The sequence below is a fragment of the Oerskovia sp. USHLN155 genome (assembly GCF_037145535.1).
Classification (GTDB): Bacteria; Actinomycetota; Actinomycetes; order Actinomycetales; family Cellulomonadaceae; genus Oerskovia; species Oerskovia rustica.
Genome location: NZ_JBBCXG010000004.1, coordinates 284,421 through 342,091, shown reverse-complemented (window position 1 = coordinate 342,091; position 57,671 = coordinate 284,421). Strand labels below are relative to the sequence as shown.

47 protein-coding genes and 4 tRNA genes (1 of these 51 only partly in view) are annotated in these 57,671 nt (G+C 71.6%); 37 read left to right on the top strand and 14 right to left on the bottom strand.

Annotated features, from left to right (window positions below; all coding sequences use genetic code 11):
* Positions 1 to 511, top strand: the 3' portion of a protein-coding gene (locus WFH32_RS07850) for an HAD family hydrolase (protein ID WP_191796594.1). 272 nt of this gene lie to the left of the window's left edge; 511 of the gene's 783 nt are visible here — the last part of the coding sequence; its start codon lies beyond the left edge, outside the window; it ends in the stop codon at positions 509 to 511.
* A 26-nt stretch (positions 512 to 537) separates the two neighbouring features.
* Positions 538 to 984 carry a GNAT family N-acetyltransferase gene (locus tag WFH32_RS07845; protein ID WP_318244151.1) on the top strand — a complete coding sequence of 149 codons (447 nt, stop codon included), beginning with the start codon at positions 538 to 540 and terminating at the stop codon, positions 982 to 984.
* Positions 985 to 1,070: 86 nt separating this feature from the next.
* On the opposite strand, the gene map is transcribed toward WFH32_RS07845, so the two are convergent.
* The gene (gene map / locus WFH32_RS07840) at positions 1,071 to 1,853 is read right to left on the bottom strand and encodes a type I methionyl aminopeptidase (protein ID WP_191796562.1); all 783 of its coding nucleotides are present in this window, start codon (positions 1,851 to 1,853) and stop codon (positions 1,071 to 1,073) included.
* 273 nt (positions 1,854 to 2,126) lie between these two features.
* Between map and WFH32_RS07835 the strand changes: the two genes are divergently transcribed.
* The 5 genes from WFH32_RS07835 to WFH32_RS07815 all read left to right on the top strand — a co-directional run bounded on the left by WFH32_RS07835 (position 2,127) and on the right by WFH32_RS07815 (position 8,059).
* Entirely contained in the window at positions 2,127 to 3,134 is a 1,008-nt protein-coding gene (locus WFH32_RS07835; protein ID WP_191796561.1) for a LacI family DNA-binding transcriptional regulator, read from the top strand.
* Between the two features lie 275 nt (positions 3,135 to 3,409).
* Positions 3,410 to 4,798, top strand: coding sequence for an ABC transporter substrate-binding protein (locus WFH32_RS07830; RefSeq protein WP_191796560.1), 1,389 nt, complete (start codon positions 3,410 to 3,412; stop codon positions 4,796 to 4,798).
* Positions 4,799 to 4,978: 180 nt separating this feature from the next.
* Positions 4,979 to 5,968 carry a carbohydrate ABC transporter permease gene (locus tag WFH32_RS07825; protein WP_191796559.1) on the top strand — a complete coding sequence of 330 codons (990 nt, stop codon included), beginning with the start codon at positions 4,979 to 4,981 and terminating at the stop codon, positions 5,966 to 5,968.
* Positions 5,965 to 6,903 (top strand): carbohydrate ABC transporter permease, encoded by a 939-nt coding sequence (locus WFH32_RS07820; protein ID WP_191796558.1) that lies wholly within the window; start codon positions 5,965 to 5,967, stop codon positions 6,901 to 6,903. The genes WFH32_RS07825 and WFH32_RS07820 overlap by 4 nt, the downstream gene beginning before the upstream one ends.
* 262 nt (positions 6,904 to 7,165) lie before the next feature.
* Positions 7,166 to 8,059, top strand: coding sequence for an EamA family transporter (locus WFH32_RS07815; protein ID WP_318244150.1), 894 nt, complete (start codon positions 7,166 to 7,168; stop codon positions 8,057 to 8,059).
* Between the two features lie 31 nt (positions 8,060 to 8,090).
* On the opposite strand, the gene WFH32_RS07810 is transcribed toward WFH32_RS07815, so the two are convergent.
* Together WFH32_RS07810 and WFH32_RS07805 are read right to left on the bottom strand one after the other, a co-directional pair.
* Positions 8,091 to 8,750 (bottom strand): bacterial proteasome activator family protein, encoded by a 660-nt coding sequence (locus WFH32_RS07810; protein ID WP_225228177.1) that lies wholly within the window; start codon positions 8,748 to 8,750, stop codon positions 8,091 to 8,093.
* Between the two features lie 61 nt (positions 8,751 to 8,811).
* On the bottom strand, positions 8,812 to 9,834 hold the full coding sequence (locus WFH32_RS07805; RefSeq protein ID WP_336706802.1) for an NAD(P)H-quinone oxidoreductase: 1,023 nt from the start codon (positions 9,832 to 9,834) through the stop codon (positions 8,812 to 8,814).
* Between the two features lie 177 nt (positions 9,835 to 10,011).
* Here WFH32_RS07805 and WFH32_RS07800 point away from each other — a divergent pair, with 177 nt between their 5' ends.
* From WFH32_RS07800 to WFH32_RS07760, 9 genes are all read left to right on the top strand, one after another.
* Positions 10,012 to 13,782 carry a sensor histidine kinase gene (locus tag WFH32_RS07800; protein ID WP_336706800.1) on the top strand — a complete coding sequence of 1,257 codons (3,771 nt, stop codon included), beginning with the start codon at positions 10,012 to 10,014 and terminating at the stop codon, positions 13,780 to 13,782.
* Between the two features lie 40 nt (positions 13,783 to 13,822).
* Positions 13,823 to 14,272 carry a roadblock/LC7 domain-containing protein gene (locus WFH32_RS07795; RefSeq protein ID WP_030151141.1) on the top strand — a complete coding sequence of 150 codons (450 nt, stop codon included), beginning with the start codon at positions 13,823 to 13,825 and terminating at the stop codon, positions 14,270 to 14,272.
* Positions 14,273 to 14,282: 10 nt separating this feature from the next.
* The gene (locus WFH32_RS07790; RefSeq protein ID WP_030151140.1) at positions 14,283 to 14,699 is read left to right on the top strand and encodes a DUF742 domain-containing protein; all 417 of its coding nucleotides are present in this window, start codon (positions 14,283 to 14,285) and stop codon (positions 14,697 to 14,699) included.
* A gap of 379 nt (positions 14,700 to 15,078) precedes the next feature.
* The gene (locus WFH32_RS07785) at positions 15,079 to 15,624 is read left to right on the top strand and encodes a GTP-binding protein (protein ID WP_084690016.1); all 546 of its coding nucleotides are present in this window, start codon (positions 15,079 to 15,081) and stop codon (positions 15,622 to 15,624) included.
* Between the two features lie 172 nt (positions 15,625 to 15,796).
* Positions 15,797 to 15,881, top strand: a tRNA-Ser gene (locus WFH32_RS07780).
* Between the two features lie 147 nt (positions 15,882 to 16,028).
* The gene (locus WFH32_RS07775) at positions 16,029 to 17,300 is read left to right on the top strand and encodes a threonine/serine ThrE exporter family protein (protein WP_336706797.1); all 1,272 of its coding nucleotides are present in this window, start codon (positions 16,029 to 16,031) and stop codon (positions 17,298 to 17,300) included.
* 70 nt (positions 17,301 to 17,370) lie between these two features.
* Positions 17,371 to 18,066, top strand: coding sequence for a TetR/AcrR family transcriptional regulator (locus WFH32_RS07770; protein WP_336706796.1), 696 nt, complete (start codon positions 17,371 to 17,373; stop codon positions 18,064 to 18,066).
* Positions 18,067 to 18,106: 40 nt separating this feature from the next.
* Complete coding sequence (locus tag WFH32_RS07765) at positions 18,107 to 20,731, top strand: MMPL family transporter (protein ID WP_336706794.1); 2,625 nt, start codon at positions 18,107 to 18,109, stop codon at positions 20,729 to 20,731.
* 195 nt (positions 20,732 to 20,926) lie between these two features.
* Positions 20,927 to 21,015: transfer RNA gene (locus tag WFH32_RS07760), tRNA-Ser, on the top strand.
* 177 nt (positions 21,016 to 21,192) lie between these two features.
* On the opposite strand, the gene WFH32_RS07755 is transcribed toward WFH32_RS07760, so the two are convergent.
* The 3 genes from WFH32_RS07755 to WFH32_RS07745 all read right to left on the bottom strand — a co-directional run bounded on the left by WFH32_RS07755 (position 21,193) and on the right by WFH32_RS07745 (position 24,325).
* Positions 21,193 to 22,557, bottom strand: a complete 1,365-nt coding sequence (locus WFH32_RS07755; RefSeq protein ID WP_336706793.1) for an FtsX-like permease family protein — start codon at positions 22,555 to 22,557, stop codon at positions 21,193 to 21,195.
* Positions 22,554 to 23,393: an ABC transporter ATP-binding protein gene (locus WFH32_RS07750; RefSeq protein WP_336706792.1), complete on the bottom strand. Its 840-nt coding sequence runs from the start codon at positions 23,391 to 23,393 to the stop codon at positions 22,554 to 22,556. The genes WFH32_RS07755 and WFH32_RS07750 overlap by 4 nt, the downstream gene beginning before the upstream one ends.
* A gap of 194 nt (positions 23,394 to 23,587) precedes the next feature.
* Positions 23,588 to 24,325: a fumarylacetoacetate hydrolase family protein gene (locus tag WFH32_RS07745; RefSeq protein WP_191796550.1), complete on the bottom strand. Its 738-nt coding sequence runs from the start codon at positions 24,323 to 24,325 to the stop codon at positions 23,588 to 23,590.
* Between the two features lie 196 nt (positions 24,326 to 24,521).
* On the opposite strand from WFH32_RS07745, the gene WFH32_RS07740 reads away from it, so the two are divergent.
* Together WFH32_RS07740 and WFH32_RS07735 are read left to right on the top strand one after the other, a co-directional pair.
* Positions 24,522 to 26,447, top strand: coding sequence for a KUP/HAK/KT family potassium transporter (locus WFH32_RS07740; RefSeq protein WP_336706830.1), 1,926 nt, complete (start codon positions 24,522 to 24,524; stop codon positions 26,445 to 26,447).
* Positions 26,448 to 26,638: 191 nt separating this feature from the next.
* Positions 26,639 to 26,711 (top strand) — tRNA-Arg (locus WFH32_RS07735).
* A 169-nt stretch (positions 26,712 to 26,880) separates the two neighbouring features.
* Here WFH32_RS07735 and WFH32_RS07730 read toward each other — a convergent pair.
* On the bottom strand, positions 26,881 to 30,795 hold the full coding sequence (locus tag WFH32_RS07730; RefSeq protein WP_336706790.1) for a ThuA domain-containing protein: 3,915 nt from the start codon (positions 30,793 to 30,795) through the stop codon (positions 26,881 to 26,883).
* Positions 30,796 to 31,050: 255 nt separating this feature from the next.
* On the opposite strand from WFH32_RS07730, the gene WFH32_RS07725 reads away from it, so the two are divergent.
* The 3 genes from WFH32_RS07725 (at position 31,051) to WFH32_RS07715 (ending at position 34,104) form a co-directional block, all read left to right on the top strand.
* Positions 31,051 to 31,944: a sugar phosphate isomerase/epimerase family protein gene (locus tag WFH32_RS07725; protein ID WP_336706788.1), complete on the top strand. Its 894-nt coding sequence runs from the start codon at positions 31,051 to 31,053 to the stop codon at positions 31,942 to 31,944.
* Between the two features lie 90 nt (positions 31,945 to 32,034).
* Positions 32,035 to 32,661, top strand: a complete 627-nt coding sequence (locus WFH32_RS07720; RefSeq protein ID WP_191796541.1) for a TetR/AcrR family transcriptional regulator — start codon at positions 32,035 to 32,037, stop codon at positions 32,659 to 32,661.
* A 222-nt stretch (positions 32,662 to 32,883) separates the two neighbouring features.
* A complete protein-coding gene (locus WFH32_RS07715) occupies positions 32,884 to 34,104 on the top strand; it encodes a substrate-binding domain-containing protein (RefSeq protein ID WP_336706787.1) in 1,221 nt (406 codons plus the stop codon).
* A 108-nt stretch (positions 34,105 to 34,212) separates the two neighbouring features.
* On the opposite strand, the gene WFH32_RS07710 is transcribed toward WFH32_RS07715, so the two are convergent.
* Positions 34,213 to 34,947, bottom strand: a complete 735-nt coding sequence (locus WFH32_RS07710; protein ID WP_336706785.1) for a type B chloramphenicol O-acetyltransferase — start codon at positions 34,945 to 34,947, stop codon at positions 34,213 to 34,215.
* 87 nt (positions 34,948 to 35,034) lie between these two features.
* Positions 35,035 to 36,615, bottom strand: coding sequence for a GmrSD restriction endonuclease domain-containing protein (locus WFH32_RS07705; protein ID WP_336706783.1), 1,581 nt, complete (start codon positions 36,613 to 36,615; stop codon positions 35,035 to 35,037).
* Positions 36,616 to 36,946: 331 nt separating this feature from the next.
* On the opposite strand from WFH32_RS07705, the gene WFH32_RS07700 reads away from it, so the two are divergent.
* From WFH32_RS07700 to WFH32_RS07680, 5 genes are all read left to right on the top strand, one after another.
* The gene (locus tag WFH32_RS07700) at positions 36,947 to 38,011 is read left to right on the top strand and encodes a LacI family DNA-binding transcriptional regulator (RefSeq protein WP_191797746.1); all 1,065 of its coding nucleotides are present in this window, start codon (positions 36,947 to 36,949) and stop codon (positions 38,009 to 38,011) included.
* Between the two features lie 231 nt (positions 38,012 to 38,242).
* Positions 38,243 to 39,532, top strand: coding sequence for an ABC transporter substrate-binding protein (locus tag WFH32_RS07695; protein ID WP_191797744.1), 1,290 nt, complete (start codon positions 38,243 to 38,245; stop codon positions 39,530 to 39,532).
* A gap of 198 nt (positions 39,533 to 39,730) precedes the next feature.
* On the top strand, positions 39,731 to 40,636 hold the full coding sequence (locus WFH32_RS07690) for a carbohydrate ABC transporter permease (RefSeq protein WP_191797742.1): 906 nt from the start codon (positions 39,731 to 39,733) through the stop codon (positions 40,634 to 40,636).
* Positions 40,633 to 41,547: a carbohydrate ABC transporter permease gene (locus WFH32_RS07685; protein WP_191797741.1), complete on the top strand. Its 915-nt coding sequence runs from the start codon at positions 40,633 to 40,635 to the stop codon at positions 41,545 to 41,547. The genes WFH32_RS07690 and WFH32_RS07685 overlap by 4 nt, the downstream gene beginning before the upstream one ends.
* A gap of 139 nt (positions 41,548 to 41,686) precedes the next feature.
* Entirely contained in the window at positions 41,687 to 42,937 is a 1,251-nt protein-coding gene (locus WFH32_RS07680) for an AGE family epimerase/isomerase (protein WP_336706780.1), read from the top strand.
* Here the strand turns inward: WFH32_RS07680 and WFH32_RS19295 are convergent.
* The 3 genes from WFH32_RS19295 to WFH32_RS07660 all read right to left on the bottom strand — a co-directional run bounded on the left by WFH32_RS19295 (position 42,922) and on the right by WFH32_RS07660 (position 46,365).
* Positions 42,922 to 45,033 (bottom strand): ABC transporter permease, encoded by a 2,112-nt coding sequence (locus WFH32_RS19295; protein WP_442946317.1) that lies wholly within the window; start codon positions 45,031 to 45,033, stop codon positions 42,922 to 42,924. The two genes, WFH32_RS07680 and WFH32_RS19295, sit on opposite strands and share 16 nt — an antisense overlap.
* Before the next feature lie 82 nt (positions 45,034 to 45,115).
* Complete coding sequence (gene modA, locus WFH32_RS07665; RefSeq protein ID WP_336706778.1) at positions 45,116 to 45,964, bottom strand: molybdate ABC transporter substrate-binding protein; 849 nt, start codon at positions 45,962 to 45,964, stop codon at positions 45,116 to 45,118.
* Positions 45,961 to 46,365 carry a TOBE domain-containing protein gene (locus WFH32_RS07660; RefSeq protein WP_336706777.1) on the bottom strand — a complete coding sequence of 135 codons (405 nt, stop codon included), beginning with the start codon at positions 46,363 to 46,365 and terminating at the stop codon, positions 45,961 to 45,963. Before WFH32_RS07660 ends, modA begins: the two co-directional genes overlap by 4 nt.
* 153 nt (positions 46,366 to 46,518) lie before the next feature.
* On the opposite strand from WFH32_RS07660, the gene WFH32_RS07655 reads away from it, so the two are divergent.
* Positions 46,519 to 46,713, top strand: a complete 195-nt coding sequence (locus WFH32_RS07655) for a hypothetical protein (RefSeq protein ID WP_191797733.1) — start codon at positions 46,519 to 46,521, stop codon at positions 46,711 to 46,713.
* Positions 46,714 to 46,799: 86 nt separating this feature from the next.
* Here WFH32_RS07655 and WFH32_RS07650 read toward each other — a convergent pair.
* Positions 46,800 to 46,873, bottom strand: a tRNA-Gly gene (locus WFH32_RS07650).
* Positions 46,874 to 47,010: 137 nt separating this feature from the next.
* On the opposite strand from WFH32_RS07650, the gene WFH32_RS07645 reads away from it, so the two are divergent.
* From WFH32_RS07645 to mnhG, 10 genes are all read left to right on the top strand, one after another.
* Positions 47,011 to 47,562, top strand: coding sequence for a TM2 domain-containing protein (locus tag WFH32_RS07645; protein ID WP_191797731.1), 552 nt, complete (start codon positions 47,011 to 47,013; stop codon positions 47,560 to 47,562).
* Between the two features lie 128 nt (positions 47,563 to 47,690).
* Positions 47,691 to 48,266: a dCTP deaminase gene (gene dcd, locus WFH32_RS07640; protein WP_191797729.1), complete on the top strand. Its 576-nt coding sequence runs from the start codon at positions 47,691 to 47,693 to the stop codon at positions 48,264 to 48,266.
* A 65-nt stretch (positions 48,267 to 48,331) separates the two neighbouring features.
* Positions 48,332 to 49,423, top strand: a complete 1,092-nt coding sequence (locus WFH32_RS07635; protein WP_191797727.1) for a hypothetical protein — start codon at positions 48,332 to 48,334, stop codon at positions 49,421 to 49,423.
* A 77-nt stretch (positions 49,424 to 49,500) separates the two neighbouring features.
* Positions 49,501 to 50,139, top strand: a complete 639-nt coding sequence (locus tag WFH32_RS07630) for a PadR family transcriptional regulator (protein WP_191797725.1) — start codon at positions 49,501 to 49,503, stop codon at positions 50,137 to 50,139.
* A 275-nt stretch (positions 50,140 to 50,414) separates the two neighbouring features.
* The gene (locus WFH32_RS07625; protein WP_442946316.1) at positions 50,415 to 53,477 is read left to right on the top strand and encodes a Na+/H+ antiporter subunit A; all 3,063 of its coding nucleotides are present in this window, start codon (positions 50,415 to 50,417) and stop codon (positions 53,475 to 53,477) included.
* A gap of 86 nt (positions 53,478 to 53,563) precedes the next feature.
* Positions 53,564 to 54,112 carry a Na(+)/H(+) antiporter subunit C gene (locus tag WFH32_RS07620; RefSeq protein WP_336706828.1) on the top strand — a complete coding sequence of 183 codons (549 nt, stop codon included), beginning with the start codon at positions 53,564 to 53,566 and terminating at the stop codon, positions 54,110 to 54,112.
* Positions 54,109 to 55,680 (top strand): Na+/H+ antiporter subunit D, encoded by a 1,572-nt coding sequence (locus WFH32_RS07615; protein WP_191797721.1) that lies wholly within the window; start codon positions 54,109 to 54,111, stop codon positions 55,678 to 55,680. Before WFH32_RS07620 ends, WFH32_RS07615 begins: the two co-directional genes overlap by 4 nt.
* Positions 55,677 to 56,369: a Na+/H+ antiporter subunit E gene (locus WFH32_RS07610; RefSeq protein WP_318244246.1), complete on the top strand. Its 693-nt coding sequence runs from the start codon at positions 55,677 to 55,679 to the stop codon at positions 56,367 to 56,369. Before WFH32_RS07615 ends, WFH32_RS07610 begins: the two co-directional genes overlap by 4 nt.
* Complete coding sequence (locus WFH32_RS07605; protein WP_191797719.1) at positions 56,366 to 56,821, top strand: monovalent cation/H+ antiporter complex subunit F; 456 nt, start codon at positions 56,366 to 56,368, stop codon at positions 56,819 to 56,821. The genes WFH32_RS07610 and WFH32_RS07605 overlap by 4 nt, the downstream gene beginning before the upstream one ends.
* Positions 56,818 to 57,246 carry a monovalent cation/H(+) antiporter subunit G gene (gene mnhG, locus WFH32_RS07600; RefSeq protein ID WP_191797717.1) on the top strand — a complete coding sequence of 143 codons (429 nt, stop codon included), beginning with the start codon at positions 56,818 to 56,820 and terminating at the stop codon, positions 57,244 to 57,246. Before WFH32_RS07605 ends, mnhG begins: the two co-directional genes overlap by 4 nt.
* Positions 57,247 to 57,253: 7 nt before the next feature.
* On the opposite strand, the gene WFH32_RS07595 is transcribed toward mnhG, so the two are convergent.
* Positions 57,254 to 57,595, bottom strand: a complete 342-nt coding sequence (locus WFH32_RS07595) for a hypothetical protein (RefSeq protein ID WP_336706770.1) — start codon at positions 57,593 to 57,595, stop codon at positions 57,254 to 57,256.
* Positions 57,596 to 57,671 lie beyond the last annotated feature (76 nt).

Here is a 57,671-nt window from a genome sequence, read left to right as displayed (position 1 = left end):
GAACGCGCTGCGGCTGCTGCGCGACCAGCTCCCTGACGCGCTCTTCGCGGTCGAGGACGTGGGGATCGGCTTCCGCATGAACGACCTGTTCCCGCACGGTGAGCTCGACGGCGTCCACGACGTGGTCGACTTCGAGGAGCTGTGGTCGGGCGAGGTCACGCGTGTCGTGGTGCGCAACCCGGGGTCGACGAGCGAGGAGTTCAGTGCGCTGGCCGGGTCCCTGGGGCTGAGCGACGTCACGTACGCGGTGGGCTGGACGGCGTGGATGGACATCGCGCCGCTGGGCGTCACCAAGGCGAGCGCCCTGGAGCGCGTGCGCGGGCTGCTGGGCGTGGCCCCGGGCGCGACCGTGGCCGTGGGGGACGGCAGCAACGACATCGACATGCTGCGCTGGGCCGGTCGCGGGGTGGCCATGGGCCACGCCGAGCCCGAGGTCAAGGCGGCGGCGGACGAGGTCACGGGCAGCATCGACGAGGCCGGCGCGGTCGCGGTGCTGCGCAGCCTGGTCTGAGACGCGCGGGCCGCTAGGCTGCGCGCGTGAGCGACGCAGCGGCCACCACGATCGTCCGACGGGCCACGGCCGACGACCTCGATGCCGTCTGGCCGCTGGCCCGCGACTTCGCGACGTCGTTCACGCCGCGCAGGGAGTCCTTCGAGGCGACGTTCCGCGCGCTCCTGACGGCTCCCGACGCCCTGCTGCTGGTCGTGGAGGGGGCGAGCGGCGTCGTCGGGTACCTGCTCGCGCACTGGCACCCGACGTTCCTCGCCAACGCGCCCGTCGTCTGGGTCGAGGAGCTCATGGTCGACGCGAGCGTGCGCGGCCAGGGGCTGGGACGTCTGCTCATGACGGCGGCGGAGGCGTGGGCCGTCGAGTCCGGTGCCGCCTACGTGTCGCTCGCGAGCAGACGTGCGGGGAGCTTCTACCGGGCGCTGGGCTACGAGGACTCGGCGACGTTCTACAAGAAGCCTGCCCCGCCGAGGTAGACCCGTGGGGGGGGGGGGGGGGCGCCCCCCCGGGGGGCGCCCCCCCCCCCGCGCACGGGTCTACCTCGTGGCCCGGGGACCGGGCGTCAGTCGCGCGCCGTCAGGACCAGCGGCCCGTCCTCGGTGATCGCGACGGTGTGCTCCGAGTGCGCGCCGCGCGAGCCGTCGGCGCTGCGCAGGGTCCAGCCGTCGGGGTCGGTGAAGATCTCGTCGGTCGTCTCGAGGAACCACGGCTCGATCGCGATCACGAGGCCCGGCTTGAGCGGGAAGCCGCGGCCCTTGCGTCCGTCGTTGGGCACGTGCGGGTCGCCGTGCATGGTGCGGCCCACGCCGTGGCCGCCGAAGTCGGTGTTGATCCGGTAGCCGGCCCCGTGCCCGACGGCTGCGATGGCCGCCGAGATGTCGCCGATCTTGTTGCCGGGCTGCGCGGCCGCGATCCCCGCGGCGAGGGCGTCCTGGGTCGCGACGATGAGCTTCTGGTCCGCTGCGCCACGGTCGCCCGCGCGCGGGGTCCCGACGACGAACGACACGGCGCTGTCCGAGACCCAGCCGTCGACCGACGCCGCGAAGTCGAGGCTCAGCAGGTCGCCGTCCTGGAGGCGGTAGTCGAACGGCAGGCCGTGCAGGACGGCGTCGTTGACCGACGTGCAGATGACCTTGCCGAAGGGGCTCGCCCCGAACGACGGGTGGTAGTCGATGTAGCAGGACTCGGCGCCGCGGTCCTTGATCATCCGGTGCGCGAGCGCGTCGAGCTCGAGCAGGTTGACGCCGACCTTCGCGGCCGCGCCGACCTGCGTGAGGACGTCCGCGACGAAGCGGCCCGCCGGGCGCATCTGCTCGATCTCGCGGGGGGTCCTCAGCTCGATCATGGTGTTCCTCTCGGTGCGTGCGTGTAGGTGCCGGGCCGCCGCGGGCAGCCGCGGCGTCGTCCGGCCTGCTCCCAGGGTGTCACGGGAGGGCGCCGTGGGTGCAACCGCGGGATCACGGGTCCGAGCCCTGACACCGTTCGCCGGGTCCCCGCCAGGTCACCCGCGACGACGTCCCGCGTCCCCTCCCGCAGGCCCTCCGCAGCGCCCTGATCGCCCCGGTCCGCCCGTGCCGTGAATCGCTTCTGCTCCGTGGACGGGGGACAATCGCTCCTCGTGGCAGGAATTGACGAGGTAGCGCAGGCAGCCGGGGTGTCGACGGCGACGGTCTCGCGCGCGCTGCGGGGACTGCCGAACGTGTCGGCCTCGACGCGGGCGCGCGTCCGGGCGGAGGCCGAGCGCCTGGGGTACGTCCCGTCGCCGTCGGCGGCGTCGCTCGCGACCGGGCGGACCCGGACGATCGGCGTGATCACGCCGTGGGTGAGCCGGTGGTTCTTCGCGAACGTCATCGAGGGCGCAGAGCGCGCACTGCGCTCGGTGGGCTACGACGTGCTGCTCTACACGTTCGAGGTCGACGACGGGCGTCCGCGCCGCAAGGTCGACCCGACCGTCCTGCGGCGCCGTGTCGACGGCACGCTCGTGGTCGGGCTCCCGCTCGAGGACGACGAGGTGGCCTCGCTCGTGGCGCTGGGGACGCCCCTGGCCTTCGTGGGTTCGGGGCCCGCGGACCAGGTGACGGTCCGGCTCGACGACGTGCGGACCGGTTCGCTCGCGACCCGTCACCTGCTGGACCTGGGGCACCGGGTGGTCGGGCACATCACGGGCCAGCCGGACCTGGTCTCGTCCTGGTCGCCGCCGGTCGAGCGGTCGACGGGGTACGAGCGCGCGCTCCGGAAGGCGGGGATCGACCCGTCACCGGACCTCGTGGTGAACGGCGGGTTCGACGTCGCGGGGGGACGGTCCTCGACCAAGTCGCTCCTGCGGAGGCGCCCCGACATCACGGCGATCTTCGCGGCGTCGGACGAGATGGCGATGGGCGCGATCCTCGCGGCGCGCGACCTGGGCCTGGACGTGCCACGCGACCTGTCGGTGATCGGGGTCGACGGGCACGACCTGGGCGAGCTCGTCGGGCTGACGACGATCGGGCAGGACGCCTACCAGCAGGGCGCCGACGCGTCGATGCTGCTCATGGAGATGATCAACGGCGCTCCGGTGCCCGACAGCCTGACGTACCCGACGCACCTGGTCCGTCGCTCGTCGACGTCGCAGCCGCGTCGCCGGTGATCCTGCCGCACCGAGCACGGTTCCCGCGGCTGAGCCCCGGTTCCCGGCGCGCTGACGGGCTTCCGCAGGTCATCACCGGTGGGAGCGCAACCACCGTGAGCGGTTGCGAGGCGTCATGAGTAACGGAATCGTTACTCGCGAACGGGCCTCCTGCGCTTGCGCAACCGTGATGTAAACGCTTGCATGGCAAGTGGGGCGGTCGAGTCGAGGACGACGGACCGCGACACCCGCGGGCCGACCGCGATGTCAGCACCACAACGCTGTGGAGGAATGTCATGACCAGAAGCATCCTGTCACCCAAGCGCCGTGCCCTCGCGGCTGTCGCCGGCGGGGCAAGCCTCGCGCTCGCGCTCACCGCCTGCGGCGGCAGCGGAGGAAGCGACGAGACGTCCGGCTCGTCCGGCGAGGCGTCCAGCATCGACTGCGCCCCCTACGAGGAGTTCGGCGACATCGACGGCACCACCGTCCACGTCTACACCTCGATCGTCGACCCCGAGGGGGCGACGATGCAGACCTCGTTCGAGCCGTTCACCGAGTGCACCGGCGTCGAGGTCGACTACGAGGCATCTCGCGAGTTCGAGGCCCAGCTCCTCGTGCGCGTCAAGGCGGGCAACGCCCCCGACATCGCCTTCCTCCCGCAGCCCGGCCTGCTCCAGACCATCGTGCGCGACACCGGCACGATCGTCCCCGCACCGGACGCCGTCTCCAAGAACGTCGACGAGTTCTTCGAGCCGACCTGGAAGGAGTACGGCACGGTCGACGGCGTCTTCTACGCCGCACCCATGGACGCCAACGTCAAGTCGTACGTCTGGTACTCGCCCACCGCGTTCGCCGACGCCGGCTACGAGGTCCCCGAGACCTGGGACGACCTCATGGCTCTCTCGGCCCAGTACTCCGAGGACAACGACGGGGCCATCCCGTGGTGCGCCGGCGTCGAGTCCGGTGACGCGACCGGCTGGCCCGGCACCGACTGGGTCGAGGACATGATGCTCCGCACCGGCGGGCCGGACGTCTACGACCAGTGGTACAAGCACGAGATCCCCTTCAACGACCCGCAGGTCGTCGCGGCCTTCGACGCCGCCGGAGAGGTCCTCAAGGACCCGGCCATGGTCAACGCAGGACTCGGTGGCGTCGACTCGATCGCCACGACCCCCTGGACCGACGCCGGCTTCGGCCTGCTCGACGGGACGTGCTTCCTGCACCGCGCCGCGAACTTCTACCAGACGCAGTTCCCCGAGGGGACGGACGTCTCCGAGGACGGCGAGGTCTACGCGTTCTACCTGCCCACCAACCAGACCGACATCAAGCCCGTCGAGGTGGGTGGCACCTTCGCCGCCGCGTTCAACGACCGCCCCGAGGTCCAGGCCTTCCAGACCTACATCTCGAGCGCTGACTGGGCCAACGCCAAGGCCAAGGCCACGCCCAACGGCGGCTGGGTGAACGCCAACCTGCAGCTCGACCCCGAGAACCTTGCGACCGAGTTCGACCGCCTGTCCGCGTCGATCCTCACCGACGAGAACGCGATCGTCCGCTTCGACGCTTCCGACCTGATGCCGGGCGCCGTCGGTGCCGGGACGTTCTGGACGGGGATCGTCAACTGGCTCACCGGGTCCAGCACGCAGGAGGTCGTCGACCAGATCGAGGCCTCCTGGCCGGCCTCCTGACCGAGGACGCCAGCACGGAGGCGTGAGGAGCCGGGGCCCGTCGTCCACGCGACGGGCCCCGGCTCAGCACGTCTCCGCAGGCGACCGAGCAACAGCGCACCACCCCACCCGCCGGTCCACGACCGCGGGTGACCGAACCGCCCCAGCCCGCCGACGCCGTCGGGCAGACCGGAGGCCCTCATGGACTTCTTCACCACACCGGAGACCACCGCCGAGAAGCTCGGCCTGATGGTCTTCGCGATGCTCCTCTTCGTCGTCGTGATGGGAGGCCTGCTCTTCGCGGTCGACAAGCCAAAACGCGTCCCGCGCTGGGTCGTCGTCCTGTGCTTCCTCGGGCCGGCCGTCCTGCTCGTCGTGGGCGGGCTCGTCTATCCCGGCGTCCTCACGATCATCTCGTCCTTCAAGAACCGCACGGGAGCGGAGTGGGTCGGCCTCGACAACTACGTCACGGCGTTCACGACCGACCAGTTCCAGATCGTGCTGCGCAACACCGCGGTCTGGGTCATCCTCGTGCCCATCGTCTCGACGTTCATCGGCCTCGTGTACGCCGTGCTCGTCGACCGCACCCGGTTCGAGAAGCTCGCCAAGGCCCTGGTCTTCCTGCCCATGGCCATCTCCATGGTGGGAGCGTCGATCATCTGGAAGTTCGTCTACGAGTACCGCCCCGACCAGGCGAACATCCAGCAGACCGGTCTGCTCAACCAGCTCCTCGTGTGGATCGGCATCCCCCCGCAGCAGTTCCTCATCAACCAGCCGACCAACACGCTGTTCCTCATCGTCGTCATGATCTGGATCCAGACCGGGTTCGCGATGACGATCCTGTCCGCCGCCATCAAGGCCATCCCCGACGACATCGTCGAGGCCGCGCGCCTCGACGGGCTCCACGGCGTCGGGATGTTCCGGTACATCACCGTGCCCAGCATCCGGCCCGCGCTCGTCGTGGTCATCACGACCATCGCCATGGGCACGCTCAAGGTCTTCGACATCGTCCGGACCATGACGGGCGGCCAGTTCGGGACGTCCGTCGTGGCGAACGAGTTCTACACGCAGAGCTTCCGCCAGGCCAACGAAGGACTGGGGGCCGCGCTCGCGGTCATCCTGTTCGTCCTCGTCATCCCGATCGTGGTCTACAACGTCCGCCAGCTCCGCCTCTCCGAGGAGGTCCGATGACCGCCGTCCCGCCCACGCTGCCCGCATCCGTCGACGCGGAGGCGTCGAAGGACATCCAGCGTGTCGGCAAGCTCTCGCGCGCCGAACGACGGGCCATCGCCGTCAAGGGCAAGCTCAGCTCACCGTGGGCGTCCGGCCTCGCGATCATCATCGCGATCCTGTGGACGATCCCGTCGATCGGCCTCCTCGTCACGTCCTTCCGTCCCGCCCTCGACATCCGCCGCTCCGGCTGGTGGACCACCTTCAGCGACCCGCAGTTCACGCTCGACAACTACAACGACGTCCTCTTCGGCTCCGCCGACCTCGCGTCGTTCTTCGTCAACTCGATCGTCATCACGCTCCCCGCGGTCGTCATCCCCATCTCGATCGCGCTGCTGGCCGCCTACGCGTTCGCGTGGATCGACTTCAAGGGACGCAACCTGCTGTTCGTCGCGGTGTTCGCGCTGCAGATCGTGCCCATCCAGATCACGCTCATCCCGCTCCTCGCGGCCTACGTCGACGCCGACATCAACGGCACGTTCTGGACCGTGTGGCTGTCCCACTCGATCTTCGCGCTGCCCCTCGCGATCTTCCTCCTGCACAACTTCATGAAGGAGATCCCCTCGTCCCTCATCGAGGCCGCGCGCATGGACGGCGCGGGGCACGTCAAGATCTTCTTCCAGGTCCTCATGCCGCTGCTCGTCCCGGCCATCGCGTCGTTCGCGATCTTCCAGTTCCTGTGGGTGTGGAACGACCTCCTCGTCGGCCTCACGTTCGCCAACCAGGACTCACGCCCGCTGACCGTCGCGGTCGCCGACCTCGCCGGGACGCGCGGCAACGCCTGGCACCTGCTCACCGCCGGAGCGTTCGTGTCGATGATCGTGCCGCTCATCGTGTTCCTGGCGCTGCAGCGGTACTTCGTGCGAGGCCTCCTGGCGGGTTCCGTCAAGGGGTGAGGTCCTTGCTCCGCCCCCGCTCGACGGCTGTGGGGCCATCCCGCCCTGGTGCCGTCGTGGGCTCACAGGGGGTGATGGTGCGTGCGGGGGACTCCTGGAGCGGTCGGGGTGCTGTTCGTCGCCCGACGGCGGTGCTCGGCTCCGGTCGCCGCGTCGCCTGCGCGTGGGCCGCTTCGAGCGGCCCGACGGCGTCACCCGGCACCCCGGACGGGCCCGGTTCCGGCTGTCCCGGGGGCTGCTCGCGGCGACGTAGGGTCGTCTCGTGTCTTCGCGTCCCGGTCGTGCCCTCGGCAGCGTGGCGGGCCGCGTCCCGCCGCCCGCCCTCTTCGTCGTCTCGGGGCTGACCCAGTACCTCGGTGCCGCGATCGCGGTCGGGCTGTTCGCCGTCGTCGGGGCGCCCGAGGTCGCCTGGCTGCGCATCGTCGTGGCCGCCGTGCTGCTGCTCGCCTGGCGCCGCCCCTGGCGGCAGCGCTGGACCTGGCGGACGCTCGCGTGGGCCGCGGTGTTCGGCGTCGCGCTCGCCGCGATGAACGTGACGTTCTACGTCGCGATCGATCACCTGCCCCTCGGTTCTGCGGTCGCGATCGAGTTCATCGGCCCCGTGGCCGTCGCGGCGATCACCGGGCGTGGCTGGCGCGAGCGCGGCGGCATCGCCGTCGCGGCCGTCGGCGTCGTGCTCCTGGCGGGCGTGACCCTGACGTCGGACATCCCGCGGGAGGACGTCGTGATCGGGCTCGTCGCGATCGGCATCGCAGCCGCCTGCTGGGCCGCGTACATCCTGCTGGGGCGTCGCGTCGCGCTGGCCGGGTCCGGGGTCACGTCGCTGTCCGTGGCGATGACCGCGGGGGCGCTCGTGTTCGCGCCGTTCCTCGCGCCGTCGTCGGGAGCCGTGCTCGAGGACTGGCAGCTGCTGCTCGCGGTCGTCGGGATCGCGGTCTGCTCGTCCGTCGTGCCCTACGTGCTCGAACAGCTCATCCTGCGGCGCGTCAGCGCGGCGACGTTCTCGGTGCTCCTCGCGATGCTGCCGGCGACCGCGGTGGTGATCGGCGCCGTCGTGCTGCAGCAGTTCCCCTCGTGGCTCGAGCTCGTCGGCCTGCTGCTCGTCTCCGGCGCGATCGCGATGACCGCCCAGCGGACCGACCCGCCGCCCGCGTAGCCCTCACCTGGGCGGGGCGGCGGGACGGTCCTCAGAGGTACTGGCCGGGAGACGGGCGGGAGTCGTCCCCCTCGCGCTGCGCGGGGTGCCCAGGGTGCCCGGGCTGCCCCGGCATGCCCGGGACCGGGATCGCCCCCGGGGGCAGGGCACGGCGGATCTGCGAGAGCTGCGCCTGCGCGGCCATCTGCTGCGCCACCAGAGCGGTCTGGATGCCGTGGAACAGCCCCTCGAGCCACCCCACGAGCTGTGCCTGCGCGACGCGCAGCTCGGCGTCGGACGGCACGGCGTCGTCGGTGAAGGGCAGCGAGATGCGGTGCAGCTCCGCGACGAGCTCGGGCGAGAGGCCCTCCTCGAGCTCCTTGAGCGACCGCTCGTGGATCTCGGCGAGCCTGCTGCGGGCCGCCTCGTCGAGCGGTGAGTCGCGCACCTCCTCGAGCAGCCGCTTGATCATGCCGCCGATCCGCATGACCTTCGCGGGCTCCTCGACGGCCGCGCCCGGGTCACGCTCCTCGCCTGCCGTGTCCTGGCCCACGTCGTCCCGCGGCGGGACCTCGCTCCCGTCGGGGGCGATGACCGTGTATCCGCGCCTCGCCCCGTCGTCCGAGTCCGCGCCCTGCTCCCGCCCGCGCTCCGGGGGCGCGGGCTGCTCGGACGGTTCGGGGGACAGGTCGCCTCGTGCGTCGTCGCTCATGGACCCAGTCTGTCCCGAACGGTCGCCGAGCGCGACGGCCGGGCCGTTCACGGCGCGAGGCTCACGGCACGAGGAGGACCTTGCCGAACACCTCGCCCGACTCCATGAGGCGGTGGGCGTCCGCCGCCCGGTCGAGCGGCAGCCGCGCGTGGACCACCGGCCGCACCTGCCCGCCCTCGACCAAGGGCCACACGTGCGTCAGGACGTCCCGGACCAGCCGGGCCTTCTCCTGCGCGGGCCGTGCGCGCAACGTGGTCCCCGCGAGGGTCGCGCGCTTGGCGAGCAGGACGCCCAGGTCGAGCTCGCCGCGGCGCCCCTTCTGCATGCCGATCACCACCAGCCGCCCGCCCGTGGCGAGCGCCCGGAGGTTGTCGTCCAGGTACGCCGCCCCGACGACGTCGAGCACCACGTCGGCGCCTGTGCCGTCCGAGGCCTCGCGCACCGCTGCGACGAAGTCCTGCGTGCGGTGGTCGACGGCGACGTCGGCTCCCAGCGTGAGGCAGCGGGCCACGCGCTCCGGTCCGCCCGCAGTCGTGACGACGCGCGCGCCGAGCGCTGCGCCGATCTGCGTCGCGACCGAGCCGACGCCACCCGACCCGCCGTGCACGAGCAGGACGTCGCCGCGGGCGAGGTGGCCCACGTCGACCAGGTTGCTCCACGCGGTGCACACGGCCTCGGGGAGGGCCGCGCCGTCGACGAGCGAGACGCCGCTCGGCAGGGGGAGCACCTGGGACGCGCGGACGCAGACCTTCTCCGCGTATCCGCCCCCGTCCAGGAGGGCGACGACCTCGTCGCCGACGTCCCACCCTGTGAGACGCGACCCGACGGACGAAATCACCCCAGAAACCTCGAGACCCGGCCATACCGGCGCACCCGCTGGCGGGGGGTACTTTCCGGCACGTTGTAGCAGGTCAGCACGGTTCACGCCACTCGAGACGACGTCGATCAGCACCTCGTCCGGACCCGGGACGGGGTCAGGGAGGTCGGACACGGTGAGTTCCCCTGGGCCACCCGGGGCGGCTATCGTGACGGCTCGCACGCGAAAGACACTACGGCCTCGTCGACGAGGACGGGTGTCGGGCATCGTCGGAATCCTCCACGAAGCCTCCGGCTTGCCCTGGATGACCGGATTAGGTCCCTGGGGCAAGTGCACCGATAGTTAGTACGCACGTCTGGCGAGTGGGGGATGGTCGCAGCCGACCGGACCTCACGACGATCCGCTGGTCACAGGGTATGGAGAGAGGTTCGTATGCTCCGCAGGTTGAGCGTTCGCGGGAAGATCCTTGCGGCACTCGCGCTGCCTGTCTTCGTCCTGTTCCTGGCCGCAACGGTCTTCTCGGTTCAGGCGATCAACGAGGCGCGCGTGGCCAACCAGACCGTCGCCCTGGTGGAGGCCTTCGCCTCCCAAGACGTCGCCGGGAAGGCCGTCGCCGCCGAGCGCGCCGCAGAGCTCCAGCGGATGCGTGGCGTCGAGAACGCCGACGCGCTGGTCGAGGCCGCCCGCGCCGAGACCGACAAGGCGCTCGACCGACGTGACCGCATGTACGGCGACGTCAAGATGTCCATGCTGGACCCCCGCGTGTCCCGGGCCGTCGACGCGACGGTCAAGGACCGCGCCGAGCTGGACGCGCTCCGCAAGAAGATCGACAACCAGACGATCCAGGAGCTCGGCTTCACGTCGTCGTACAACACCCTGATCGACGACGCGCTCGACGTCCCCCGCGTGCTGGCCGACACGGCGCAGGACCGGGGCCTGGCACAGGTGCTCGACGCGTACGTCGCGTCGAACGTGCTCATGAGCCAGGTCGCGCTCGAGCTCCCGGTCGTCTCGTTCCTCTTCCAGGACATCGCCCAGGACCAGGCGAACGGCGGCGAGGTCACGCAGGGGGTCCGCGAGGACGCCCAGCGTGCCGCCCGACTCGTCAGCGAGGGAGAGACCAAGGCCGCGGCCGCCCGCAAGGAGGTGCGCGAGCTGCGCACCGGGCTCGCGATCCCGTCCCCGCTCGGTTCCTACGTCAACCTGCGCAACTCGCTCGCCGCCAACGCCGCGGTCGGTGTGACGAACAAGGAGGACTGGGCCACGGCCTCCGCCAACGACCTCGCGGACATCACCCCGGTCCGTGACGAGGTCCGCAAGGACGCCGGCGAGACCGCGTCGGACATCGCGGCCGCGGCCGTGACGCGAGCCGTCCTGACGATCCTCGTGACCCTCGTCGCGTTCGGCGCCAGCATCCTCGTGGCCGGTGCCATCGCCCGCCAGATCGTGAACCCGCTGCGTCGCCTCACGAGCGCGGCCCAGGACGTCCGGGACCAGCTGCCGCGCATGGTCGAGCAGGTCTCGGTGCCGGGCCAGGGCCCGGGCATCAACATCCAGCCCATCACGGTCGAGTCGAGCGACGAGGTCGGTCAGCTCGCGAACGCGTTCAACGACGTGAACTCCACGACGATCCAGGTGGCCCGCGAGCAGGCGGCCCTGCGTGGCTCGATCGCCGAGATGTTCGTCAACGTGGCTCGTCGCGACCAGGTGCTGCTCAACCGTCAGCTGGCGTTCCTCGACGACCTCGAGCGATCCGAGGAAGACGCGAACACGCTGTCGAACCTCTTCCGCCTGGACCACCTCGCGACCCGGATGCGCCGCAACGCCGAGTCCCTCCTCGTGCTCGCAGGCATCGACTCGGGCCGTCGCGTCCGGCAGCCCATGCCGGCCTCCGACGTCATCCGTACGGCGTCGTCCGAGATCGAGCTGTACGACCGCGTCCGGCTGAACCTCGTCGTCGACCCGCTGATGCTGGGGCACAACGCGCTCAACGCGGCACACCTCATCGCCGAGCTCCTCGAGAACGCGACGATGTTCTCCGAGCCGCACACGCCCGTCGAGGTCAGCACGGCGCGCGACGAGCGGTTCGTCAAGATCATCATCCGCGACCACGGTCTGGGCATGACGCCCGAGGAGATCGTCGAGGCGAACCGCAAGGTCAACGCGCACGCCGCCTCGGACGTCGTGGGTTCGCAGCGACTGGGCCTGTACGTGGTCGGGCGCATCTCCGACCGCCTCGGCGCGAGCGTCACGTTCGAGCGCGCACCCGAGGGCGCAGGCACCCTCGTCACGGTCAGCTTCCCCAACGTCCTGTTCGTGCCGGACTCGAACGTCCCGCTGCCGATGCCGACCGACCCGCTGGACAACCGCACGCAGGTCGCGGCGAACCAGCTCTCCGCGCCTCCCGCGCAGCCGTCGGCCCCCGTCTACTCGGGCCCGGCCACGACCACGACACCGCAGATCGACAACGACGCTCCCGTCGCGATCCCGGTCGACCTCGCGGCCCTGACCGACGGCGCGACCTCGACCGGCATGCCCCGTCGTCGCTCGCGCGGCATGGACCCCGCCGGGTCCGCGCCGAGCGCCTCGTTCGTCCCCGGTCCGCAGACCGGCTCGATCGTCCTGCCGCCGCTCGCGACGCCGTCGCTCCCGCTCGACCTGCCGGCCGCTCCCGAGGCATGGTCCCCGCCCGAGGGCGTGGCCTCGTCGGGCAGCTCGCTCCCGAGCCGGGCACGCGCCGCGAGCCCTGCGGAGACCACCGGGGTCATGCCGCCCGTGCAGCCTCAGTCGGCCGAGATCCCCGTGCTCGACGTGAGCACCCGCTCGGCCATGTTCTCGAGCTTCCGCGCCCTCGGTGCGGCGGACACGTCCACGTCGGAGCAGCAGGCCGTCGAGCTCGACGCCGCGCCGGACGTGTCGGCGACCGACATCTCCGTCCCGGACTTCGTGCCCGACGACGGCACGTGGGCCCCGCAGTTCGCGATCGAGCCGCTCGCACCAGCCGAGGCCCCCGTCCAGGGCGTCGAGGCGCCCGAGGCCGCGACGCACCTCGTGAGCGAGCAGACGTCCGTCGAGGCCCCCCAGCCCGAGCTCCCGCAGCGCACGCCGCCGGTCGTGAACGAGTCGCCGGTCACCGAGACCTCCGTGGCCTCGGCGGCCCCCGCGCCCGACCTCCCGCAGCGCACGGCGCAGGCGCCGCAGGCCCCGGTCCACGACGTTCCCGCGGTTCCGGCCAGCACGTACCAGGCCCCGGTCCAGCAGCAGCCCGTGCAGCAGTACCGCGAGCCGCAGGCCTACGCGCCGCAGCCGGTCCAGGAGCAGCAGCCGGTCCAGCCGGTCCAGCAGCAGGCTCCCGCAGCGCAGGCCCCGCACGAGCCGGAGGCTCGGGAGGAGATCCCGGAGGAGCTCTCGTTCGAGGCGCTCCCCAGGTTCGAGGACCTCATGGCCGACCTTCCGACGCGCAGGTCGTTGCGAGAGAGCCAGGCGCGCAAGCGCGGCATCTTCAACCGGCGACCCCGCACGGGTGCGATGCCCGTCGTGACGCCGTCGGCCGCAGCGCTCGCGTCGCAGCCGGCAGGTTCCGCACCGCACACGCAGCAGCCGATGGCCTTCCAGCAGCCGGCGCCGGTCGAGCAGGCCGCTCCGGTCCAGCAGGCGGCTCCCGTCCAGCAGCCGGTCGCGTACCAGCACCCCGCTGCGCCGACCGCGTTCGCCCCGCCGCAGGCGCCGGCAGCGGCTCCGACCACGGTCCACGAGTCCGCGGGTGCGCCGGCCGGTTCGACGCCGCTCGTGCGTCGCCCTGCGCCCGAGCCGATCGAGCCGCTGGACCCGGGCTACGTGTCGGACTCGGTCGAGGCTCGCTCGGACTGGATCGCCTCGGCGGTCCTCTACGAGGAGATGTCGACGCTGCTGCGCAACGGTCCGGAGGTCCAGGGCAAGGCGTACGCCGACTCCGCGGGGACGTACAGCCCCCAGGAGCGTTCGGACGTGACGAGCTCGGGCCTGACTCGTCGGGCTCGGACCGTGAACCGCGAGGAGTACGTCGACCGGTTCACGGCGAAGATCGATCGTGATCCGGAGCAGCTGCGGGCACGCCTCGCAGCCTTCCAGTCGGCGACCGCACGGGGACGGGTCGAGGCCGACGACGAGACAGGTTCGACGCAACCTGCCTCGCACGGCAATGATGTCCCCGACTCAGCGCCGCAGTCGCGGTGACGTACAGCTCGCGATCTGTGGCAACTGACAAGGAGGAAGTGTGAACGCGCTCAGCACCGAAGCAACCAATTTCGGGTGGTTGCTCGACAACTTCGTGCGGACCGTCCCGGGAAGCCGGCACACGCTGGTGGTGTCGGCCGACGGCCTGCTCATGGCGATGTCGGACCAGCTCGACCGCACGAGCGGCGACCAGCTCGCGGCGATCGTGTCCGGCATGTCGAGCCTGACCCGCGGTGCGGCCCGCCAGCTCAACGGGGGCAACGTCCGCCAGTCGATCGTCGAGATGGACAACGGTTTCCTCTTCCTCATGAACGTCTCGAACGGGTCGGTCCTCGGCGTCGTCGCCGAGTCGACGTGCGACATCGGGCTGATCGGCTACGAGATGGCGCTCCTCGTCTCCCGCACCGAGGCGACGTTGACGCCTCAGCTCATCTCGGAGATGCGCGGTAGCCTGCCCGTTGACGGAGCAACACGAGCCCCGGTGGGATGAGGACAGGTCGATGACGAACGCACCTTTTGGCAGCTTGGGAGCGCACAGCTCGGACTCGTACGAGGCCGCGACGGTGCGTCCGTACGCGGTGACCGGTGGACGTGTCCGCTCGGCGACCTCGGACCTCCCGCTCGAGGCGCTGGTCGAGGTGATGCCGGGTGCTGTGAACAGCTACGGCCTGCCTCCTGAGAAGCGTGCGATCCTCCAGCACGCCGCGCACAACTACGTGTCGATCGCCGAGCTCTCGGCGCTCCTGCGGATGCCCCTGGGCGTCACCCGCATCCTGGTCGCCGACCTCGCCGAGGAGAACTACCTCACGGTGCACACGTCGACCCCGCTCAACGTTCACACCGGCCACGGCAGCAGCAACTCGGGACTGTCCCTGAGCATCTTGGAGAGTGTTCTCAATGGCATTTCCACCCTCTGACGGTGCTGCCGGCCAGCCGCAGGCTGCTGGTGGCACCCTGATCACGGGCGCCCCCGGGGCGTCGGCACCCGCCGGTGCACCGGGTCCGTCGTGGGCCCCGGTCGCAGCGCCGGCGGCCGCCGCCGCGCCTGCGTCCGCGGCCCCGTCCGCGGGGTCGCCATCGGCAGCGCCGGTGCGCCAGAGCGTCCTGGGCGGCCAGCCCGGCAGCGCGCCTGCTGCTGCCCCGCAGGGACAGGCGCCCGTCGCCACGCAGCAGGCTCCGACGGTCCACCAGACGCCTCCGGCCCAGGCGCAGGCGAACCCGGCTCCGACGGCACCGCAGCCTGTCGCCCCGGCGGCCGCCCCCGCCCCGCAGGCCGCGCGCACCGCACCGACGGTCGTGAAGATCGTCGTCGCGGGCGGGTTCGCGGTCGGCAAGACGACCTTCATCGGCTCCATCTCGGACATCGAGCCGCTCAACACCGAGGCCGCGATGACGGAGCACTCGGTGGGCGTCGACGACGCGGGTGGCGTGAGCGACCGCAAGATGACGACCACGGTCGCGATGGACTTCGGTCGTATCGAGCTGCCGGGATCGCTCTGGCTCTACCTGTTCGGCACCCCGGGGCAGGACCGCTTCCTGTTCATGTGGGACGACCTGGTGCGTGGTGCGATCGGTGCCGTCGTGCTCGTCGACACCGACCGTCTGGAGCAGTGCTTCCCGGCGATCGACTACTTCGAGTCGCGTGGCATCCCGTTCGTCGTGGGCGTCAACTGCTTCGACGGCGTGGCCAAGCACAAGCTCGAGGACGTGCGCGAGGCCCTGCAGATCCCTGCTCACGTCCCGATGCTGTACACGGACGCCCGTTCACGTGCGGCGACCAAGCAGACGCTGATCTCGCTCGTGCAGCTCGCGATGCGCCAGCTTCGCTCGGGCGCTGCCTGAACCGATCCTCGGCGACCGCCCCGTGGGGGCGTCTCGTACGACGACTCACCGCGCGACGGCGGGCCACCTCTCCAGGGTGACCCGCCGTCGTCGTGGGGGGATCGTGGTGCCCGGCCGGGAGTCCGGGGCATCCGACCGCTCGGACGTGCCAGAATGTGCGTCGGAGCAACCTGGAGGGCTGACAGAGCGGCCTAATGTGACGGTCTTGAAAACCGTTGTTGCGCAAGCAACCGGGGGTTCGAATCCCTCGCCCTCCGCTTCTCGAGAGGCCCTGGACCCGCGCGGTCCGGGGCCTCTCGGCACTCGTGCAGGATTCTGACCGTCCGTCGGGGAGTGTGGACCGGACCGTCTCACCGGACCGGGCCTTGGGTGCACGCGCGCGCCGGACGGGCGATCATGTCGGGGTGACAGCAGACGCGACCGACGAACCGGGCCTGGGGCCGAGCGAGCTGGTGCGGCAGTCGGGGACCGTCCTGAGGGTCGGCCACCTCGCGCTCTCGGCAGGGACCGGCAGCTACCGCGTGAAGTCCCACATGACGCGCGTGGGCCGTGCTCTGGGGCTCGACCGCACCGCGGCGCACGTGACGCTCACCGAGATCACCGCGACGTCCTACCGGGACCGCAACTTCCGCACGGAGGTCGCGGAGGTTCGGGCCATCGGCATCAACTCGGACCGGTTGTCCGAGCTCGAGGTCTACGTCGGCGACCTGCCGGAGCGGGTCACGGCGGCCGAGGTCGACGCCGAGCTCGAACGGATCGCCACCAAGCCGCTGCTCTACGGCACGTTCCTCAACGCGCTGTGGGCCGCGATCGCCTGTGCGGCGTTCGCGTTCCTCAACAACGGCGGCGTCATCGAGTGCGGCGCGGTGTTCGTCGGGGCGTTCTTCGGACAGATGGTGCGTCGGGCCATGCTGCACAAGGGCATCAACCAGTTCGGCACCACGATGCTCGCGGCGGCCGTGGCCGCGACGGCGTACCTGCTGATCGTCCTCGTCTTCGAGAACCTGATGGGCGTCGCCGGGGGGCACGAGGCGGGCTACGTGTCCGCGGTCCTGTTCCTCGTCCCGGGGTTCGCCCTCGTGACCGCCGCGCTCGACCTCGCAAGGCTCGACTTCTCGGCCGGTATCGCCCGCATGACGTACGCCCTCATGATCCTTGCGTCGGCTGCCCTGGCGGTGTGGGCGATCTCCGCGATCGCGGGGCTCCAGCCCGACCGGCTCCCGCCGCCCGCCCTGGACGAGACGCTGCTCGTGGCGTTGCGCGCGCTCGCGAGCTTCGCGGGGGTGCTCGGCTTCGCGCTGATGTTCAACAGCCCGTGGAAGATGGCCGTGGGTGGGGCGTCGATCGGCATGGTCGCGAACGTCGCGCGCCTCGAGCTCATCGACGCGGGCTTCGCGTCGCAGGCTGCGGCCGCGGCGACCGCCCTGATCGTCGGTGTCCTCGCCGCCTATATCGCGCCTGCCATGAAGGTCCCGCGCATCACGATGTCGGTGCCCGCCGTCGTCATCATGGTGCCGGGCGTGACGGCGTACCGGGCCGTCTACGAGTTCAACAGCGGCGCCACGCTCGAGGCCCTGGCATCGACGGTCGAGGCGGGGCTGGTGATCGTCGCGCTCGCGATCGGGCTCGCGGTGGCCCGGATGCTGACGGACAAGAACTGGACGTTCGAGCGGTAGCAGGCGCGGCCCGTCCAGCCGCTGACCAGTCTTGTTGCACCGAGTGCATCGATGCACTTAGCGTAGAGACATGTCCCTGCCTGCGGTCGATCGTCGTGCTGCGCTCAAGGCCCGCCACCGGCGGGCCATCGTCGACGCCGCCGCGGCCCTGATCGGGGAGTCGGGCGGGACGAGGTTCTCGGTCGACGAGCTCGCGGAGCGTGCCGACGTCTCCCGGCGCACCGTCTTCAACCACTTCGCGTCGCTCGACGACGTCGTGACCGAGGTCTGCAGCGAGGTCGTCGGCGCAGCGCTCGACCGGCTCGACGCCATCGCGTCGGACCAGCAGGTCGGGCGGGACCAGGTGGTCCCGAGGGACCGGCCGGGCGGGGACGGAGCCGACGTCACGCTCTTCGACGAGGTCGCGGACGCCCTGCGCTCGACCGACTTCGTGACTCCCTTGGTCTACCTGACCCGCGTCCTGGGCGACGAGGGTGGCCCCTCGCCCCGGCGCGCCTTCACCCTCATCAAGGTCTTCGCCGACGTGAGCATGCGCCTCACGGCAGCCCTGGCCGCGAGCCACCCCGACGCCGACCCGTTCGACGTCGAGCTCCTCGTCGGCTCGCTCATGAGCGGGCTGATCGTGGTCTACCTCCGCTGGGTCGACGTGACGGGCGCGGTCGACGACCCGGCTGCGCGCGAGGCCTGGACCGACCTGCTCGAACGGCTCCTCGACGCGACCCGGACCGGCCACGAGCCGGTCGCCTCGTCACGCCGCACCCGCTGACCCACCCATCCGCGTACTCGCGCGCAACCGAAGGACTCTCATGGCTGAATTTCTCTACCGCGTCGGCCGCTGGTCGGCGCGACGCGCGAAGACGGTGATCGTCGCGTGGCTCGCGGTCCTCGTCGCGGCGGGCGTGGCGTTCGCGCTGGGCGCGGGCACGCTCGCGACGACCTTCTCGATCCCGGGCACCCCCACGGCCGAGGTGACCGACCGCCTGCAGAGCGACTTCCCCGACGCGTCGGGCGGGACGGGGACCGTCGTCATCCAGTCGGCTGACGGCGAGGAGCTCACCGCCGCGCAGCAGGACGAGATCGCCGGGCTGGTCGCGGACGCCTCGGAGGTCGACGGCGTCACGGCGGTCATGGACCCCTTCGTGACCGAGGCCGACCGTGCCACGCAGCAGCAGCAGGTGGAGGACGGGCGTGCCCAGGTCGAGGCCGGGCGCACGCAGCTCGAGGCCGGCCAGGCCCAGCTCGACGCGGGCCGTGCTCAGCTGGAGGCCGGCCAGGCTCAGCTTGACGCCGCCCGCGCCCAGGCGGAGGCCGCGGGCATGCTCGCGCAGGCCCAGCCGCAGCTCGACGCGCAGCAGGCGACGATCGACCAGGGGCTCGCGGCGCTCGAGACGCAGCAGACCGCCCTCGACGACGGCGCGAGCCAGCTCGAGGAGCAGAGCGCCCAGCTCGAGCAGGGAGCGACCCTGCTCGACATGGCCTCCGAGATCCGCATGGTCTCCGAGGACGGCACGACCGCGATCGTCATGATCTCGTTCACGGACCCGCAGATGGAGATCCCGCAGGAGACCAAGGACGAGCTCGTCTCGGTCTTCGACGCCGCCCCCGCGGACCTCGAGGTGCACCTCTCGGCCGACATGACCATGGGCGCCCCGAGCATCATCGGTGCGGGAGAGATCGTCGGCCTGCTGGTCGCCGCGGTCGTGCTCGTCGTCATGCTCGGCACGCTCATCGGCGCCGGCCTGCCGATCCTGACCGCCCTGATCGGTGTGGGGATCGGGGCGCTCGGCGCGCTGTCCCTGTCCGGGGTCGTCGAGATGGCGTCCGTGACGCCCGTGCTCGGGCTCATGCTCGGGCTGGCGGTCGGGATCGACTACTCGCTCTTCATCGTCAACCGGCACCGTCGACAGCTCAAGGCGGGCGACGAGCTGCACGAGTCGATCGCGCTGGCCAACGGGACGTCGGGCAACGCGGTCGTGTTCGCGGGCACCACGGTGCTCGTGGCGCTGCTCGCCCTCAACGTCACGGGCATCCCGTTCCTGGGACTCATGGGCACCGTCGGCGCGGCCTGCATCGCGATCGCGGTCCTCATCGCCGTGACGCTCACGCCTGCGCTGCTCGGCCTCGTGGGTGAACGGATCCTCAGCAAGAAGGAGCGCGCGCGCCTCGCGGGCACGGCGGCAGGTGGGTCTGGGGCCGCGACGCGCGGCGCGCAGGAGGCCCAGGGGGCCACGTCGGCGCCCGCCGAGATCCGTCCGATGTCGACCGGCTGGGCCGTGGTGCGCGTCGTCGTCGGCATCGCGGCGCTGCTGCTCGTGGCGCTGCCCGCGCTCGACCTGCGGCTCAACCTGCCGGACGGCTCGACCGAGCCGCACGACTCGACGCAGTACCAGGCGTACTCGACGCTCGCCGAGAAGTTCGGCGAGGGCCAGAACGGGACGCTGCTCGTCGTCGCCGACCTGCCTGCCGTCGAGGCAGGGTCTGAGGCCGAGGCTGCCGTCGACTCGATGACGGCCCAGGTGGAGATCGCCCAGACGCTCTTCGACCAGGAGGACGTCGTGGCCGTCGCGCCCATCGGAACGTCCGAGGACGGAACGGTCGCGGCGTTCCAGGTGGTGCCCGCCGAGGGGCCCACGAGCGAGTCGACCGAGGAGCTCGTACACACGCTGCGCGACATGTCGCCGATCGACGGGACGTACGAGATCGGCGTCGCGGGCTCGGCGAGCGGCAACGTCGACATCTCGGAGAAGCTCGCGTCCGCGCTGCCGGTCTACCTCGCGGTCGTGGTCGGCCTGTCGCTGATCATCCTGGTCCTGGTGTTCCGGTCGATCTTCGTCCCGGTCATCGCGACGCTCGGCTTCATCCTGTCGTACTTCGCCGCCCTCGGCGGGGTCGTCGCGATCTACCAGTGGGGCTGGCTGGGCGGCGTGTTCGGCGTCGAGAGCCCCGGCCCGATCCTGAACTTCCTGCCGACCATCCTGGTCGGCATCCTGTTCGGGCTCGCGATGGACTACATGCTCTTCCTCGGGTCGGGCATGCGTGAGGCGTACGCGCACGGCGCGCCGGCGCGCATCGCGGTCGTGCAGGGCGTCCGGGCCGGTCGCTCGGTCGTGACGGCCGCGGCGATCATCATGATCGCGGTGTTCGGCGGCTTCATCTTCTCGCACAGCGCGATGATCCGGCCGATCGGCTTCGCGCTCGCCTTCGGTGTGCTCGTCGACGCGTTCGTGATCCGCATGATGGTCGTGCCCGCGCTCATGCACCTCGCGGGGGACAAGGCGTGGTGGCTGCCGCGCTGGCTCGACAAGATCCTGCCCGACGTCGACGTCGAGGGGGCCTCGCTCGAGCGGCGCCACCCGCACGAGGCCGCCGGTGCCGCGGAGGCCGCTCCCGAGGACGACCTCGACAAGGACACCGCGGGCGTCCGGGGCTGACGCCCGCGGGTGCGGGCCCGTCGTGACACGGCCGGAGCCGTCCTCCTCACCGCGAGGAGGGCGGCTCCGGCGGTCGTCCGGCGTGCGCTCCGGGGCAGGAGGCGGCGGAGCGTGTGCCCCTCTCGCCACCCTGTTTTGCTCCGCAGTGCCCCGAGAAGGTAGCCTTGCGACGCTCGGTGCCTAGCATCCGAGCATGGAGACGTCGCATAGTCAGGTCTAGTGCGCCACCCTGCTAAGGTGGTAACGGGGCAACCCGTTCGAGGGTTCAAATCCCTCCGTCTCCGCTCAGGAAGGTCCCGGCTGCGTCAGGCCCGGGGCCTTTTCTGTTGTCCGGAACAGCGCACCGAGGCGACGCCCCGAGACCTCACCCCCCGCACACCGCGGCCCGACGGCGGGACGTGAGCTCCGCCGTCGGGCGCTGGTGGGCGCGGCGCGAGCCCGGGATCGGCTACCGCGTGACGTCAGGCCGCCATGGCCGACCGCACCACGAACCGGGACGCGGCCGCGCCGGCCAGCACGAGCGCCGAGGCTCCCGCGACGCACGCCAGGAACTGCAGCATCACGTCGACGTTCGCGAACGCGTTGAGCCCGATGATCGGTGCCATGAACATCAGGGCGCCCGTCGTCGCGAGGCCGACGCTCGCCACGAGCGGGATCACGGTCTCGCGCAGGCGCGCCTTGTCGAGGGTCTTGAGGTCGGTGCCCGCGAGGGTCAGCGCGCGGTACTCGCCGCGTTGGTCGATCACGCGCCCCGCCTGCATGACTCCCGTCGACACCGCGGCCAGCACGCCCGCGATCGCGAGCGTGAGGAAGCCGCCCGTCTTGAGGTCGCCCATGAACTGGGCCTCGCTCGCGTCGGCGCCCATGCTCGGGTCGAAGAGCGCGAAGATGCTCGTCATGCCCGCGATGAACGTCGCGAGCGCGACCCCGCCCACCGAGCGCCACGCCGTCTTGGGCGAGTCGACGATGCGGCGGCCCGCGAGGAGCGTCGGCACCCCCTTCGCGCGGTGAGCGGTGATCCGCCCCACGACCCAGATGACGAACGGGCCGACGACGTTGAGCGTCGCGAACCCGGCCACGAGGACCAGCACGAGGATCGTGATCCCCACGGCGTCGCTGCCGAACGACACGTTCGTCGCGACGATCATGGCGACGAAGGCCAGCCCCATGCTGATCAGGCGCACGGCCTTCATGCCGGGCGGGGTCACGCGGGCCGCGACGCCCAGGGGCGTGATCGCGACCCGGCGCAGCGAGACGGCCGCCGAGAACAGGGCGACGAGCACGACGCCCACGACCGCGAGCAGCAGCGCGGGCACGCCGACCCACAGCTCGGAGATCTCGAACGTGCGGCCCTGGAAGCGCAGCTGTGCGACCAGCGGCAGCAGGGCCGCGTAGCCCACGAGTCCCACCAGGGCGCCCACGAGCGCCTGTGCGGCAGCGTCGAGGACCGTCAGGGTCGCGACCTGCCCGGTCGTCGCCCCGGCCAGGCGCAGCGACGCCAGCCGGGCGTCTCGACGGGCCACGGCGAGACGGGCCGCCGCCCCGCCCAGCGTGACGAGGGGGATGAGCAGGAGGAGTGCGGCGACGGCCGCGAAGACCGGGTACTGGACGTCGTACGAGGTGACGTCGGCCCCCGTCCCGTCCCTCATGCCCTCGATCCCGCCGGCGCGCCCCAGGAAGGCCCCCACGCCGCCGACGACGACGAGCAGGATCGCGGTCGTCGCGGCGAACGCGATGATCGCCAGGACGTTGGTCAGCCCCTGGGGGTCGCGGCTGTCGGAGCTGCGGCGGCGCAGGAGCCACCACAGGTCGAGGGTGGCCTTCATCGGGCCGCTCCCTGCGTGGGGTCGTGCTGCGCCGCGGGTGCGCCGTTCGCGGGGTGCGCGGCCATCGCGGCGCGCGTGGCGCCCTCGGGCACCTGGGCCTGCGGGGAGGCCTGTCGTGCGGGAGCCGCGTGGAACTCGCCCGAGATGCGGCCGTCGCGCATCGTGACCGTGCGCGAGCAGTAGCGGGCCACGCCCGCGTCGTGCGTGACGATCACGAGCGCCGCGCCCGACGCCTGGACAGCGGCCGTGAGGACCGACAGGACCTCGGCCCCCGTGCCCTGGTCGAGCGCGCCCGTGGGCTCGTCGGCGAACACGACGCCGGGCGACCCGACGAGGGCGCGCGCGATCGCGACGCGCTGGGCCTGGCCGCCCGAGAGCTCGCCCGGCCGGCGCTGCTCCATGCCGGCCAGGCCCAGGTGCGCGAGCCAGGCCGCCGCGACCTGCGTGGCCTCGGCGCGCGGGGTGCCCGCGAGCATGAGCGGCAGGGCGGCGTTCTCGACCGCGGGGAGCTCGGGCAGGAGCTGGCCCGACTGGAACACGAAGCCGAAGTCCTGGCGGCGCAGGGCCGTGCGACGGCCCTCGCTCAGGGTCGTCAGGTCCTCACCGCGCCAGGACACCGTGCCCGACGTGGGCTTGACGATCCCCGCGAGGCAGTGCAGGAGCGTCGTTTTGCCCGAGCCGGAAGGGCCCATGATGGCGACGGACTCGCCGGGGGAGACCGTGAGGGAGACGCCCGCGAGGGCGTGCGTGGCGGTGTGGTCGGTGCCGTAGACCTTCGTCAGCCCGGAGGCGACGAGGGGCGAGCCGGTCGAGGGGGCAGGGCCGAGGTTCGTCATGCTCCCATCCTTCGGCGAGGGCGGGGTGCGCCGCGTCCGGCCGTGGTGGGGACCTGCCCGACGGCGCGTCATGCCCTGGGGGGACCGGTCGCCGTCCTCGCGGTGTACGCCCGACGGCGCGCCGGCCCGCATACTTGTCAGAACGAGCGGGTGTGCGGGGTCACGCTGGTTCTGACAAGTGGCCGGCGGTCAGGTCAGACGATCGGGTTCGTGAGCGTCCCGACGCCCTCGATCGTGATGGAGGAGGTCTGGCCCGGCACGACGTGCGCCGACGTGCTCGGCGACCCCGTGAGGACCACGTCGCCCGGGCCGAGGGTCAGGTGCGACGTCAGGTAGACGAGCTGTTCGACGACGTCCCACGCGAGACCCGACGTCGACGCCTCGGCCTGCGTGGCGCCGTCGACCTGGACGTCGATCGCGAGGTCGCCCGGGGTCGCGAGGTCCGTCTCGATCCACGGGCCGAGCGGCGTGAAGCCGTCCCCGTTCTTGGACTGCGTGAACTTGTCGTCGAGCGCGCTCTGCTCGTACGCCGTGACGTCGTTGCCCACGGTCCAGCCGAGGATCACGCCGGGGACCTGCTCGGGCGTCAGGTGGCGGGCGGTCCGTCCGATGACGATCGCGAGCTCGCCCTCGACCACGACCTTGCCCGCGGCCGGGTCGAGGCGCACAGGCTCGCCGGGGCCGATCACGGTGCGCGCCGACTTGGTGAACGCCTGCGGCGGGACGAGCCGGTCCGCCGGGCCGCTGTTGTGCGCCATGCCGAGCACGACCCGTGGCTCGCACGGAGCGAGGAGGCGCGTGCCGTCGACGGGGTGGGTCTCGCCCGTGCGCTCGAGGACCGGGGCGTGGTGGTCCACGACCACGGCCCACACGTCGCCGTCCTGGACGACGGGGCGAGGGCCGGTGGGGGTGTCGATCCGAGCGAGTCTCACGGTGGGTTCCTCCGTCTGCGGGCGATCGGTCCGCGGGCATTCACCCGCGAGCGTCGGCGCGGTCGTGCCGGCTGGTGCGAGGGTACAGGACATATGACGTCCGATGTGATCGGATGGCCGACCCGACGGACCGGCGTGACACTGAGGAGACCGGGCTCGCGGGCGGGGGCCCTGCGACGCGCGGCGAGGAGGGGACATCTCACCCACTGCGGACGGCGCTGCGGGACGCGGGCGGACGACCGGGGCCCTCGCCCTCGTCGGCGCGCTGGGCGTCGTCTTCGGGGACATCGGCACCAGCCCGCTGTACGCCGCGACAGCCGTCGTCGCGACGGCCCGGGGGGCCGGGGCAGAGGTCGACCGGACGTTCGTCTACGGCATGACCTCGACCGTCCTGTGGTCCCTGATCCTCGTCGTCAGCATCCTGTACGTCCGCCTCTTCCTGCGCACCGACAACGACGGCGAAGGCGGCCTCCTCGCCCTGCTCGGCCTGCTCCGGCGAACCCTCGACCGGTCCCACGGCGGACGCAGGACGGCCGTCGTGTTCACCGTCCTCGGGATGCTCGGGGCCGCGATGTTCCTCGGGGACAGCGTCATCACCCCGGCCATCTCCGTGCTGTCGGCCGTCGAAGGGCTCGAGGTCGTCGAACCCTCGCTCGCCCGGCTCGTGGTGCCCCTGGCCGTCGTGATCCTTGCGGGGCTGTTCCTGGTCGAGAGGTTCGGGACCCGGGCGATCGGGAGGCTGTTCGGGCCGGTCATGCTGCTCTGGTTCGCCACCATCGCGGCGTGCGGCGTCCGCGGGGTGCTCGAGGCGCCCGAGGTCCTGGTGTCGATCTCCCCGCACTGGGTCGTGCTCTACTTCGCCGACCACCCCGCAGCAGCCTTCCTGTCGCTCGGGGCCGTGGTCCTCGCCGTCACCGGCGCCGAGGCCCTCTACGCGGACCTCGGGCACTTCGGCAGACGCCCGATCGCCCGCGCCTGGAGCTTGGTCGTCTTCCCGGCCCTCGCCGTGAGCTATCTGGGGCAGGGCGGCCACCTGATCGCCTCGCCCGAGGCCGCCGACAACCCCTTCTTCTCGCTCGTCCCCGCGCCCGTGACCATGCCCGTCGTGGTCCTCGCGACGCTCGCGACCATCATCGCGTCGCAGGCCGTCGTGTCGGGCGCCTTCTCGGTCGTCCACCAGAGCGGTCGCCTCGGTGTGCTCCCACCGCTGCGGACCGTCCACACGTCGCCCGCGAACAGCCGACAGATCTACCTGCCCGCCGTGAACGCCCTCCTGGCCGTCGCCGTCCTCGTCGTCGTGCTGACGTTCCGGTCCTCCGCAGCGCTCGCCTCCGCGTACGGCATCGCCGTGACGCTGACCATCTCGATCACCACGGTCGTCTACCTCGCCCACGGCTGGACGTCCCGACGGCGCCTCACCGGCAGCGTGGTCGGCGCCGGCTCGATCCTCGTCGTCGTCCTCGTGCTCCTGGCCGCGAACCTCGCCAAGGTCGGCTCGGGCGGATGGCTTCCCCTGACGATCGGTGCCCTCGTGTTCGTCGTCATGGCGACCTGGTGGACGGGCCAGCGGCACGTCAGCCGCGGGCGCCTCGCGCTCGAGACCACCGTCCAGCGCGTCGAGGACGTCCTGGAGTCCCACGGCTCCGTGACCAGGACCCGGGGGACCGCGATCTTCCTCAGCAGGCACAGCGGTGTCGTGCCCCTCGCCCTGCGATCCATGGTCGAGCAGAACCACGCGCTCCAGCGCCACGTCCTGCTCGTGAGCTGGGCGACGGCCGACCGGCCCGTCGTCCCGGCCCCCGAGAGGTTCGACGTCTCGGTCGTGGGGGACGAGGGCGTCGTCCAGGTGACCGCGACCTACGGCTTCCGGGAGCGGCCACGGGTCGTGCGGCTCCTCGGCCAGGTCCAGCGCGACGCCCCCGACGCGATGCGAGGTGTCGACCTCGGGACCGCGACCCACTTCGTGTCGCTGTCCGTACCACGGCTCAGCCCGCGGTCTCGGATGCCGCGGTGGGCACAACGCCTCTTCCTCGGCCTGTACCGGATCGTGCCGGACCCCGTCGAGACGCTCGACCTGCCGCGGGAGCGGACCGTCGTGCTCGGCCGGGACGTACCGCTCTAGGCGAGACCGTGTCTCGTGCGGTGGGAGCGGCGTGATTCCGGGGTTCCTCGCCCCGCCGTGGCGGGTCGGGGTGCGGCCGACGTGGTGTCGTGCGTCACGAAGTGGCTGGTCAGACCGTATCGGTTTGAGTATCCGGCGAATCTCGTTGTAGTCTTCTCGACGGCTGCTCAAGAGAAATCACGAACAGCCGGGCGCCCGTAGCTCAACGGATAGAGCATCTGACTACGGATCAGAAGGTTGGGGGTTCGAATCCCTCCGGGCGCACAGTACGCGAAGGCCAGGAACCGCAAGGTTCCTGGCCTTCGTGCTTTTCCGATGTGGTGTCGAGCCCGGGGCCGGTGTCGCCGTCCGACAGAAGGACGACACCGACCCCGGGCTCGCGAGGAGCCCCGAGCGCCTCAGGAGAGGTGGGCGCGTGGAGCCCCGAGGGCGGTCAGCTGCATCCGGCCGCCTCGTAGCCGGTCACGATCTCCGTGGAGATCGGACCGGATCCTGTGTCGCCCGTCGCGGTCACGGTGACCTCGCCGGCCGGGATGCCGACGGCCCGGGTCGCGAAGGACTGCTGGGCGGACTTGCCCGGTGCCACGCCCGCGAAGGTCTTGCGACCGTGCGGGGTCTCGACGACGACGTCCACCGGGACGTCCTCGCCGTTGGTGGCGCGGACCGTGAGCGTCGTGCGGCCCGCGACACACTTGGGAGCGACCGTCACGGCGACGTCGAGCACGGGCTGCTCGACGTCGGGCTCGTCGAGGAAGATGCCGCCGATCACGGCGTTCGGCCCGGTCACCTTGTCGGCCTTGACCCGGACCGAGGACTCGATCCGGTACGTGAGCCACACGCCCGCGGCGTTGTCCGAGACCGAGAACGCCGGGTAGAGGACCGAACCGTCGGCACGCAGCACCTGGAGGTTCTGCGTCCTCGCCGTGTCGTGGCTGTTGACGTAGACCGACAGGTCGTAGACCGAGCCCTCGGGGACCGTGACGTCGACCGCCGCCCCGGCGCCGAACCAGGTCGACGCACGACGCGCGGCGCCGTCGGGCGGGACCTGGAGCGCCGACCGCTTGGTGGTGCTCTGCTCCCACGTCCAGGCCTGCGTACCCGTCACCGGAACGACCGTGACGCCCTGGGGGAGCTGCGTCCCGACCTGAGGGATCGAGTAGCCCGCCGTCCCGTACTTCCCGATCCAGCTCCCCTGGGTCGAGGTGTCCTGGCGAGGCGTGCCCTCGGGCGGTACGCCGACCCCGGACCCGACGGCCTCGAAGACGTCGAGCGTCATCGACCAGTTGACCCCGGGGTTCGAGCGGAACACGAGGTAGACGTCGTGCGTCCCCGCGGGGGCGGTGACCGGCGTCGGGTCCGTCTCCTTGAACGTGAACCACCCGCCCGTGCTGTTCACGGGTGTCGTGGCTACGAGCTGACCTGTCGGCGACCCGAGGCGCATCTCGATCCGGCCGCCGCCCTCCGGACCGGCCGACACGCGGTAGCGCACGGCGTCGATCCCCTGGAAGTTCATGTCCTCGTAGCGCAGCCAGTCGTTGTCCTGGATGTCGCCCACGTACTGGCCGAGCTCGGCGGCCGCGTTGTTCTCGACCGCGACTCCCTTGGCCTCGTCCCAGTAGTGCGCCTGGAAGCGCGTCGGGCGGTACACGTTGGTCGCGCTCGTCGTGATCGGCTGGACGCCCGCGGCGCCCCCCTTGTCGGTGTAGCGCGCGTCGATGACCCAGAACGCGTCGGCCTCGAGGTGCCCCTCGTCGAGGATGGTCGACGCCTCGCCCTCGCACGCGTTGACGGGCAGGGTGGGGTGCGCGTGCTCGTCGTGGCCCAGGGCCGGCTGCACCGTGACGTCCTGGCAGTCGATCTGGCCGTCCTCGGCGTCGGTCACCTCGACCTTCCACGGCAGGACGTCGTTCCAGCGGAAGAAGCTGCCGTTCGGCGGAGCCGTGATCGTCACGACCGGGCTCGTGTTGCCCACGACGATCGGCACCGTGGCGGTGCCCGTCTTGGCGGACTCGGTCCGCTCCGTGACGGTCAGGCGCGCCTCGAAGTTCCCGTTGGTCGTGTAGACGTGCGTCGGGTTCTGCTCGGTCGAGGTGCTGCCGTCGCCGAAGTCCCACGCGAAGTCGAGGTCGTCGCCGTCCCGGTCGACGGTGCCCTCGCTCGAGAACGTCACGCTCAGCGGGGCGAGGCCCGTCGTGACGTCGGCCGCGGCCTTGGCCGTGGGTGCCCTGCCGTCGGCGGCGTAGTCGACGCGGTACAGACCCGAGTTCGGGTTGTCGCGACCGAAGCCGCCTCCCCACTCGAGGAGGTACAGCGCGCCGTCGGGCCCGAACTGCAGGTCGAGCGGCGAGAGGAACTGCTGGTTGGACAGCACCGGGTTGATCGCGAGGAGCGAGCCGTCCGCGGCGAGCGGGAACTCCTTGATGAAGTTGCGCCCCCACTCGAAGAACAGCGGCGTGCCACTGAAGTACTCGGGCCACTTGCGGTCCGAGTCGAGCGCCTCGTCGAAGTGGTAGACCGGTCCGGCCATGGGCGCACCCGCGCCGCTGCCGAGCTGCGGGAACTCCGCGGACGCGCCGTACGAGTAGTAGACCTCCGCGGGGATCGACGGCGGGAGCTCGGTCAGGCCGGTGTTGTTCGGGGACGTGTTGACCGGGTTGGCGCAGTCGAACTTCGCACCCGACGTGTTCGTCACGAAGTCGAAGTCGTTGTACGCGATGTTGTTGGCGTGGCAGTACGGCCAGCCGTAGTTGCCCGGGGCCTTGATGGACTGCCACTCGACGTAGCCCGCGGGGCCGCGGTTCGGGTTGGCGCTGCCGGCGTCGGGCCCGTAGTCGGCGAGGTAGACCGTGCCGTCGACGTCGACCGTGAAGCGGAACGGGTTGCGGAAGCCCATCGCATAGATCTCGGGACGGGTCTTGTCCGCGGTGTCCTGGGCCTCGGGGAAGAGGTTGCCCTCGGGGACCGAGTAGGTACCGTCCGGCTCGGGCGTGATGCGCAGGAGCTTGCCGCGCAGGTCGTTGCTGTTGGCCGACGTGCCCTGGGCGTCGAAGTGCGCGCGGCCCGGACGCTCGTCGATCGGGGTGTAGCCCGAGGACTCGAACGGCACGACGTCGTCGCCGACCGACAGCCACAGGTTTCCCTGGCCGTCGAAGCGCAGGGTGCCGCCCGTGTGCCCGATCTCCTTGTCGTCGCGCCCGGCCGGGATCTCCAGCATCACGACCTCGGTGTCGAGCTGCATGGTGTTGCCCTCCATGGTGAAGCGGGAGAGCCGGTTGACCGAACCTGCGGCCTGGGGCGAGTAGTACAGGTACACCCAGTTGTTCTGGGCGAACTGCGGGTCGAGCGCCAGGCCGAGCATGCCGTCCTCACCGCCCCCGTACACGGGGATCGTCGCGGCCGTCACGGTGCTCTGGAGCTCCGGGTCGTAGATGCGCACCTGCCCGCGGACGAGCTCGGTGAAGAAGACGCGGCCGTCGCCGGCCACCGCGATGCCCCACGGAGCCGAGGTGTTGGTGTCGAGCGGGACCTTGTCGAAGTCGTCCCACACCGTGCCGCCGCAGTCACCGGCCTCGACGCCGGCCGCGTAGCGGATGCCGCCCAGCGCGTGCTTGCGGACGTTCTCCTCGCTGTACGAGGACTTGGAGTGCCCGACCGAGGTCACCCACGTCCGGCCGCCCTCGTAGTCCGCGCACCACGTGACCGGGTGGTCGACCATGCGTCCGGGGGTCGACGTCGGGACGCTCGTCGGGTCGAGCTGGGCGAGCACGTGCTTGTCGCCACGGACCGACTTGGTGAAGCCGTACCACTCCTCGTTGCGCTCCCACCGCTCGGGCAGGTCGGCGGTCGAGGGGTGGTCGCGGTCCACGACCGCCATCTCGCCCGTGGTGCCTGCGGCGGAGTGAGCGGTGAACTCGGTCCCGATGAGCGAGCGGTAGAACGGGAAGCCCGGTTCCATGTCGAGCGGGTTGTGCATCGCGACGACGCCGCCACCCCCGCGCACGTACTTCTCGAAGGCCTTCTCCTCGGCCGCGTCCCAGACGTCACCGGAGGCCTGAGCCAGGACGATCACGTCGAAGTCCGCGAGCCCCTCGTCGGTGAAGAGTGCCGAGTCGGTCGCCTGGACGACCTCGAACCCGCCCGCCGCCGCGAGCTCGTCCCACATGGCCTTGGCCTCGGGGACCGAGTCGTGCACGAACCCGGCGGTCTCCGAGAAGATCAGCGCCCGGAACTCGGGCGCGTCCGGGTGCTCGTGCCCCTCGTGGGCGGTGGCCGGTGCTGTCAGTACGCCTGCCAGTCCTGTGGACAGTGCCAGGCAGGCCGCTATCGCGGCCCCTCTTCGCGTTCTCATCCGTGCTCCCTCGTGTCCGCTTCGTTGCGTCGGGCCCCTGCGATCTGTTCGTCCGTCGATCTGGCGACTTTTGATTGATGGTCGTCAGAACGTGATCGTGATGCTAGTGTCGGCGTCACCACTTTGCAATACTGGTCGGTATGGTGAGTGCGTGCAGGGCTGCACAGCGTGACGGGATCTCAACGATGACGGCCCAGATTTGCCGGCATAGATGCTGCACCGACCAGTACGTTCCTACCCAGACGGAGGAGTCTCATGCCGCAGATCGGGATCGGTTTCCACACCGACGCCTTCAACTCCAGCCACAAGTCGTTCGAGCAGGCCCTGGCCTGGGCGCAGGAGAACGACGTCCACTACATCGAGCCGGGCGTGATCGAGGGGGCCTGCTGGATCCACGGGCTCGGCTACTTCCCGCACGTCTCGCTCCTCGAGGACCCTGCGCTCCTCCGGAAGAAGATGGCGACCTACGGGGTCGAGTTCTCCCAGATCGACGCCGCCTACCCGCTCTCAGGGCGGGACGGGCTCACGGTCGGCGTGCCCTACGTCCAGAAGGCCATCGCCTGGGCCGCCCTCGCCGGCTCGCCCCGGGTCGCGACGACCGACGGCCTCCACAAGCCCGAAGGGCTCGAGGACCGCGAGGCCCTCGACCTCATGAAGCGCAGCTACGGCGAGATCATCCGCGTCGCCGAGGCCCACGAGATCGTCGTGACCATCGAGGTCCACGGCTACTTCACGACCCGGGCCGACTGGCTCGCCGAGATGCTCGCGTTCTGCGGCGACTCCCCGTGGCTGCGCCTCAACCTCGACACAGGGAACACCTTCATCGCGGGCAACGACCCGGTCGAGTTCGCGGACCGCTTCCTCGACAAGATCGACCACGTGCACATCAAGGACGTCTCGCAGTCGCTCGCCGACTCCGTGCGGGGCGGGGCCACGGGCATCGCCATCAGCCACGTCGCCGCGGGGGACGGGGTGAACGCGGAGAACATCCGCCAGATCCTCGCGAGGCTCAGCGCCGACGGGTTCGACGGCGTGCTCAGCATCGAGTGCGAGGGCCAGGGCGGCCCCATGCTGGCCGACTCGCTGTCCTGGCTGCGCAAGGAGGTCGCCGCGGCCGGCTTCACCGAGCGCGTGCCCGCGTTCGCCTGATCCCGGCCGTGCGTCGGCAGGCGCGCGACCGGATCGCCCGGTGTCCATCACATCAGTACCAGCCAGTATGGAAGGAGGTAGGGTGGCGTCATGCCGACGTCCTCGCCCACTGTTGCCAAGCCCGACGAGCTCGCGCTCGCAGCGTTCACGCTGTTCTCGACGCGAGGCATCGCCGGGGTCAACATGGACGCGATCGCGGCGGGCGCCGGGGTGACGAAGGGCAGCCTGTACTGGCACTACTCCTCGAAGAAGGAGGTCGTGCTGGCCGCGTGCGGTGTCTACTACCGCCAGTGGCGTGAAGCGATGGCCGCCGCGACCGGGCAGGCGACGAGTGCGTACGCCAAGGTCGAGGCCGCCGTGGAGTACTCGGTCCGCAGCTGTCTGCTGGACGACGCGAACCGGGTCTTCACGATGGAGATCGTCGCGCAGGCGCTCTACGACCAGGACGTCCGGGCGAGCTGGGCCGGCTTCCTGGACGAGGCGGAGCGGTACTTCCTTGGCCTGACCCACCGGGCGGTCGGGGCCGGGGAGCTCGAGTGCGACGACGTGGACGGCGCGGTCAGCGTGATGTTCTCCGCGATGGAGGGCACCAAGCAGATCTCGTTGTTCCGGCCGCAGTCCTGCGCGCCGGAGAGCGAGCTCCGGATCAGGGCTCAGCTCCTGTCGCTCCTCGGGGCGCCCGTCCCGGGGCGTCCCGCGAGGGCCTCGACGGTCTAGCGCGAAGCCCGCAGGTGCTGGCGACAGGACCTGCACGCCTCTCCCGGACGGCCTCGGTGCCGAGCCCGTCGACCGGGAGATCGAAGAACACCCGCGAACACTCCGTTCGCCGCGGCATGCCCGCTTCCTGCCGGGCGGCCTGCCGCTGCAGTCAGCACCCGTCCAGCACCATCGTCCAGCGCATCCGTCAGACGACGACGTCTCGATCATCAGGAGCAGGAAATGCGTACTTCCCGAGTTCTCTTGGCAGGGGCCGCGACCGCGGCACTGCTGTTCACCGCTGCGTGCAGCACCGACGTGCCCGAGGCCCCCGCCGGGGGTGAGACCGCGACCGAGGCGGGGGAGGAGTCGAACGAGTCGGGCGCGAACAGCCAGTGGTTCGTGCAGGCCGACTACGACCGCCAGCTCGCCCAGCGCACAGCGGTGCCCGAGGGCCCCACGGACCAGCCGTGGCTGCAGGCGATCGACCCCGAGTACGTGGACACCGCGCAGTACGCCAAGGAGGGCGGCAAGAAGCTGTGCTTCTCCAACGCCTCGCTGTCCAACCCGTGGCGCGTGACGGCGTTCATCACGATGCAGCAGCAGGTCGAGGTCCTCAAGGCCTCGGGCGACATCTCGGAGTTCCGCGTCTCGGACGCCGCGGACGACGACAACAAGCAGATCACCGACATCCAGGCGTTCGTCGAGGCCGGTGACTGCGACGCGATCATCATCTCGCCGTCGACCACCGCGACCCTGACCCCGGCGGTCGAGGCGGCGTGCGCGTCGGGCAAGCCCGTCATCGTGTTCGACCGTGGCGTCAACACGGACTGCATGGTGACGTACATCCACCCGATCGGCGGCTACGCCTACGGAGCCGACGGCGCCGAGTTCCTCGTGGACAACCTCGAGCCCGGCTCGAAGGTGCTCGCGCTCCGAGTGCTCCCGGGAGTCGACGTGCTGGAGAACCGCTGGGCCGCGGCCGACAAGATCTTCTCCGAGAGCGAGCTCGAGGTCGTGGGCCAGGAGTTCACCGGTGGTGACGGCGCGAAGATCAAGGACATCGTGACGCAGTACCTGCAGCGCGGTGACGTGGACGGCATCTGGATGGACGCCGGTGACGGCGCGGTCGCGGCGGTCGAGGCGTTCGAGGACGCCGGCAAGCCCTACCCGGTCTTCATGGGCGAGGACGAGCTGAGCTTCTTGCGCAAGTGGCAGGAGACGGACATGACGGCGCTCGGGACGGTCTACTCGACGTTCCAGTGGCGCACACCCGTGCTCGCGGCCCAGAAGATCTGGAACGGCGAGCAGGTCCCGGCCGAGTGGGTCCTGCCCCAGTCGCCCATCACCGAGGACGACCTCGACACGTACCTCGAGGCCAACAAGGACATGCCCTCGCTGCACTACGCCAAGTTCGGCGGCGAGGACCTGCCCGGCTACCCGGAGGCCTGGGCCGACCGCTGACCCTCGGTCGGACGATCACCGACCGACGGAACACACCGACCGCCCCGTCCCTCGACCGACGTCGCAGGGGCGGGGCGGCTCGTGCCTGCCGCCTGGTGGCGGCGGGTCTCAGCTCGCGGCGCTGCCGTGCTCGGGCGGTAGCGCGGCCCGCGGGCCCGTGAGGTGGGCCGGGTCCGGGTCGTGCGCGACGTCGTCGGGCGTGATGCCCACCGACCTGGCGAGCGCCTCGACGTCCCCGCCCTGCAGGAGCGGCAGCGCCTCGCGGACGTGCTCGTCGTCCCAGGTCCACCACCGGGCGCGCCACAACAGCTTGCGCCGCAGCGGGTCGAACCGGTGACGCACCACGCGCCCTTCGCCCACCACCACCGAGAACGGTGCCACGTCCTTCGCGACGACGGCGCGCGCCCCGATGATCGCGCCGACCCCGATGTGCACACCGCCCAGGATCGTCGACTCGTACCCGCACCAGACCTCGTGCCCGACGACCGTGTCTCCGACGGGCCTCCACGCGTCGGACGCACCGTCGACGAAGTTGAACCCGTACGGCGTGACGGCGTCCATGTCGTGGCCCTGGTTGCCGCCCAGCAGGAACGTGGTCCCGGATGCGAACTGGCAGAAGTTGCCGATCACGAGCTTGTCCGTCGGGACACCTCGGTAGGTGGGGGAGTCGGCGAACAGGTAGCGGGCTCGCCCCGCGAAGCTCTCGCGGTGATAGTGGCCGCTGTACCAGGAGTGCCGTCCCTGGGCCAGGACGATGCCCGCATGGTCCAGGACCTCACGTGAGGTGTCGAGGCGTTCGACCACGGTGAAGTCGGGGAAGAGGTCTCGTGCGGTGGGGTCCATCGGGCCAGTGCACCGGAGCCGGTTGCCGCGTGCAAGGGAATTGGGACTGCCCGGTTCGGCCCGACGGCGGAGAGCGCGTCGGGCGCCCTACCACCACGCCCGCTTGAAGCCGGCCGCCTCCGCGTCCTTGCGGCTCTCGAAGCACACGTCGGCCGTGACGTCCCGGAAGTTCCACTCCTCGCCCCGCACGTAGTAGACGTTGGTCGCGCCGTCGATCTCGCGCACGTAGAGACCCTTGACCTTGCAGTTCTCGGGGACCGGGGTCCTGCTGGGGGTGGGCGTCGGGGTAGGGGTGGGAGTCGAGGGTGCCGGGGCGGGCGGTGGTTCGGCAGCCGGGGGCGCCTCGGGTGCCGGGGTCTGCGTGGGGCGCGGCCGGGGCTTCTCGACCGGGGGGACGACGGGGTCGCGGGGCGGAGGGAGGGTGCTGCCGGTCGGTAGCGGCTCACCCGGGCACGTCGAGAGGACGGCGACGAGGGCCGCCTTCTCGGTGCTGGTCACGCGCAGCCCGTAGGTGTACTTGACGCCCACCTGGCGTGCGACGTACGCGCAGCGGAACGCCTCGTTCGGGGGGAGCCAGGCCGAGGCGTCCCCGTCGCCCTTCTGCTGGTTGAGGGCGCCGTCGACGACGAGGACGTTGAGCGGGTCGTTCGCGAAGGCCTCACGTCGCGCCGCGTCCCACGCTCGCGCGCCCTTGTGCCACGCGTCGGTCAGGGCGACCACGTGGTCCACCTGGACCTTCTCCGAGGACAGCGGGCCGCGCTCGAAGGCGATCTCGGTGCCGCTGTACGGATCGGCGAGCAGGCCCGTCAGGACGACGCAGTCGTCCGTCCCGGGTTTGAACGACGCCCCGGACAACGACCTGGCGAGCGCGTCGTTGCGGGTGTCGCACCCGTTGCCGTCGGTGTCGGCGAAACGCGCCCCGAAGGCCTCGACCGAGAACGCGGCGGAGACGTCCCGGTCGCCGACCTCGAGCAGCGCGACCGTCGCGAGCGCCGACTGGGAGGGAGCTGCTGCCACGACCGCGTCGACGTCGAGCGCCTGCACCTCGAGGACGGCCGAGTTGGCCACCTCGAGGTAGTCCGGGGTCCGGTCCTCTGCGGGCTCCTCGACGGGTGGCGGGGCGTTCGTCGCCTTGGAGGTCACGGGAGCCGGCGGCCTGTCCGAGCCACCCTTCTGCGCGAGGGCCACCCCGCTCCCGGCGAGGGCCACGGCGAGCACGGCGCAGCCCGCCCAGAGTGCGGGCCCGGACAGGAGCCCTTGCCGGGAAGCCGGCCGACGCGCCGAGGTGCCCTGGCGGGTCAGGCTGTCCCGACGAGCCGAGGCGCGCGACGTCGTCGGGCCTGCGGGTGGAGCGGGCTGCGCGACCGGTCCCGGCGGGGGCGGGATCGGAGGTAGCGACCGCACGGTCGAGGCAGGCGCGAACGACGCGGGCTGCTCGTCGACCGCCGGGCGGACCTCGGCGAACGGCATGCCGGAGGTGTGCTCGCCCGACGGGCTCGTCGGGCGGGGGGCGTCGCCGCCGAGCGTCCCGACGCCGAGGGGGAGGCGCTGCGTGCTGGTGGGCAGGACCGTGGGGCGGGTGTGCTGTGACCAGCGGTCGCCGTCGAACCAGCGTTCCGTACCGGCTGCGGAGGGGTCGGGGTACCACCCCGGAGCGGTGCGACCCATGACGCCTCCTGCTGCTCTGGTCGCCTGCGTGCAACCCGCCGGCGGCGTCCTGGACCGACAGGGCGATCGAAGGCTAGCGGAGAGCGTCGGGTGGTCACGAATCGGTCCGGCGTGCCCCTGGCGCGGGGCGTGGGCGCGGTCTCACGGAGGGACGGCGAGGGGTGGGCGCGCGTTGCTCTTGACAGCGCTGTCAGATTCACGGTCTACTCGCCCCAGGAAACGCCGGACGGTCCTGGCCGCCCGAACCGCGTCGGGCGTGACACGTCGGGGCGGAGCCAGCCGGGGGTGTGGAAGAATCCCCGCCAGTCGAACCGTGCGGGGGTGGGTGCACATGGCCGCAGGAGGCCGCACCGCACGCGGCGGAGGTCGCCCGACCCTCGCCGCGGTGGCCGAGGCCGCGGGAGTCAGCCTCAAGACGGCGTCCCGCGTGCTCAACAACGAACCCAGCGTCGCCGAGGCGACCCGGCTCAAGGTGCGGGCGGCCGCCGACGCGCTCGGGTTCCGACGCAACGCCGTCGCGGCGGACCTCGCACGCGGAGGCGGTTCCCGGCTCGTGGGGTTCGTGACCGGGGACATCGCGAACCCCTTCTACTCGGACCTCGCCGGCGGGATCGAGCGTGAGCTGCGCAAGCACGGTCTCCAGCTCATCACCACGAGCTCCGACGAGGACGCGGACCAGGAGCGCGAGCTCATCGACGCGCTGATCGAACGACGCGTCGCCGCCCTGTTCATCGCCCCCACGGCCGCCGACCACTCGTACCTGCACGCCGAGCTCGCGACCGGCGTGCCCGTCGTGTTCCTCGACCGCCCGCCGAGCGGGATCGAGGCCGACACCGTCGTGCTCGACAACCGCGTCGGCGCCGCGGCCGCGACCCGGCACCTGCTCGCACAGGGGCACCGCCGGATCGCGCTCGCCGGCGACCTGTCCCGCCTGTGGACGTTCCGCGAACGGCACGAGGGCTTCGTCGCCGCGCTGCGCGACGCCGGGATCGAGGACCCCGAGCGCTACGTGCGCGACGGGCTGCACGACGCCGCGACGGCCCGCGAGGCGGTCGAGGGGCTCCTCGCGCTCGACGAGCCGCCCACCGCGATCCTCACGGCCAACAACAAGATCACCCAGGGCGCGCTCCGGGCGCTGCGCACCGGTCACGGCACGCGGCGCGACGTAGCCCTCGTCGGGTTCGACGACTTCGAGCTCGCGGACGTCCTCGACGTGACCGTCGTCGGGTACGAGATCTCCGTGATGGGCCAGGAGGCCGCGCGGCTCGCGGTCGACCGCATCGAGTCGCCCGGGGGTGCCCCCCGGCTGCGCGTCGTCCCGACCGTGCTGATCCCCCGGGGCTCCGGGGAGATCGCGCCGCGCCTGGCTGCGGTGGAGGTCCCGGCAGGCCGGTGACCTGACGGCGCGGTGCGACACGTCCGGCGAGACGTTCGGCGTGCGCGGCGGCCGGTACACCCTGGGCGCCCGGTCCTGCCGGGTCGGTCGCTTTGTCGTCGTCGTCCTCTTCGAACCCCGCCCAGGTCTCCCCGAGGTAACGATTCGGCGCACCTCTTTGACAGACCCCGGTGCGCGGTCTTACGTTCGACCTGTTCCTGACAGCGCTGTCAACGACGAAAGTAGGACCCCATGCGTAACGGATTACGCGTCGCCGGGGCACTGGTGGGCACCGCAGCCCTCCTGGCCCTCGCGGCTTGCAGCGGCGACTCTGGTAGCGATTCCACCTCGGGCGGCTCGGGTGATGCTGCGGGCGGCGACGTCGAGGTCTTCACCTGGTGGGCCGCCGGCTCCGAGAAGGCCGGCCTCGACGCCCTCGTCTCGGTGTTTGACGAGCAGCACCCCGACTACACCTTCGTGAACGGCGCGGTGGCCGGCGGCGCCGGATCGGCCGCCAAGGACCTGCTCCAGACCCGGCTCCAGGCCAACGACCCGCCGGACACCTTCCAGGCTCACGCGGGGGCCGAGCTCACCGACTACATCGACGCCGCCCAGATCGAGGACATCTCCGACCTGTACGACGAGTTCGGGGTCACGGACGTCTTCCCGCAGGACCTCATCGACCTCCTGACGGTCGACGGCAAGATCTACTCGATGCCGTCCAACATCCACCGCTCGAACATGGTCTGGGCAAACCCCGCGGTCCTGACCGAGGCGGGCCTCGACCCCGCAGCGACGTACGCGACCCTCGACGACTGGTTCGCCGCCCTCGACGCGGTCCAGGCCACGGGCAAGACCGCCCTCTCGGTCGGCCAGACCTGGACCCAGGTCAACCTGCTCGAGACGGTCCTCATGGCCGATCTCGGCGCCGAGGCCTACAACGGACTGTGGGACGGCACGACCGACTGGGAGAGCCCCGAGGTCACGGCCGCTCTCGAGGACTTCCAGAAGCTCATGAGCTACACCAACACCGACCGCGACGGCCTGGACTGGCCCGAGGCCACCCAGCTCGTCATGGACGGCGACGCCGCGTTCAACGTCATGGGCGACTGGGCCGTGGCAGCGTTCGAGGAGGCAGGCAAGACGGCCGGCACCGACTTCACCTACTTCCCGGTCCCCGGGACGGACGGCATGTTCGGATTCCTCGCCGACTCGTTCACGCTCCCCGTGGGCGCCAAGAACGCCGACGGCGCCAAGGCCTGGATCGAGACGGTCTCGAGCCTCGAGGGCCAGACGGCGTTCAACAAGGCCAAGGGCTCCATCCCGGCCCGCACCGATGCGGACCCTGCTGACTTCTCCGAGTACCAGCAGACCGCCATCACCTCGTTCGCGGACGACACGATCGTGCCGTCGCTCGCCCACGGTGCGGCCGCCTCGGTCGCCGTGCTCAACGCCATCTCGGACGCGACGAGCAAGTTCACCTCCGGCGCCTCCGACCTGGCGCAGTACCAGGCCGACCTGGCCGCCGCCGCCGCCGAGTAGGGCGCTGGCGGTATCCGTCGCGGGGGGGGGGGGGCCCCCCCCCCCCCCCCCCCCCCCCGGGCGCCGCCCGGTCACGTCACGCACCCGCGGCGCCCCGCCGCACCGTCTCGTTCCCCGCCGCACCGGTCGGCGGGCGCCCCCGCACCCACGTGCGCGGCGTGCGCCCCGGACCGTGCCCGCACCCTTGGAGGATCACCGGTGATCCACTCCGCCCGACGCTGGGGGCCGCCACTGCTCCTCGTCGCCCCGTCCCTGATCCTGGTGGGGGTGTTCGTCTACGGCCTCATCGCGATCAACTTCTCGACCTCGACCACCGACATGCACAAGGCCGCACAGTCCACGGGGCAGGCGCCCGTGTCCCGGGTCGGCTTCCAGAACTACCTCGACCTGCTCGCGAGCCCGGAGTTCCAGCACTCGCTGCTGAACCTCCTGATCTACACCGTGGTCTTCCTGGTGGGCACCATGGTCATCGGGTTCGTCTGGGCCTGGCTCCTCGACAAGCCGGTCAAGGGCGAGGGCTTCTTCCGCGCCGTCTACCTGTTCCCCATGGCGGTCTCGTTCATCGCCTCGGGCGTCGTGTGGCGCTGGCTCCTCAACTCGAACCAGGACGAGAAGGCGAGCGGCCTCAACCGGCTGTTCCAGATGATCGGGCTCGACGCGCTCCAGAACAACTGGTGGAACAACGTCACGTTCGGCATCGCGGCCATCGCGATCCCCGCGATCTGGCAGCTCTCCGGCTACGTCATGGCGCTCTTCCTCGCAGGGTTCCGGGGCATCCCGGAGGAGCTGCGCGAGGCGGCCCGCATCGACGGCGCGAGCGAGTGGAAGCTGTACCGCTACGTGCTCTTCCCGCAGCTCACGCCGATCGCGCTGTCCGCGCTCATCATCGTGGGGCACATGTCGCTCAAGGCGTTCGACCTCATCATGTCGATCTCCAAGCCGTCGAACTACCAGACCAAGGTCCCGGCGGTCGACATGTACGTCTTCAAGTCGAGCTTCGACTACGCGAACGCGGCTGCGGTGGGCGCGATCCTGCTCATCATCGTCGCCCTCGTGATCGTGCCCTACCTGATCTCCCTGAACCGCAAGGAGAAGATCCGATGACCACGGTCACCACCCCCGTCGAGGCGACCGCCCCGGGATCGGGCTCGGGGTCCGGTGCCGCCGGCTCGCGTCGGCGCAAGAAGCCGGTCGAGCGGTTCTCCGTGGCCCGCACGCTGCGCTACGCGCTCCTGATCCTGTTCGTGCTCGTCGTGCTCGTGCCCGTCTACGTCCTGCTCGTCACGAGCTTCAAGGGACCGGGCGACGCGGCCCCGACCCGCGCATGGAACCTGCCGCAGGTGTGGACCACGGAGAACTGGCAGGCTGCGTGGACCGCGCTGTCACCCGCGATCCTGCGCACGCTCCAGATGGTGGTCCCCGCCGCGCTCATCTCGGCGTTCCTGGGATCGCTCAACGGGTTCGTGCTCTCGCGCTGGCGGTTCCGGGGAGCGAACCTCGTCTTCACGCTCATCCTCTTCGGCATGTTCATCCCCTACCAGGCGGTGATCATCCCGCTCAACCAGCTCGTCCTGAGCCTCGACCTGCCGAGCGGCATACCGACCCTGATCGTGCTGCACGTGATCTACGGCCTGCCGATCACGACGCTGATCTTCCGCAACTACTACCAGACCGTCCCGAACGAGCTCATCGAGGCCGCGCGCGTCGACGGGGCGGGCATGCTGCGCACGTACTGGGCGATCGTCCTGCCGCTGTCGATCCCGAGCTTCGTGGTCGTGCTGATCTGGCAGTTCACGTCCGCGTGGAACGACTTCCTCTTCGCGGTGTTCTTCTCCTCGAGCCAGAACGGCCCGGTCACGCTCGCGCTCAACAACCTCGCGAACGGGGCGCTGCTGCAGAACTACGGCGTGTCGATGGCAGGGGCGCTCTTCGCGTCGCTCCCGACCCTCCTGGTCTACATCCTGCTCGGCAAGTACTTCATGGGCGGGCTCATGTCCGGGTCGGTCAAGGGGTGAGGCGGCCGCTCCCACGGGGCGGGCCGACCTGGCCGGGCACGACGTCGGGACGGGCGCTCCGCCGTCGGGCGTTCGACGCAGGAGCGCCCGCCCGGGGAAGATCACTGACGAGGACGACGAACGGGGAACGATGACGGTCATGGACGAGCCGGCACGCACGACGGGCGGGGCCGCGTGGCGCCACGACGAGCTGCGCAGGCTGCTCGCCTTCGCGCAGGCGTCGCTCGGGCCCGACGGCGGGGCGCGGTGGCTCGACGACGACGGTGTCCCCGGCGCGCACCAACCCGTGCACACGTGGATCACCGCGCGCACGGCCCACATGTACGCGCTCGGGACCCTGCTCGGGGTGCCCGGGGCGGACGCGCTCGCCGACCTGGCCCTCGACGGGCTGCGCAGCTACCTCGCCGACCCCGTGGACGGCGGCTGGTTCGCGTCGCGCGGGCCGGGCGACGCGGTCGACGACACCAAGAGCGCCTACGCGCACGCGTTCGTCGTCCTCGCCGCGTCGAGCGCCGTGGTCGCGGGACGGCCCGGGGCGCGCGGGCTGCTCGACGACGCGCTGCGCATCCTCGACCAGGAGTTCTGGGAGGCGGACCAGGACATGCTGCGGGACGAGTGGGACCGCGCCTGGACCACGTGCGCGCCCTACCGTGGGGCGAACGCCAACATGCACGGCGTCGAGGCGCTGCTCGCCGCGCACTCGGCGACGGGCGACCCCCTGTGGCTCGAGCGCGCGAGCGCGATCGCGGACCGGGTCGTCGGCTGGGCCTCCGAGCGGGACTGGCGCGTGGTCGAGCACTTCGACGCCTCGTGGCGGCCACAGCCCGAGCTCAACGTCGACCACCCGACCGACCAGTTCAAGCCCTACGGGTCGACGCCCGGGCACGGGTTCGAGTGGTCGCGCCTGCTCCTGCAGCTCGACGCGGCGCAGGATCCCGGGGCGTCCGACGAGGTCGTCGCCGCGCCGGGCGCGCGCCTCGACGCCGCCCGCCGGCTGTTCGACCGCGCCGCGGCCGACGGATGGGACCCCGACGGGGGCGGGTTCGTCTACACCGTCGACTGGTACGGGCGACCCGTCGAACAGCGCAGGTTCCACTGGGTCGCGGCCGAGGCGATCGCGGCCGCCGAGGTCTTCGCCCGGGTCACGGGCGAGGAGCGGTACGCACGGCTCGCCCGTGACTGGTGGGCGTACGCGCGGACCGCCCTCGTCGACGTCGAGCGCGGCTCGTGGCACCACGAGCTCGACGCCCTCAACCACCCGTCGGCGGTCGTCTGGGTCGGCAAGCCCGACGTCTACCACGCAGGGCAGGCGCTCCTCCTCGCGGACGTGCCGGTCACGGGGAGCCTCGCGGAGTCGGTCCGCGCCTGGCGCGCTCAACGCGTGGAGTAGACCTGTACCTCGGCCGCCTTGACGGCGAACCAGACGCGCTCGCCCGGCGCCAGGCGCAGGTCCGCGACGGACCGCGGGGTCAGGTCCGCGGCGAGGTGCCCGACGGCGTCGCGCACCTCACGAGGTCCCGTCACCTCTCCCCAGGCGCGGAAGAGCTGCCCGTGTGGCTCGAGCGACGTGATCGTCACCGCGAAGGCGTTCCGCGGGCTGCCCGACGGCGCCTCACGGTGGATCGCGACAGCCCGCGGCTCGAACATCGCGACCGCCGGGTCGCCCACGACGATCCCCGCGCCGTCGGCGACGACGCCTGCGACGACCTGCATGGCGGCGAGGGTGCTCGTGGTGTTCGCGCCGCTCGTGCCGGTCGCCGCGTCGCCGCCGGCGCCGAGCCGCAGCCCGCCGTCGTCGGTCGCGGTGCCCGAGAGCAGGTTGATGCCTGCGAGACGGGCCGCGAACCGTGAGCGGGGACGGGTGAGGACCTCGCGCGCAGGACCGTCCTCGACGACCCGGCCGCCCTCCAGGACGACCGCGCGGTCGGCGAGGAGGAGAACGTCGAGCAGGTCGTGCGTCACGAGCAGGGTCGTGCGGGGGTGCGCACGCTGGGCGTCGTGCAGGGCGCGGCGCACCTGCTGGGCGACCCCGACGTCGAGCGAGGCGAGGGGTTCGTCGAGCAGCAGGACACGGGGGTCGGTCGCGAGGGCGCGCGCGATCGAGACGCGCTGCGCCTGCCCCCCGGACAGCTCGTGCGGTCGGCGCCCGGCGAGGTGCTCCGCGTCGAGCTCGGCGAGGCGCTCGCGGGCCGTGGCGCGAGCCTCGGGCCGGGTCGTGCCGCGGGCGCGGAGCCCGAACGCGACGTCGTCGACCGCGTCGAGGTGCGCGAAGAGCAGGGGACGTTGCGTGAGCCAGCCGATCCTGCGCCGTCGTGGGGGGACGGCGGTCCCGCGGGTGGTGTCGGTGAGGACGGTGTCGTCGATCGACACGTGGAGCTCGTCGGGGCTTCCCGACCGGGGCCGGGGGCGGTGGGGGAGGAGGCCGGTGACGGCCTGGAGGAGCGTCGACTTGCCCGCGCCGTTGGGGCCGAGGACCGCGACGACCTGCCCGGGCTCGACCGCGAGGTCGAGGTCGACGTCGCGCTCGGCGAGGCGGACCCGGACGCGCAGGGGCGCACCGAAGGTGACGGGCTCGCCCGCCGAGGGTGACGTGCCGACCCGCCGACGGTGACGCGACCCGTCACCGTCGGCCGGAATCCGGTCACCCTCGGTGGGGAGCCCGTCGCCCTCGGCCCGCTGCCGGTCGCCCTCGGCGGAGGGCTCGCGCCCGAACGGGCCGCCGTGCACGGCGGCCGTGACGATCACGGCCACGACCACGAGCAGGAGCGACAGGGCGACGGCGGCGTCGGGATCGGCGCTGCGCTGGAGGTATATCTCGAGCGGCAGGGTCTGCGTGACCCCCTGGAGCGCGCCGGCGAACGTGATCGTGGCGCCGAACTCCCCGAGCGCCCGTGCGAACGCGAGCACCGCCCCGGACACGAGCCCGGGCAGGACGAGCGGCAGGGTCACGCGGCGCAGCACGGTCGAGGGGGAGGCGCCGAGCGTCGCGGCGACCTCCTCGTAGCGTGCGTCGTGCGTCCGCAGCGACCCTTCGAGGCTCAGGACGAGGAACGGCAGCGCGACGAAGGTCTGCGCCATGACCACCGCGGTCGTCGTGAAGGCGACCTCGATGCCCAGGACGGACAGGTGCTGGCCGATCAGCCCGCGTCGCCCGAACGTGTGGAGCAGCGCGATGCCTCCCACGACGGGTGGCAGGACGAGGGGGAGCAGCACGAGCGCCCGGGCCACGCGCTGCCCGGGGAACGTGGTCCGCGCGAGGACCAGGGCCATGGGTGCGCCGAGCAGCACGCAGCACACGGTCGTGACGAGCGAGGTCCGCACCGAGAGCCACAGGGCGTCGGACGCGGTCGGAGAGGTGAGCAGGTCCCAGATCCCGCCGAGCCCCCCGGACACGTCGAGGCGCGCGACCATCGCGACCACGGGCACGACGACGAACAGTGCACCGAGGATCGCGGGGGCCAGGACCCAGCGCGGCAGGCCACGCATCAGGTGGCCTCCCCGGTCATCGCAGGGCTGTCGCCCGGGCGAGGCGAGTGTCCTCGCCCGGGGCGCCGCACGTCGTCGGGCGTCACGGCGCCCCGAAGCCCGCCTTCGCGAGCGCGGCCTGGCCGACGGGTCCGGTCACGAGGTCGAGCCACTCCTGGGCGAGCGCGGCGTCGGCGGCACCGGACGTCACGGCGATCGGATAGGTGTTCACGACGGTCTTGGTCTCGGGGACGTCGACCACCTCGACGTCGTCCCCGGCGAGGGTCGCGTCGGTGACGTAGACGAGCCCGGCGTCGGCCTCCCCGGCGGTGACCTTGGCGAGGACGTCGGTCACGCTCGCCTCCTCGCTCACGCGGTGGACGGTGGTCCCGGCGGCGGCCTCGACCTTGGCCGTCGCGGACCCGCAGGGCACCTCGACCGCGCACACGACGACCTTGAGGTCCTCGCGCGAGAGGTCCGCGAACGACGTGACACCGCCGGGGTTCCCGGCGGGCACGACGACCGTGAGGGTGTTGGTCGCGAAGACGACGGGGTCGGCGGCGTCGCCACCCTCGACGACGCGGTCCATGTTCTTGGTGTCGGCCGAGGCGAACACGTCGCCCGGGCTCCCGGCGAGGAGCTGGTCGGCGAGGTCGGCCGACCCCGCGAACGACAGCGCGACGGTCACGCCGTCGTGCTCGGCCTCGAAGCCCTCGGCGAGGTCGGCGAAGACGTCGCGCAGCGACGCGGCCGCGAGCACGGTGAGGGTCTGCTCCTCGACGGGGGCGGTCGAGCCGGTCGCGTTCGCGCCCTGCGTGCCCGACGGCGCCGCGCACGCCGCGAGGGCGGCCGTGAGCAGGGCCGTGGTCGTCACGGCGAGCGCGCGCCGGGCGGGGCGTGCGGTGGCGCGGGGGGAGCGGGCGGTGCGGGTGGTGCGGGTGGTGCGGTTCACGCGAGGCCTCCTGGCGTCTCGACGATCACGGTGGTGGCCTTGACGACGGCGACGGCGAGGCTGCCCGGCTCGAGACCGAGCTCGCGGACGGCCTCGGTGCTCATGAGCGAGACGACGCGCTGTCCGCCGCACAGCATCTCGACCTGGGACATGACGGTGTCGCTCACGACGTGAGTCACGATCCCGACGAACCGGTTCCTCGCGGAGCGGGCGACGCCGGACGGGTCGGGTGCCGCCTGGGCGGTGCGCACGGCCCACGCGGCGAGCTGCGCGCCGTCCAGGACCTTGCGGCCGGAGCCGTCGAGGGTCGCGTCGAGGTCTCCCGCGTCGACCCACCGGCGCACGGTGTCGTCGCTGACGCCGAGCAGGTCGGCTGCTTCCTTGATCCGATAGTGCGGCATGAGGACGACTATAGGCCCGCAGATGCGGGCCTCGTGGCCGTGTGCGTGACTGTTCAGCACCGATTCTGGCCCATATGCCCCATTTTCACGTGGGACCGTGGCATGCTCGGGCGGTGCGCACACGCTGGTGCGCCGGGACCGGTAGGAGGACTCGTGGTTCGTCGGTACTGGAGCTCGCTCGCCCTGATCGTGATCGGCGCCGTCTGGGCGCTGGGCGGAGGGGTCGCCGCGCTGACCGGCAAGGACGGACCGCAGTCCCCGATCCTGTTCGTGGTGCTGGGGGGCGTGGCCGTGCTGGTGGGCATCGGGAGCGCCCTCGTCCGGTCCCGTTCGCGCGACGAGGTGTGACGGCGGCGGACGGCGGGCCAGACCCGCCGGCCGGTCCCACGCCAACGCACGAGGCCCCGCACCATCCGGTGCGGGGCCTCGTGTCGTGGAGCGGATGACGGGAATCGAACCCGCGCTATCAGCTTGGGAAGCTGAAGTTCTACCATTGAACTACATCCGCGTGACGTGGAACCCCGCAGCTCGCGGGCCGTCTCCGGCCGGTGCGAGCCGGTGAGGAACCGGCGTGCGTCCACGATCATACCCACGTCGGGCCAGGATGCCAGCATCTTGTGCCTGAGCACTGCCTGAGGAGGCGTCTTGTCCGAGAACCCGTACCAGCAGCAGCCCACCGATCCTGCGGCTGGAGCGGACCCGTACGCGCAGCCGCAGGCCTACGGCGAGCAGCCGCAGCCCGCCTACGGTGCGCCGGCCGACCCCTACGCCCAGCAGCCGGGCTACGGTCAGCCGCAGCCCGCCTACGGCGAGCAGCCGCAGCCGACCTACGGCACGGACCCGTACGGCCAGCAGCCCGGGTACGGGTACGGAGCCCCTCAGCAGGGCTACCAGCAGGGCTACCAGCAGCCGTACGGCGCGTACGGTGCCCAGCAGCCCGGTTACTACGAGGACCCGAACGCGAAGTCGCGCCTCGCGGCCGGCCTGCTCGGCATCTTCCTCGGGACGTTCGGCATCCACCGCTTCTACCTCGGGTACACCGGTATCGGTGTGACCATGCTGCTGATCTCGGTCCTCTCGTTGGGCATGCTGAGCTGGGCGGTCTGGATCTGGGGCCTCGTCGAGGGCATCCTCTACCTGACGTCGAAGAGCGGTCAGTACTCGGTCGACTCGACGGGGCGCCCGCTGCGCAGCTGACGGCACGGGGCGCCTCGCATGCTGGACCCGAGGCCGGTCGGACGACCGCACGTCGTCGCCCGACCGGCCACGGGTTCGGCCCCCGGGACCGCGCACCGGCGCGCCGTCCTGCGGAGTACGGTTGCCCCGTGCTCCTCTCCGACCGCGACATCACTGCCGAGATCGACGCCCGACGGGTCCGTCTGGACCCCTACGACCCCGCGATGCTCCAGCCGTCGAGCATCGACGTGCGGCTCGACAAGTTCTTCCGGCTGTTCGACAACCACAAGTACCCGTTCATCGACCCGTCGACCGACCAGCCGGACCTGACGCGCCTCGTCGAGGTCGAACCCGGTGAGCCGTTCATCCTGCACCCGGGGGAGTTCGTCCTGGGGGCCACGTTCGAGCAGGTGTCGCTGCCCGACGACGTCGCGGCCCGCCTCGAGGGCAAGTCCTCCCTGGGCAGGCTCGGGCTCCTGACGCACTCGACGGCCGGCTTCATCGACCCCGGGTTCAGCGGGCACGTGACGCTCGAGCTGAGCAACGTTGCGACGCTCCCGATCACGTTGTGGCCGGGCATGAAGATCGGCCAGCTGTGCTTCTTCCGGCTGTCGTCGGCCTCGGAGCACCCGTACGGCTCGTCGATCTATGGTTCTCGGTACCAGGGGCAGCGGGGTCCGACGGCCTCGCGCTCCTGGCAGAACTTCCACCGCACCGACGTGTGATCCCGAGCCGGCTCGAGCGAGCCCGCCTGATCGGACGTCGCCACCGCAGAGAGGGCGATCCCACCGTGTCGCAGCCGACCAGCCCGACCCTTCAGCCGTTCCCCGCGTCCTCGGCGCAGGCCCACCAGGCGCGGCACCTGCTCGCCCTCCCGGGGGACGTCGAGGTCGACGAGGTCGAGACCCTCGCCGTGTCCAGGTTCGCGGGCGCGCGGTGGGACGTGGCGCCGTCGGGCACGGATCCCCTGACCCCGGCGCCCCGCACCGCCAAGCCGGGCGAGCCCGGCGTGCTGCGGACGTCGCGGCACACGACGCTGACCGGGCCGTACTCGCCGTGGTCGGCGGACGGCGTCAACCCCGGCCTGCCGCCGGGCACGGACCAGGTGTTCGACGTCGTGTGCCCGCGCGACCGCGGCGACGCCCCGATCCCCGGTGGCGGCGACCGTGACGGGGTGGGGCGCGCGTTCCCGGCGGGGCTGCCGACGCGCGAGGAGGAGCGCGTCATCTCCTGGCTCGTCGAGGTCGCGCGGCGGTTGGGCGGCTCGATCCGCGTCGACACGGCCGACGCGGCGTCGCCGGGCGTGGTCCTGACCCCGGACCCGGGCGTCGCGGTCGACATGTCGGTCTTCTCGGACGTGTGGCTCGACCCGCAGGCCGCGATGGCCGTCGTCGGGGCGGTCCACCCGCGCGTCGTGCTCGCGACGGAGGGCAGCCCGTACCAGGGGCCGCCCCAGGGCATCGGCGAGCTGCCCCTGTACCGGGGCGAGACGCTCGACCCGGATCTGCGTCGCGCGCTCCACGCACAGGCGGACGACATCGACATCGTGGCCCTGACGAGCGGCAAGGTCCTCGACGGCTACGGGCTCCTGGTCGACATGGGTGTCGACGGTCTCGTGGCGGTCGAGGTGGGCGGCGAGGAGCAGCTCCCGCTGCTGCTGCGCAACCTGCCGTGGGCGTCGCAGGGCGCGGTCGCCTACCGGGTGCGCTGGGAGCCGCGGGACCTCGTCGAGTCGCAGATGGAGGTGCCGTCGTTCGAGCTCAAGATCGCGCGCAAGCGAGCGGCCGAGCTCGTCGCGACGGTGACCCGGTCGCTGTACGCGGCCGTGGGGGGCGAGATCGCCGACGAGGCCGACTTCCTGGTGGACCCGCAGGACGTCTGAGGGTTGGTTGCGCTCTCACGGCTGCCCGCATACTCTCGACCGTCCGGTCGGAACGGGATGAACAGGGCGAGGTGGGCATGTCGCAGGGCGCAGCGGGCAGCGGAGCAGCCACGGCCCGCCGCCGCGGGAACCCGTTGGCGCTCGCGGTCCTCGCGCAGCTCGGTGACAAGCCCATGCACCCCTACGAGATCGCGCGCGTGCTCAAGGACGGCCGCAAGGACGAGTCGGTCAAGCTGAACTACGGCTCGCTCTACTCGGTCATCACGGCGCTCGCGCGGGACGGGTTCATCGAGCCCGCAGGCACCGAGCAGGACGGCAACCGTCCCCAGCGCACGGTCTACCGCCTCACGGACACCGGGCGCGACGAGGTCGACGACTGGATGCGCAGCCTCCTCGGGGCCCCCGTCAAGGAGTTCCCGCAGTTCCTGGCAGCGCTCAGCTTCATGCAGGTCCTGGCGCCCGACGACGCCGCCGCCCTCCTGCGCACCCGCCTCGTCGCGCTGCGGGTCGCCGTCCGCCGGCTCGAGGACGACGTGGAGCGCCGCGTCGAGGCGGTCCCGGCACCGTTCACTGCCGAGACCGAGTACGAGCTCGCGCTGCTGCTCGCCGAGCTCCGGTACACCGAGGCCCTGGTCCGCCGCCTGGGCGACGGCACGCTCCGCGGTCTCGACGAGTGGCGGGCGAGAGCGTCCGACGGGGCGGCGTCCTCCAGCTAGTCGGGTCCACGCGGTGGCCGATCCGTGGCCCGCCGGTGCATTCCCGCTGAACCTGTGACATCTCCCACCGGTCGACGGGGCGTCGAGTGGTCTTGCGGGTCTCGTCGAACGGTAAAATACCTACCGGACCCGGTGTGTCTCCGGGCCGTCCTTCTCCTGCGCGCCGTCGAGCGGGAACGGTCGGTCCGCGCGGCGCCGCCTGTCCATGTTCTCGCCCACCCGCCCCCGACCAGGACGGAGCGGACGTGCTCTATCTGCTCGTTGCGCATCTGGCAATGGCACTCGGCGCGCCCGCACTCGTGTCGGTGCTGGGCCGCAAGGCGTTCTTGGTGATGGCCCTCGCGCCCGCCTCCGCCGCTGTCTACGCCCTCAGCTGGACCACCCGCGTCATGGAAGGCGTGCATCCCACCGAGGTCACCCAGTGGGTGCCCGGGCTGGGGCTCGAGCTCGCCTTCCGCATGGACACCCTGTCCTGGCTCATGCTGCTGCTCGTCGGCGGCGTGGGCGCGCTGGTCCTCGTGTACTGCTCGGCCTACTTCTCTCCCACCGCGTCCGGGCTCGGGAGGTTCGGGGCCGTGCTCACGGCGTTCGCGGGGGCCATGGTCGGCCTCGTCACGTCGGACGACATGTTGCTCCTGTTCATCTTCTGGGAGCTCACGACGGTCTTCTCCTACCTGCTGATCGGCCACTACGCGGACCGCAAGGCGAGTCGGCGAGCCGCGATGCAGGCCATCGTCGTCACGACGGCCGGCGGCCTGGCGATGCTCGTGGGCGTCGTGATCCTGGGGGTCCAGGGCGGGACGTTCCGCCTCTCGGAGATCATCGCGGACCCGCCGACGGGCGGCGCCGTGACCGCCGCGATCGTGTGCCTCCTGGCCGGTGCGGCGAGCAAGGCCGCGCTCATACCGCTGCACTTCTGGCTCCCCGCGGCCATGGCCGCGCCCACCCCGGTCAGCGCCTACCTGCACGCCGCCGCCATGGTCAAGGCCGGTGTCTACCTCGTCGCGCGCTTCGCCCCCGCGTACTCCGACACCACGGTGTGGCGCACGATCGTCATCGTCCTGGGTGTCGGCACGCTCCTCGTGGGCGGCTACCGCGCGCTGCGCCAGCACGACCTCAAGCTCGTCCTGGCGTTCGGCACCGTGAGCCAGCTCGGCCTGATCGTCCTGCTCGTGGGCCTCGGGACGCGGTCCGCCGCGCTCGCGGGCCTCGCGATGATCGGCGCGCACGCGATGTTCAAGGCGTCGCTCTTCCTCGTGGTCGGTGTGGTCGACGCCGCGACCGGTACCCGCGACCTGCGCCGGTTGACGGGCGTCGGGCGAGCGCTGCCCCTGACCGCGCTCGCCGGCGGGCTCGCGACCGCGTCCATGATCGGGCTGCCCCCGCTCGCGGGCTACGTCGCGAAGGAGGCCGCGCTCGAGTCCCTCCTGCACGGCGAGGGGCCGGCCTGGGTGAACACCGTCGTGCTGGTCGGCGTCGTCGTGGGCTCGATGTTCACCGTCGCCTACGGTGTGCGGTTCTTCTGGGGGGCGTTCGCGACCAAGCAGCACGTCGCCGCGGCCGTGGCGCGTGCCAACGAGCACGTCCGGGTCGACGCCGTGACCAAGGACGCGGCGGCGCAGGGCTCGGCCGCGCCGTCGGCGCCGGCACAGCGCGCCGGGTTCCTGCCCGACGACGCACCGATCGACCCCGCACGCATCCACCGGCAGCCCGCGCTCCTCGTGTGGCCCGCCCTGGTGCTGGCCCTGCTCGGTCTCGCGACGGCCCTCGTGCCGCACTTCGGCGAGGACCTGCTCGCGCCCTACGCCGACACGTACCCGGTCGGTGAGCCGGGCCACCTGGTCCTCTGGGCGGGCTTCACCCCTGCCCTGGGCCTGACGGTCCTGATCCTCGGGGTCGGTGCGGTGCTGTTCTGGCAGCGCAACGCCGTCGAACGGTTCCAGGCCTCCTTGTGGACGGGCCCCGAGGCCGACCGCACGTACCGGCGGATCATGCGCCGGCTCGACGAGGTCGCGGCGGACGTCACTGCGGTCACCCAGCGTGGTTCGCTGCCGTTCTACCTCGGTGCGATCCTCGTCGTCCTGGTCGCCGGGCCCGGCCTGCTGATGTTCATCGGCGGGCAGTGGCCCGAGCAGGTCAAGGCCTGGGACCGCCCGGCGCAGGTCGCTGCGGTCGCGGCCATCTGCGTCGCGTCGATCCTCGCGGCCCGCTCGCGCCGCCGCCTCAAGGCCGTGATCCTCGTCGGGATCGCGGGCTACGGCAACGCCATGCTGTTCCTGCTGCACGGCGCCCCGGACCTCGCGCTGACCCAGGTGCTCGTCGAGACCATCACGCTCGTCGTCATGGTGCTCGTGCTGCGCCGCCTGCCTCCCTACTTCTCCAACCGTCCGCTCGTCGCGTCGCGGTGGGTGCGCCTGGGGCTGGGCGTTGCGGTCGGCGTCGTCATGATGGGCTTCGCCCTGACGGTCCCGCTCGCACGCGTCGCGAGCCCCATCTCGCTCGACTTCCCGGCCGAGGCGTACATCCACGGCTACGGCAAGAACATCGTCAACGTGACCCTCGTCGACATCCGCGCCTGGGACACCATGGGTGAGATCTCCGTGCTCCTCGTCGCGGCGACGGGCGTCGCGTCGCTCGTGTTCCTGCGCACCCGCAGCGGCGAGATCCTGCGCGAGCGCAACGCGACGTCGTCGGGGGGCGCCACCCCTGGAATCTGGGCCAACGAGGAGGACCCGGGCGCCGCCCTGCGCCGCCGCGGCGTCGAGCAGGCCACCGAGGCCGGCAAGCAGCCGCGCATGCTCGTGTGGCTCAGCGCCGGGAGGACGCTCGCCCCGCAGCGGCGGTCGGTCATCTTCGAGGTCGTCACGCGCGTGCTCTTCCACTCGATGATCGTGTTCGCGATCTTCCTGCTGTTCTCGGGGCACAACGCGCCGGGTGGCGGGTTCGCGGCCGGGCTCGTCGTCGGGATCGCGCTCATCGTGCGATATCTCGCGGGCGGGCGGTACGAGCTCGGTGAGGCCGCACCGGTCCACCCGGGCCTGCTGCTCGGCACCGGCCTGTTCCTGTCCGTCGGGGTCGGGCTGATCGGCCTGTTCATGGGCAAGAGCGTCCTGCTGAGCACCGCGATCGACATCAGCCTGCCGCTCATCGGGACCGTGCACCTCGTCACGTCCTTGTTCTTCGACGTCGGGGTGTTCCTCGTCGTCGTGGGTCTCGTGCTCGACATCCTGCGCACGCTCGGCGCCGAGATCGACCGGCAGGCCGAAGCCTCCGCCCGGGAGGACGCAGGACCCATGGAAGCGATGGAACCGGACCAGATCGGAGGGGGGCGACGATGAGCTCGACCAGCAACCTGCTCGCCCTCGTCCTGCCGGCCGCCGAGGTGGACCCGGCGGACGTCGCCCGGACGACCGACAGCATCGACATGACCCCGAGCCTGATCCTCGTGCTCGCGATCGGGGTGCTGTTCGCGACCGGCGTCTACCTGCTCCTCGAGCGCAGCCTGACCCGCGTCCTGATCGGCTTCATCCTCATCGGCAACGGCGCGAACCTCATGTTCCTCGTCGCCGGTGGCCGCGCCGGGGGCGCGCCCCTCATCGGGACGACCCCCACCGACCAGATGAGCGACCCGCTCGTCCAGGCGATGGTGCTGACCGCCATCGTCATCACCCTGGGCCTCACGGCCTTCGTGCTCGCCATGGCCTACCGGTCGTGGCAGCTGCACGGTCACGACGAGGTGCAGGACGACCTCGAGGACCGCCGGGTCGCGCGCCACGCGGCGCGCAACGCCCCGGCCTTCGAGGACAGCGACACCGAGGAGAGCGGAGCCACCCTGGACGACGAGGCCTCGCAGGTCTACGACGAGACCGACGGCGACGGGGACGGGGAGACCGACGTCCGCGACGCCGGCCGTGCCGAGAAGGACGTCCCGCCGCCGGGCAGGCCCGGCACCGAGGGAGGTGAGGGCCGATGAACCTCACCTACGGCTTCGCGACCCTCGTCCCGCTGCCCGTGGTCCTGCCGCTGTTCGCGGCGGGCCTCGCGCTCGCGCTGTGGCGCCACCCGCGCGCCCAGCACATCATCTCGGTCGCCGCGCTGTCGCTGGTGCTGGCCGCCTCCATCGGCCTGCTCGTGGGGGCCGACAACGGCCCCATCGTGGTCGACGTCGGGGAGTGGGCGGCGCCCGTCGGCATCGACCTCGTCGCGGACCGGCTCTCGGCGCTCATGCTCACGGTGTCGAGCTTCGTGCTGCTGTGCGTCCTGCTCTACTCGCTGGGGCAGGGTGTCGCGGACGGGCACGACAAGGCGCCCGTCTCGATCTACCACCCGACCTACCTGGTCCTGGCCGCGGGGGTCTCGAACGCGTTCCTCTCGGGCGACCTGTTCAACCTCTACGTGGGCTTCGAGATCCTGCTCGCGGCGTCCTACGTCCTGCTGACGCTCGGCGGGACGGGCGAACGGATACGCGCAGGGTCGATCTACGTCGTCGTCGCGCTGCTGTCGTCGGTCATCTTCCTCGTCGCGATCGCGCTCACGTACGCCGCGACGGGCACGGTCAACCTGGCCCAGCTCGCCGAACGCCTGCCCGACGTGGACCCCGGGGTCCGCATGACGCTCCAGCTCCTGCTGCTGCTCGCGTTCGGGATCAAGGCGGCGATCTTCCCGCTCTCGGCCTGGCTCCCGGACTCCTACCCAACGGCGCCCGCGCCCGTCACGGCGGTGTTCGCCGGGTTGCTGACCAAGGTCGGCGTCTACGCGATCATCCGCACCCAGACGCTGCTGTTCCCCGACAACCGGCTCGACACCGTCCTCATGTGGCTCGCGCTGCTGACCATGGTGATCGGGATCCTGGGTGCCGTGGCGCAGAACGACATCAAACGTCTGCTGTCGTTCACGCTGGTCAGCCACATCGGGTACATGATCTTCGGCATCTCGATGGCGTCGGAGGCCGGGATGGCGGCGTCGATCTTCTACGTCGTGCACCACATCACCGTCCAGACGACGCTGTTCCTCGTGGTCGGGCTCATCGAGCGACGAGGCGGCTCCACGTCGCTCGACAAGCTGGGCGGCCTCGCGAAGATCGCGCCGGGGCTCGCGATCCTGTTCTTCATCCCCGCGATGAACCTCGCGGGTATCCCGCCGTTGTCGGGCTTCCTCGGCAAGGTCGGTCTGCTCCAGGAAGGCGTCGCCCAGGGGACGCCGCTCACATGGGCGCTCGTCGTCGGCAGCGTCGTGACCTCGCTCCTGACGCTCTACGCGATCGTCAAGGCGTGGAACAAGGCGTTCTGGCAGACGGCGCCGGTCGAGCTGCCGTCGACCGGCACGCCGCGCGGCATGGTCGGGCCGACGACGGCGCTCGTCGCCTTCGGCCTGGCCCTCACGTTCGCCGCCGGGCCGCTGTACTCGTACGCCGAGCGGGCCGCGGGGAACCTCATGCAGCCCTCGACGTACGTCGACGCGGTCTTCCCCGACGACTCCGGTCGCGGGCAAGGGGTCTCGAGCGACCTCGTCGAGGAGGAGCAGGGAGGTGAGGGGTCGTGAGCCTGCACCGTCGTAGAGGCCCGCTCGCGGGCGGCTGGTTCAACCGTCTCACCGCGCAGTGGCGCACCGTCGTGTGGCTGACCGTCGTGTGGGTCATGCTGTGGGGCGAGCTGTCGTGGGGCAACGTCCTCGCGGGGATCCTCCTCGCGAGCCTGCTCATCACGTTCATGCCCCTGCCGTCGATCGCGACGAGCGGCACCGCGCGCCCCTGGCCGCTGCTCGTGCTCGTCGCCCGGTTCGTCGCGGACCTCGTCGTCGCGTCCTTCCAGGTGAGCATGCAGGCCTTCCGCTTCCGCCACACCCCGCACGGGGCCGTGGTCGGCGTGCGCCTGCGCAACCCCTCGGACATCTACATGACCATCACGTCCGAGCTCAGCTCGCTCGTGCCCGGCTCGCTCGTCATCGAGGCCCACCGCCTCACCGGGATGCTCTACCTCCACGTGCTGGACCTCGACGCGGCGGGCGGCGCCGACAAGGTCCGCCAGGACACGCTCGACCTCGAGGCCCGCGTGCTGCGCGCCTTCGCGTCGAACGACGAGCTCAAGGCCGCCGGCCTGTACCACCACCGGGGCGAGACGCCCGAACCCGCGGGCGCGACGCCGTCGGGCGGGACTACCGGGGCCCCCGGGGCCGACGGCGCCGCTCGCCGGACCGAACGACGTACCGACCGAGGGGAGGGGCAGCGATGATCGTCGTCGTCCTGATCTGCGCCGTGCTCCTCGCCTCGGCCGCGACGCTCGCCGTCGTCCGGGCCGAGAAGGGCCCGTCGATGCTCGACCGCACCATCGCGCTCGACGTCTTCACGACGACGCTCGTCGGCACGATCGCGCTCGAGGCCGCCTGGTCCCGGCGCACCGAGACCATCCCGATCCTCGTCGTGCTCTCGCTCGTGGGCTTCGTCGGGTCCGTGACCATCGCCCGGTTCGCGTCGGTCGAACCCGAGGGCGAAGGGCGCATCAAGACCCGTGAGGAGATCGCGGCCGAGGAGGCCGAGCGCCTCGCGGCCGAGGAGGGCGAGCAGGAGAAGGCCGTCGACCCCGAGCACGGAGCCGAGCACGAACCCGACGCGCTGCACGAGGTCGAGGAGGCCGCGGCCCCCGAGGTCGACGGCACGACCGGACCCGAGGAGGCACGCTCATGAGCTGGACCCTGGTGGCCGACGTCGTCGCCGCGATCTTCCTGCTGTGCGGGGCGTTCCTCGCGTTCGCCGCCGGTGTGGGTGTCGTGCGGTTCCCGGACCTGCTCGCGCGCATGCACGCCGCGACCAAGCCACAGGTGCTGGGACTGATCCTCGTGCTCATCGCGCTCGGGCTGCGGCTGCGGAGCTGGTCGGCCGTGGGCATGCTCGTGCTCGTCGTGATCTTCCAGCTCATGACGTCGCCCGTCGCGGCGCACATGGTGGGCCGGGCCGGCTATCGGACCGGCAAGGTCCGCCCGGACCTGCTCGTGCTCGACGACCTCACGGCGGACCAGGAGGCGGCGGACCGCGAGAAGGACGTGGCCGACCGCGAGGCGGCGGCTCGTGCGGAGGACGCCGAGGGTGACGGCGGTACCCGCCGAGGGTGAGCAGGCCTCAGCCGCCGGTGAACATGGAGGTGAACAGCTCAGAGTCCACCGCGAGGCAGGGCGCGGCCAGGGCGTCGAGGGCGACGGACCAGGCGTCCGACCTGATGGCCGTGGGTTCGGTCCTCGCCCAGGACTCGACCGCCGGAACGGTCCCCTGCAGGTCGGCGACCGCCTGGCTGACGGCACTGTCACCGCTCGAGGGGATGCGGTGCAGCACACGTGTCGCGACCTCGTACCAGCCCTGCTGCTCCTGGACGGCCACGCGACCCTCCGTCAGGGCGATGTCCGCGTTCTCCACGATCGACATGACGTCGGAGACAGCCGCGCACGCGGCGACATCCTGCGCCACGTCATCCTCGGACGTGCCCGCCTGGACCACCTCTTCCGGGGGTCCGGGAAGGGCCCTGCTCTCGCCGCTGCAACCA

Coding starts and splice junctions, on each gene's coding strand:
- WFH32_RS07725 (WP_336706788.1), top strand. CDS start 31,051: ATGCCGCAGATCGGGATCGGTTTCCACACCGACGCCTTCAACTCCAGC.
- WFH32_RS07695 (WP_191797744.1), top strand. CDS start 38,243: ATGCGTAACGGATTACGCGTCGCCGGGGCACTGGTGGGCACCGCAGCC.
- WFH32_RS07710 (WP_336706785.1), bottom strand. CDS start 34,947: ATGGACCCCACCGCACGAGACCTCTTCCCCGACTTCACCGTGGTCGAA.
- WFH32_RS19295 (WP_442946317.1), bottom strand. CDS start 45,033: ATGCGTGGCCTGCCGCGCTGGGTCCTGGCCCCCGCGATCCTCGGTGCA.
- WFH32_RS07705 (WP_336706783.1), bottom strand. CDS start 36,615: ATGGGTCGCACCGCTCCGGGGTGGTACCCCGACCCCTCCGCAGCCGGT.
- WFH32_RS07805 (WP_336706802.1), bottom strand. CDS start 9,834: ATGCCCGACACCCGTCCTCGTCGACGAGGCCGTAGTGTCTTTCGCGTG.
- WFH32_RS07680 (WP_336706780.1), top strand. CDS start 41,687: ATGGACGAGCCGGCACGCACGACGGGCGGGGCCGCGTGGCGCCACGAC.
- WFH32_RS07660 (WP_336706777.1), bottom strand. CDS start 46,365: ATGCCGCACTATCGGATCAAGGAAGCAGCCGACCTGCTCGGCGTCAGC.
- WFH32_RS07720 (WP_191796541.1), top strand. CDS start 32,035: ATGCCGACGTCCTCGCCCACTGTTGCCAAGCCCGACGAGCTCGCGCTC.
- WFH32_RS07820 (WP_191796558.1), top strand. CDS start 5,965: ATGACCGCCGTCCCGCCCACGCTGCCCGCATCCGTCGACGCGGAGGCG.
- WFH32_RS07810 (WP_225228177.1), bottom strand. CDS start 8,750: ATGAGCGACGACGCACGAGGCGACCTGTCCCCCGAACCGTCCGAGCAG.
- WFH32_RS07750 (WP_336706792.1), bottom strand. CDS start 23,393: ATGACGAACCTCGGCCCTGCCCCCTCGACCGGCTCGCCCCTCGTCGCC.
- WFH32_RS07615 (WP_191797721.1), top strand. CDS start 54,109: ATGAACCTCACCTACGGCTTCGCGACCCTCGTCCCGCTGCCCGTGGTC.
- WFH32_RS07765 (WP_336706794.1), top strand. CDS start 18,107: ATGGCTGAATTTCTCTACCGCGTCGGCCGCTGGTCGGCGCGACGCGCG.
- map (WP_191796562.1), bottom strand. CDS start 1,853: ATGATCGAGCTGAGGACCCCCCGCGAGATCGAGCAGATGCGCCCGGCG.
- mnhG (WP_191797717.1), top strand. CDS start 56,818: ATGAGCTGGACCCTGGTGGCCGACGTCGTCGCCGCGATCTTCCTGCTG.
- WFH32_RS07830 (WP_191796560.1), top strand. CDS start 3,410: ATGACCAGAAGCATCCTGTCACCCAAGCGCCGTGCCCTCGCGGCTGTC.
- WFH32_RS07605 (WP_191797719.1), top strand. CDS start 56,366: ATGATCGTCGTCGTCCTGATCTGCGCCGTGCTCCTCGCCTCGGCCGCG.
- WFH32_RS07730 (WP_336706790.1), bottom strand. CDS start 30,795: ATGAGAACGCGAAGAGGGGCCGCGATAGCGGCCTGCCTGGCACTGTCC.
- WFH32_RS07715 (WP_336706787.1), top strand. CDS start 32,884: ATGCGTACTTCCCGAGTTCTCTTGGCAGGGGCCGCGACCGCGGCACTG.
- WFH32_RS07630 (WP_191797725.1), top strand. CDS start 49,501: ATGTCGCAGGGCGCAGCGGGCAGCGGAGCAGCCACGGCCCGCCGCCGC.
- WFH32_RS07685 (WP_191797741.1), top strand. CDS start 40,633: ATGACCACGGTCACCACCCCCGTCGAGGCGACCGCCCCGGGATCGGGC.
- WFH32_RS07825 (WP_191796559.1), top strand. CDS start 4,979: ATGGACTTCTTCACCACACCGGAGACCACCGCCGAGAAGCTCGGCCTG.
- WFH32_RS07755 (WP_336706793.1), bottom strand. CDS start 22,557: ATGAAGGCCACCCTCGACCTGTGGTGGCTCCTGCGCCGCCGCAGCTCC.
- WFH32_RS07790 (WP_030151140.1), top strand. CDS start 14,283: ATGACGAACGCACCTTTTGGCAGCTTGGGAGCGCACAGCTCGGACTCG.
- WFH32_RS07620 (WP_336706828.1), top strand. CDS start 53,564: ATGACCCCGAGCCTGATCCTCGTGCTCGCGATCGGGGTGCTGTTCGCG.
- WFH32_RS07625 (WP_442946316.1), top strand. CDS start 50,415: ATGGCACTCGGCGCGCCCGCACTCGTGTCGGTGCTGGGCCGCAAGGCG.
- WFH32_RS07700 (WP_191797746.1), top strand. CDS start 36,947: ATGGCCGCAGGAGGCCGCACCGCACGCGGCGGAGGTCGCCCGACCCTC.
- WFH32_RS07770 (WP_336706796.1), top strand. CDS start 17,371: ATGTCCCTGCCTGCGGTCGATCGTCGTGCTGCGCTCAAGGCCCGCCAC.